Here is a 57,671-nt window from a genome sequence, read left to right as displayed (position 1 = left end):
CCAACCTCGACCTCTACGACTACGACCATTACGAAGAGCCGGCCCCGCACGACGAGGACGAGAAGACCGCGCGGTGGCCGTGGATCGTCGGCGTCGCCGCGATCGTCGCGGCGATAGCCCTCGTGGTGTCGGTGTCGTTGCTGTTCACGCGTTCTGACAACACCAACACCGCCGCGCCCAGCAGCGCGCCCGTGTCGACACCCCCGATCCAGGACGAGTTCCCGTCGTCCAAACAACGTCCGGCGCCGCCGTCGTCCAAGGAGGCAGTGCCGCCGGCCCCGCCGCCGTCGAGTGAGCAGCAACCACCGCCGCCGGCGTCGTCCCCGGAGTCCGTGCCGCCACCTGCCCCCGCCCCTGAGCCGGCACCCGCGCCCGCGCCCGCGCCCGCCCCGGCACCTGCCCCGGCGCCCGCTCCGACCGGGCCCAAGCAGTACACGTATTCGGTGACCGGCACCAAGGCCCCGTTCGACCAGATCACGATCACCTACACCGATTCGTCGGGGATGCGACGGACGCTGTCCAACGTCTACATCCCCTGGACCATTACGCTCACGCCGATTTCGGCATCCGACGTCGGGTCGATCGAGGCGTCCAGCCTGCTGCGGCTGAGCAAGCTCAACTGCAAGGTCACCGCCAGCGATGGAACTGTGTTGTCGGCCAACGAGAACAACCAGCCACAGGTCAACTGCTGATGCCCGACAGGTATTCGTCAGCCTGGGGTAGCGGCGGCAAGCTCACAGCGGTCACGTCGGACCGGGTTCTGGTCGGCTCGTGCGCCGCCGTCTGGCTCGCGCTGGTCGGGACGAGCGTGGCCGCGCTTGTCGCGCTGATGGATCTGGGCCGCGGTTTCCACGCCGCCAAGGGCAACCCGCACGCCTCGTCGGTGCTCTACGCGATCATCATCATTTCCGCGCTGATCATCCTGGCCGCGATCCCGATGCTGTTACGCGCCCGCCGGATCATCAAGGACGCTCCGGTAGCCCGTTCGGCGGGCTCGCCGGCGCGAACGGTCAGCGCCCGGTCGATCCGGGCCGGGCAGCCGACCGGGGTGGCCGAGGGTGGTCCCGAGCCGGTCAGCGCGCGACGGCCGGCTCTCGACGGCCCAGAGGTGGACCGGTTCTGGTTGCGCGGCACCGCCGCGCTGATGGGCGCCATGGGCGGGGCTCTGCTCGCGGTGGCCGCGGCGACGTATGCGATGGCGATCGGCCACGACGGCGTCTCCTGGACCGGCTACGCGATCGCCGGCGCCATCACGCTCGTCATGCCGCTGGTGCCCTGGCAGCAGGTGCGGCAACTGCGCGGCAAGCTCGCGCGCTGACACACGCCCCGCACTGACACACGCCTCGGACTGACACACGCCGGGACTCAACCGGCTGCCCGACAACGCAAAGATCCCGGCTCCGTTGCCGAAGCCGGGATCAGCGCGACGTACTAGTTGTGGCCGTTCGTCGATCCGTGACCGTTGCTCGACCCGTTGCCGTTGCTCAACCCGTGGCCGTTGCTCGAGCCGTTGCCGTTGCTGTCGCCCTGGTGCTCGCGCAGCGCGGTGAGCGCACGGGACTCGGCGGCGTGGTGGGCCTCGGACAGCGCATCAGCCTCGGACGGCGGGTCGGCGTAGAGGAAACTGCCGGAGCCGGGGGAGCCGGCCGAGCCGAGCTTGTTCATCTTCACCGGCACCGGAGCGCCCTGGTATTCGAGCGGCAAGGGGTGGCCGTGCTCGTCGACAGGTCCCAGCGGCTGATGCAGCTCGATGTAGGCACCGTGCGGCAGCCGCTTGATGATGCCCGTCTCAATGCCGTGCTCGAGAACGGCACGGTCACTGCGCTGCAGCGCGACACACCAGCGGTAGGTGATGAAGTAGATCAGCGGCGGAAGCACCACCATGCCGATGCGTCCCATCCACGTCGTCGCATTCAGCGAGATGTGGAACTTGTAGGCGATGATGTCGTTGATCGACGAGTACGTCAGCACCATGTAGAACGCGATCGCCATGGCGCCGATCGACGTCCGTACCGGCACATCGCGTGGGCGCTGCAGCAGGTTGTGGTGGGCGGTGTCGCCGCTGAATCGCTTCTCCAGGAACGGATACACGATCAGCAGGGCGAAGATCCCCAGCATCAGCGTTCCGACCGCGACCGTCGCGGGGATGGTGTGGTGGAAGAAGTAGAACTCCCAGGCCGGCCAGAGTCGGGCCAAGCCGTCGGGCCACATCATGTAGAAGTCCGGCTGCGAGCCTGCCGAGACCTGAGATGGCTTGTAGGGTCCCAGATTCCAGATCGGGTTGATCTGCAGCAGACCACCCATCAGTCCCAGGATGCCGGTGGTCAATGCGAAGAACGCACCGGACTTGACGGCGAACACCGGCATCACGCGAACGCCGACGACGTTGTTCTCGGTGCGGCCGGGCCCGGGGAACTGGGTGTGCTTCTGGAACCACACGAACGCCAGGTGGGCCCCGATCAACGCCAGGATGATGCCCGGCAGCAGCAGGATGTGCAGCCCGTACATCCGCGGAACGATGTAACCCGCTGCGGTGCAGTCGTTTCCGGCACCACCGCAGGGGAAGTCGCCACCGAACAGCGCCCAGTGCAGCCAGGTGCCCACCACCGGCATTCCCAGGGTGATCGAGGACAGTGCGGCGCGCAGGCCGATGCCGGACAGCAGGTCGTCGGGCAGCGAGTAGCCGAAGTACCCCTCGAACATCGCCAGGATCAGCAGCAGCGAGCCGATCACCCAGTTGGCTTCACGGGGCCGGCGGAACGCGCCGGTGAAGAAGACCCGGGCCAGGTGCACCATGATCGACGCCGCGAAGAGCAGGGCGGCCCAGTGGTGGACCTGGCGGACGAACAGCCCGCCGCGCACCTCGAAGCTGATGTCGAGGGCCGACGCGAACGCCTTCGACATCTCCACACCGCGCAGCGGCTGGTAGACGCCGTTGTAGGTGACTTCCTGCATGGACGGGTCGAAGAACAGCGTCAGGTACACACCGGTCAGCAGCAGCACGATGAAGCTGTACATGGCGATCTCGCCGAGCAGGAACGACCAGTGCGTCGGAAAGACCTTGTTCAGCTGGCGGCGTGTTGCAGCCGAGAGGTGATAACGGGAGTCGACGGCGTTGCCTTGGCCGGCCAGGACGTCGCCGATTTTAGGGGGACTCAGTGTTGGACTCATATTGTTGTGCGCTCCCAAAATGCCGGTCCGACGGGCTCGATGAAGTCGCCGTTGGCGACCAGATAACCGTCAGCATCGATTGTGATGGGTAGTTGGGCCAAAGCACGCGCGGCCGGGCCGAATATCGGCTTTGCGTAATGCAATGCGTCGAACTGCGACTGGTGGCACGGGCACAGGATGCGGTAGTCCTGCTGCTCGTAGAGGGACGCGGGGCAGCCCAGGTGCGAACACACCTTCGTGTAGGCGAAGAGCTCACCGAAGTTGAAGCTCTCCTGGCCCTTGCGCTTGACCACCTTCGGCAGGTCGGTGGATTTGATGCGGATCAACATCACCGGGTTGCGGACGGCGGACAAGATCAGGGACAACTTCTCGTGCGACTCGACCGTGGTGCCGTCACCGTCGGACTCCCGCCACGGAAAGACCGTTTCCATGCCGCCGGCGTCCAGGTCCTCCGGGCGCATCTTGGTGAACGGCGCGCTCTTGCCCTCGCCGGTGGCCCGGGCAAGGAAAATGGTCTCGCCGTGGAACCGTGGCGTCCAGCCCGAGGTCCACAGCACGGCTTTCTTGCCGTCGGCGGTGTCCACGACCGGCTTCCACGGATTCTTGATCAGGCCGCCGGCAAACGCCACCAGCGTGCCGAGGCCGAACGCTCCGAGGCTCGCGCCGAGCGACAGGCCGATCAGTTTGCGACGACGCAGGGTCGATCCTTGGAACGCGTCGTCGAGGTTCGCCGCGGCGGTCTTGCGGTCGATCTCGTCGGACCCGGCTTCGCCGTAGTGGCGGTCCTGGATCGAAATCTCTTCGGGGATGAACTTTTTCTGGAACAGCACCGCACCGATCGCGATGCACAGCACGGAACCACCGAAGGTCAGCCCGTACAGCGGGGTCGCGAGCGAGTACGCCAGGTTGCCCGAGGCGCCTTCGGGCTGGTACTCCCACGGCCAGAACAGGAAGACCAGCAGCAGCGCCAGGCCCAGCAAACCGCCCAGCAGCAGCCAGACGGCCACCGAGCGCTCGGCGCGCTTCTCGGCCTTGGTGCCCTCGACCGGCCAGCGTGGTTCTTTGAAGACGGTCGTGACGCCGTCGAGGCGACCGCCGAGTTCGACGAGCTCCTCACGCGACATCGCGTTCAACTCGGCCTCGGTGGGCTGTGTGCCCTTCGGCTCGTCGGTCATGATCGCGCCCCAATCCACAGTGCCGCGCCGATGCAGGCCACCATCCCGACGATCCACGCCACCATGCCTTCGGGCGCGGGACCGAAGCCGCCCAGGCCGTTGCCGCCCTGACTCCGTTCCGTGGTCGCGTTCTTCACGTACGCGATGATGTCCTTCTTGGCGTCGAACGAGAGTTGACGGTCCGAGAACTTCGGCATGTTCTGCGGCCCGGTGCGCATCGCGGCGAGAATCTGCTGCTCGTTGGCCGGAGCCAGATCAGGGGCGAACTTGCCGGAGGACAGCGCGCCGCCCTTACCGGTGAAGTTGTGGCACGAGGCGCAGTTCAGCCGGAACAGGTCGCCACCGCGGCCCAGGTCATTGCCGCGCAGCGACGTCGTCTCGATGCTGCCGTCGGCATTACGTTCCACAATCGGCCCGCCACCGTTGGCCTGCACGTAGGCGCCCAGCGCATCGACCTGTGCCTCGTCGAAGATCGGGTCCTTGCGCATCGCCTGGGCCTCGCCACGCATCGCGGGCATCCGGCCGGAGCCCACCTGGAAGTAGACCGCGGCCTCGCCCACACCGATCAGGCTGGGCCCGCGGTCCGGGACGCCCTGCAGGTTGGCGCCGTGGCACGTCACGCACGAGGTGTCGAAAAGCTGCTTGCCCGTTCGCAACAGCGCCGACGACGATTCGTCGGCGACGGCCACCTGCGGGCTGGGGGTCAAGACGGCGGCCAACCCGCCGGCGACCACGAGGGCCAGCACCAGCAGCAGTCCGGCCGACAACCGGCGACGCAGGCGGCGGCGCGCCCGGTCACTCAGCGATCGGTTCAGCCCCAGTTTCTTCAACCGAGCACTCCTGTTCTTGAGCATGCTGGTCATCGGATGAAATAGATCGTGGCGAACAGCGCGATCCAGACGATGTCGACGAAGTGCCAGTAGTAGGACACCACGATCGACGCGGTCGCCTGGGCGGGGGTGAACTTGCTCATCGTGGTGCGCGCCAACAGGAAGATGAAGGCGATAAGACCGCCGATGACGTGCAGCCCGTGGAATCCGGTGGCCAGGTAGAACACGCTGCCGTAGGCGCTGCCGGGGATGGTGGTTCCGTGGCTCACCAGGTGGAAGTACTCGTACGCCTGGCCCAGGACGAAGAACAACCCCATCCCGAAGGTGAGCAGGTACCAGCGGCGCAGGCCGAACACGTCTCCGCGCTCGGCCGCGAACACACCCATCTGGCAGGTGAACGACGACGCGATGAGCACCAGCGTCACCGGCACCGCCTGGTACAGGTTCAGCTCGGTCGGATGCGGCGGCCAGTCGCCCGCCGCCTGCGCCCGCGCAGTGAAGTAGAAGGCGAACAGTCCAGCAAAGAACATCAACTCGCTGGAAAGCCACACAATGGTGCCGACACTGACCATGTTCGGGCGGTTCAGCGAATGCACTCGCGCCGTGATTGCCGTACCCGAGGTCCCTACCGCACTCGTCACATCCGCAAGTATGACGCTTTGTAGTTGTCCAGCTCTACCCGGGGCGGCAATTCGGCGTGTGATATTCGCACACATGTCCGGCCGCACCCCTGTCCGCCGTCGCAGCAGGAACATCGTGGGACCATCTACGGCGTGGTGACCTCATTTTCCGGGCCCGCTGAGCAGCCCTCGGAGGGGTCACTGTCGTGGCCGCGAGTCCTGGAATCACTGACCGAAGGCCGAGACCTGCCGCGCGGGCAGGCCGGCTGGGCGATGGAGCAGATCATGTCCGGCGCCGCGACGCCGGCGCAGCTCGCCGCGTTCGCCGTTGCGATCAAGATGAAGTCGCCGACGTCTGCGGAAGTGGGCGAGTTGGCCGACGTGATGCTCCGGCACGGCCGCCGGCTGCCCACCGACAAGATCGGGACCGACACCGTCGACGTGGTCGGCACCGGCGGCGACGGCGTCAGCACGGTCAACCTGTCCACCATGGCGGCGATCGTGGTGGCTGCCAGCGGGGTTCCCGTGGTCAAACACGGCAACCGCGCGGCCTCGTCGCTGGCCGGCGGGGCGGACACCCTGGAAGCGCTCGGCGTGCGCATCGACCTGGACCCCGACGAGGTCGTGCGCAGCGTGGTCGAAGTGGGGATCGGGTTCTGCTTCGCACCCCAGTTCCACCCGTCCTACCGGCACGCCTCGGCGGTGCGGCGGGAGATCGGCGTGCCGACCGTCTTCAATCTACTTGGGCCACTTACCAATCCGGGGCAGCCGCGAGCCGGGCTGATCGGCTGCGCGTTTGCAGACCTGGCCGAGGTGATGGCCGGAGTCTTCGCCGCGCGCCGGTCCAGCGTGCTGGTGGTGCACGGCGACGACGGTCTCGACGAGCTGACGACCACGACGACCAGCACGATCTGGCGGGTGCAGGCCGGGACGGTGGACAAGCTGACGTTCGATCCCGCCGGGTTCGGGTTCGCCCGGGCCGAACTCGAGGAGCTGCTGGGCGGCGACGCGACCGCCAACGCCGGGGAGGCCCGTTCGGTGCTGGCGGGGACCAAAGGCCCGGTGCGCGACGCCGTCGTGCTGAACGCGGCCGGCGCGATCGTCGCGCACGCCGGGCTATCCAGCCGCGCCGAGTGGCTGCCGGCGTGGGAAGACGGACTCGGCCGCGCCGCCGAGGCGATCGACAGCGGTTCGGCCGAACAACTGCTCGCGCGTTGGGTGCGGTTCAGTCAGCAGCTCTGAGTCGCGGCTGGTGACGGCCTGTTCGGCCGCCACCCGCGCCGAACGCGCCGCCGCGGCCCACTCGGCCCACGGGCCCGCCGACCGCACCGGCGAACACCACCCCTGCTCGCCGCTGGTTCTGACGATGCGCACGCCTGGAGCGGCGAGCCAGAGCACAATCAGCGCTGTTTCCTCGACCAGCGCGCCGCCCAGCGGGGCGGGCTGCGGCAGGACCACCTGAGCGCCGGCCTCGATCGCCTCGACGACGGGCATCGGCGGAACGCCGCGACGGGCGCAGCCGGCCGCCGCGAGCTGACCGTGCCGGATGACGGCGAGCTGCCACCCGCCGGCGCCGTCTGGAGCGGCCGCCACCAGCTCGGGCAGCGCAGCCAGCGAACGCAGGCGCTGACCGCGCCACAGCACGTCGGCGGCCTCCACGGTGTGATCGCGCAGCCGGGCCGCGGTCTCGTAGCGCTGACGTCCGGCCAGCTCGGCGATCCGCTCGGCGGCCGCCGCCAGAGCGGAATTGTCCAGACCGTCGATCAGCGCGATGGCACGCTCGGCCGCGGGCCGGTAGTGCGCCGCGGTGACGTCCCGCTCGGCCGGGCAGGGCGACACCTCGCGCTGCGGGCAGGCCGGCCCGTGGGTCGCCATCCGGCTCAGCCGCTTGGTGCAGGTGCGCACACCGGTGAAGCGGGCCAGCAGGTCGGCGGCGTCGGCGGCGTCGGCGCGCGACCGGAACGGTCCGACGGCGCGGTCGTGGCGCGGTGTGCGCACCACTGACAACCGCGGGAACGCCTCGTCGCTGAGCACCAGCCACCACCAACGTTGCGGAAATTTCGACCGACGGTTGTACGGCGGCGCATGCGCGCTCAGCATCCGCAGCTCGCGGACGCCGGCTTCGAGCGCGTGCGCGCATTCGATGTGTTCGACCCGGGTGGCCAGCGCGACCATCTCTTTCATCCGGGTGCGCTGATCCGAGCCGTTGAAATACTGACTCACCCTGCGCCGCAGGTTGATTGCGGTTCCGACGTAGAGCACTTCGTCGGACGGTCCGTGAAAAAGGTAGATGCCCGGTCGGCGCGGCAGCCCTTCGGCAAGTACCCGTTTACGGCGTTGCGCCGGCGGCACATTCGGAAGGTAGGTCCGCAGCTCGGCGTAGCTGTGTATGCCCTGGTTGCCGACGCGCTCGATCAGCGCGTGCAGCACCTCGACGGTGGCCCGGGCGTCGTCTAGGGCGCGGTGGGTGGGCTGGTTGGCTACGGCGAACAACCGGGCAAGTGACGCCAGTCGGACGCTGGGTGCCTCTTCCCGGCTGAGCACCCGGCGGGCCAACTGGACCGTGCACAGTGTCTGGGGCCGAGCCCAGCGGATTCCGCACTGCTCGGCGGCGGCCCGCAAAAACCCCATGTCGAACCGGGCGTTGTGGGCTACCAGCACCGCGCCCCGGGCGAACTCCAGGAACATCGGCAGCACCCCGGCGATGGTCGGCGCATCGCACACCATGGCCGTGGTGATGCCGGTCAGTTGAACGATCTGCGGTGGAATGCTGCGCTGCGGATCGACCAGGGTGGCGAACTCACCCAGCACCACGCCGCCGCGGACCTTCACCGCGCCGATCTCGGTGATCGCGTCGGGGGCTTTGCCGTCGCGGGCGTTCATCCGGCCGCCGGTGGTCTCCAGGTCGACGACGACGAAAGTTGTTTCGCGCAGCGATGTTTCGGTAGCCCCGTCCAGGTCGGGGATGCACAGCTGCTCGGCAGCGGGCGCGCCCATGGCGGCGACGTTAACCACTCGCACCGACACGGCACGGACTCTGCCGCGGCGCGTCGCGCCGGGCGGCGATGCGAGGGGTGGTCGGCGAGCGCGGAAAAACTTGTCGGTGCCCGCGGTTAGCGTCTCGAATCAACACCCGACCGACACGACGGAAGGAGCAGCCTCATGGCGCTCAGCAGCGAGCCTGAACAGGCGGCGGTAGTTCCGCCCGACCCGGCGGAACCCGTGATCATCGACTGTGAGGACTGCGCGGTTCGCGGTCCGGGGTGCCGGGATTGCGTCGTCAGCGTGATACTCGGGGTACCGGAAACTTTGCTGGAAGATGAGCGCGCCGCCCTCGAGGTGCTTGCCGACGCGGGGATGGCGCCCAGGCTGCGGTTGGTACCCGTCCATCGCCAGCGGCCTGGTGTTGCCTAACGCCGTTAGCATGAAATCTTGCTGTTTTCTTAACAACTCACAGTTGGACAAGCCCGAAGGCGTTTCGTAACCTATCTGAGACCTAAAGCAGATCCGGTCTTCTACCGACGCGTTTTAAGGATGCAAGGTTTTGCGAAAAAGGCTAAATGGTGACCGCGTTTCTTTGCGCGTCGCTCGGCGCTTGGCTGTTGCAGCGCTAGCCGGATTCGTCGCTCTCTCCGGAGTGGCCGCCAGCGGTGTGCTGGCCGATCCGGCCAACGACGCGACGGCAAAGCTCAGTGAGCTTTCGCGGCAGGCCGAACAGACCACCGAAGCGATGCACAGCGCGCAGCTTGATCTCAACAACAAGCTGGCTGCGCAGCGAGCCGCTGACAAGAAGCACGCCGACGCGGTTGCCGCGGCCGACGCCGCGAAAACCCGGTTGGCAACTTTCCAGGCCGGTGTCGACAAGTTTGCCGCCGCGATGTACATGGGTGGTCGCACCGACGGCATGAACGCGATCATGACCGCCGAGTCGCCGCAGCAGCTGATCGGCAAACTCGCGGTCTCGCGAGTCATCTCCACCGCGATGCTGGCGCAGATGGCGACCTACCGCGCCACCCGTGAAGAGGCCGCCAAGGCCGAGTCGGAGTCCGCGAAGTCGGCTGCCGACGCCAAGACCGCGGCCGAGCAGGCCGCCTCGGTAAGGGCCGACCTGCAGTCCAAGCAGAGCCGGTTGCAGCTGCAGATCGGCATCGTCAAGTCGCAATACCTCGCTCTCAACCCGCACGAGCGCACCGCGTTGGCCGCGCCGGGTCCGCCTCCTCCCGCGGCGCCGCCCGCTCCTGACGCACTGCCGCCGGGCGGTGGACAGCCCGGTGGCCCGGGCGCCGGACCGGGCAGCGGCCAGGGCGCGATCGCCGTTCAGGCCGCGTTGACGCGGGTCGGCGACCCGTACTCCTGGGGTGGCGCCGCGCCGGGTGGCTTCGACTGTTCGGGCCTGGTGATGTGGGCATTCCAGCAGGCCGGCATCGCGTTGCCGCACTCCAGTCAGGCGATGGCGCACGGCGGACAGCCGGTCTCGCTGTCGGACCTGCAGCCCGGCGACGTGCTGACCTTCTATTCCGACGCCTCGCACGCCGGCCTCTATATCGGCGACGGCATGATGATCCACTCGTCCACCTACGGTGTGCCGGTACGGGTGGTGCCGATGAACTCCTCCGGCCCGATCTACGACGCCCGCCGCTACTGACGGCCGGCGCGGGCTACTGGCCTGCGTCCTGATCGCCGAGTTGGCCGCCGCCGCCTTCTTCGCGACGCGTCCTGCTGTCGACGCCCCGCCCGCGCCGCCCGCCCAGGCGCTGCCCGCCGGTTCGCCAAGTCTCGAGGTGGGCGATCGCACGCTACAGATGACGAACCTCGGCGGTGGGCGCGGGCAGACACTGCTGTCCCGCGTGGCCGAAGGCATCGGCCCGGCCATCGACGCCGTCGAGGCCTTCTGGGGCGTCGACTGGCCCCGCGACATCGACGTGGTGGCCACCGGCACTCAGCAGCAGTTCGCGGCGAAGGCGGGTGGCGGCCCGGCGGCGCAGTGGGCCGACATCGCGGCGATCGCCGTCGCCGACCGGGTCGATCCGGCCCACCGGGCGGCGCTCGGCCAGCGGATCGTCTTCGCGCCCGGAGCGGTGGACATGAATCAGCGTGCCTTGCGAATTGTGTTGACGCACGAGCTTTTTCACTACGCTGCTCGCGCCGACACTGCGCTGGACGCACCGCGATGGCTGACCGAAGGCGTAGCCGACTACGTCGCACGACCGCAGCGTCCGCTGCCCGACATCGGCCTCCCCGCGGCACTACCCTCTGACGCTGATCTCGACGATCCTGGTTCGCGGCGGTCGCAGGCCTACGACCGGGCCTGGACGTTCGCGCTCTACGTCGCCGACACCCGTGGTCCGCCGACGCTGCGGGCGTTCTATGTCGCCGCCTGCGGCGATCGGCACACCACCCTGCCGGCGGCGGTCCGACAGGTGCTCGGCACCGACGACGCGGGGTTGCTCGCGGATTGGCGGCAGTGGTTGACCCGTCAGCCCACGCGCTGACCGTCAAGCTAGCCTTCCTAGGTGTCCCGGGTCCTGCTGGTAACCAACGACTTTCCGCCACGGCGCGGCGGTATCCAGTCCTACCTGGTCGATTTGGTGTCCCGGCTCGCGGCTGCGGGGGAGCACACGCTCACCGTGTACGCGCCGCAGTGGAAGGACGCCGACGCCTTCGACGCCCGGACCGCCGGCTACCACGTTGTGCGCCATCCGGGCACGTTGATGCTGCCCGGCCCGGGCGTCGAAGCCCGGATGCGGCGGCTGATCGGCGAACACGACATCGACACCGTCTGGTTCGGCGCCGCCGCGCCGTTGGGCCTGCTGGCGGCGCGCGCCCGTCAGGCCGGGGCGAGGCGGGTGCTGGCCAGCACGCATGGCCATGAGGTGGGCTGGTCGATGCTGCCGGGTGCCCGGTCGGTGCTGCGCCGCATCGGCGACGACAGCGACGTCGTCACCTACGTGAGCAGCTACACCCGAGGGAGGTTTGCCTCGGCGTTCGGACCCAAAGCCGCCCTGGAGCACCTGCCACCCGGCGTCGACACCGAGCGATTCCGGCCGGATCCGGCCAGTCGCAGCGAGATGCGCGCCCGCTACGGCCTGGGCGAGCGGCCGACCGTGGTGTGCCTGTCCCGTCTGGTGCCGCGCAAAGGACAGGACATGTTGATCAGGGCACTGCCCGCCATCCGGCGGCGGGTCGACGGCGCGGCCCTGGTCATCGCCGGCGGCGGCCCTTACTCCGACACGCTGCGCGGGCTGGCCGAGCAATCGGGTGTCACCGAGCACGTCCTGTTCACCGGCGGCGTTCCGTCCGCCGAGTTGCCCGCCTATCACGCGATGGCGGACGTGTTCGCCATGCCGTGTCGCACCCGCGGCGCTGGGCTGGACGTCGAGGGCCTCGGCATCGTCTTCCTGGAGGCGTCGGCCACCGGCGTGCCGGTCGTCGCCGGATCTTCCGGCGGAGCACCGGAAACTGTGCAGCACAACAAGACCGGGCTCGTGGTCGATGGCCGGTCGGTCGAGCAGATCGCCGATGCGGTCAGCGAATTGCTGGCCGACCCGGCTCGCGCCGCCGCGATGGGCGCCGCCGGCCGGCAATGGATAACCACGCAGTGGCGCTGGGATGACCTGGCCGGACGACTTTCCGAACTGATCCGCGGCTAGTCCTTGGCGTAGATCGCCTCGATGTCGCCGGCGAATTTCTCGGCAACGACCTTGCGCTTCACCTTCATCGTCGGGGTCAGTTCACCGGTGTCCTCGGTGAAGTCGACGGGCAGGATGCGGAACTTGCGGATCGACTCCGCATGCGACACCGACAAATTCGCTTGCTTGACGGCCGCGTCCACCTCGGCGAGCAGATCGGGGTCATTGGCCAGGTCGCCCACCGATGCGCCGGTGGCCTTGCCGTTGCGCTGCTTCCAGCCCTCGATCGCCTCGGGGTCGATCGTGATCAGCGCTCCGACGAACGGCTTGGCATCACCGACCACCATCGCCTGGCTGATCAACGGGTGGGCCCGCAGTTGGTCTTCCAAAACCGCTGGGGCGACGTTCTTTCCGCCCGCGGTGACGATGATCTCCTTCTTGCGGCCGGTGATCGTCAGATATCCGTTTTCGTCGACCGCGCCCAGGTCACCGGTCTTGAACCAGCCGTCTTCGAAGGACTCGGCGGTGGCCTGGTCGTTGTGCCAGTAGCCCTGGAACACCACACCACCGCGAAGCAGCAGTTCGCCGTCGTCGGCAATGCGTAAGCTGTTGCCCGGCACCAACTTTCCGACCGTACCGATTTTGCATGCGCCCACCTGGTTCACTGTGATCGCCGCGCTGGTCTCGGTCAGCCCGTAGCCTTCGTACACTGTCAGGCCGACGCCGCGGTAAAAGTGGCCCAGTCGGGCGCCCAGCGGTGCACCCCCGGACACCGAGGCGCGGCAGTCGCCGCCGAGGGCGGCGCGCAGCTTGTGGTACACCAGCCTGTCGAACAGTACGTGCTTGGCCCGCAACAGCAGACCCGGGCCGCCGCGGTCGGACGCCTCGCTCCAGTCGACCGCGGTCTGCGCGGCGATCTCGAAGATCCGGCCCTTGCCGTCGCTGGCGGCGTTCTGCGCGGCGGTGTTGTACACCTTCTCGAACACCCGGGGCACCGACACCACGACCGTCGGCTTGAACACCCCGAACATCGGCACGAGATTCTTGATGTCACTGGTGAATCCGACGATGACCTTGTTGTGGAACGCGCACAACGTCAACGCCCGGGCAAGCACATGCGCCAGCGGCAGGAAGATCAGCAGCCGCTCGCCCTTCTTCAGCAGCGTCGGCAGCACCTCCTTGGTGCCGCGGGTCTCGTAGACCAGGTTCGCGTGCGTCAGCTGGCAGCCCTTGGGGCGGCCGGTGGTACCCGAGGTGTAGATCAGCGTCGCCGGATCGCTGCTGCGCAGTGCCTCGACGCGGGCGGTGAGTTCGGCCGGGTCGACCGACGAGCCCTGCTGCTCGAGTTGCTCGAGTGCCTTCGGCCCTGATCCGTCGATGTGTAGCACCCGCCGCAATTCGGGAAGCTCGCCGGCCAACTCGGAGATGATCGTCGCGTGGGCGTCGGTCTCGGCGAACGCGACGACGGCGCCCGAGTCGCTGAGCACCCAGCGCACCTGCTCGGCGGACGAGGTCTCGTAGATCGGGACGGTGACCGCACCGGTCGCGAGGATCGCCTGATCGAGAATCGCCCACTCGTAGCGGGTGGCCGAAAAGATCGCCACCCGGTCGCCGGGTCGGACTCCTTCTGCGATCAAACCCAGTGCGGTCGAACGGATTTGGGCGGCAGCTTGCGCGCACGTCACGTCGGTCCAGGTCCCGTCGACCAGTCGCTGATAGATCACCGCGTCGGGGTCGTCGCCCTCGTGCTCGAACACCGTCGACACGATGTTGTCGCGCTCGCCGACCGTGAAGTCGGCGGGAACAGTCAATTCGCGCACTCGTCTGACCTCGCTTCAGTGTTTCCTGCGAATAAGCGACGACCAGCCTAGTCCGATCGTGCGGCTCACCGGGGCCCGCGGCTGACCAGAGGTTTCTCGACGGTGCAGCGTGGCGGGAACCGTCGTATGTGAAGCTAGTGCCCGTGCACAGCGTTCAGATTGCCGACGAGACCTACGTCGCCGCTGATCCGGCGCGCATCGGTGCTGCCGTGGGTGATCCGTCCAACTGGCGGCGCTGGTGGCCCGACCTGCGGCTGGAGGTCACCGAAGACCGCGGCCCGCAGGGGGTTCGGTGGAAAGTGGCCGGCCCGCTCACCGGGACCATGGAGATCTGGCTGGAACCGATGCTCGGCGGTGCGTTGTTGCACTATTTTCTGCACGCCGAGCCGAACGCGGTGGCGCCCGCGCGGCTGGCCAAGCTGAACTTCGCGAAACTGACGCATCGGCGCCGGGTCGCGGGCAAGAAGATGGCCTTCGAAGTGAAGACGACGCTGGAGAGCTCCCGCCCGGTCGGGGTTTCTCCGGTGCTCGACCAGCCCTGAGTCCGTCGGGAGTACCGTTTTCTGCAGTGGGCGCAGGCTGCGGCCGCTGACCACGTAGATTCCGGCGGGCAGGATTGCCTACCCGCGCAGCGCGGAGAAGGAAGCGAGCAGGTGGCGGAAAAGACGGCCCAGACGATCTATATCGACGCGGACCCGGGCACGGTCATGGACGTGATCGCCGACATCGGTTCCTATCCCACGTGGGTGTCGGAATACAAAGAGGCAGACGTGCTGGAATCCGACCCGGCCGGCAACCCTAAGGTGGCCCGGCTGGTGCTCGACACCAGCGTGCTCAAAGACACCCTGGTGTTGTCCTACAAGTGGCCCAAAGACCGCAAGTCGGTGAGCTGGTCGCTGGTATCCAGTTCACTGCTCAAGTCCCTCGATGGCGTATATCGGTTGGCGCCCAAAGGGTCTGGCACCGAGGTGACCTACGAACTCACGGTCGATCTGGCGATTCCGATGATCGGGTTGCTCAAGCGCAAAGCCGAGCGGAGGTTGACCGACACCGCACTGAAGGATCTGAAGAAACGAGTAGAGGCTGAGTGAGTCTGGGTGAATCAGCAGCCCCCTCCTCCTCTCGGATCAGTCTTTTCGTCGGCAAGGGTGGGGTAGGAAAGTCCACCTTGGCGGCCGCGACGGCCGTGCATGAAGCGCGCGCCGGTCAGCGCGTGCTGCTGGTCTCCACCGACCAGGCGCACTCGCTGGGCGACGTCCTCGGCGTGACGGTCGCGCCGAACGGCCGGCGCGACAGTGTGCGGGTGATGGCCGATCTCGAGACCGGCTCGCTGGACGCACTGGCGCTGGACACCTTGGCGCTGCTCGAAACGCGATGGCGTGGCGTCGCCGAGACGCTCGGTCGTCGCTTTCCCGAGTCCGAACTGGAAGATATTGCGCCCGAAGAACTTTCGGCGCTCCCGGGTGTTCAAGAAGTGCTAGGCCTGTCCGAGGTGGGGGAGCTGGCCTGCTGCGGGCAGTGGGACCACATCGTGGTGGATTGCGCCTCGACCGCGGACGCGTTGCGGATGTTGACGCTGCCCGCCACCTTCGCGCTGTACGTCGAGCGCGCGTGGCCGCGACACCGCAGGCTGTCCGCCGGTGCGGACGATCCGCGCTCCATCGCGGTGGTCGAACTGTTGGAACGCATCAGTTCCCACGTCGAGAAGCTCAGCGCACTGCTGACCGACGGCACCCGGGTGGGCGCTCATCTGGTGCTGACGGCCGAGCGCGTGGTGGCCGCCGAAGCGCTCCGGACCCTCGGATCACTGGTCCTGATGGGTGTGCGAGTCGAAGAATTGATCGTCAATCAGATTCTGATGCAAGACGATTCGTACGAATACCGCAACCTGCCGGCGCATCCGGCATTCGACTGGTACTCCGAGCGAATCAGCGAACAGCGAACCGTCCTCGACGAACTCGGCACCGCGATCGGCGACGTGGCCCTGGTGCTCACCCCGCACCTGGCCGGCGAACCGATCGGGGCCAAGGCCCTGGCCGAACTGCTCGACAACGCGCGCCGACGGGACGGCTCCGCGCCTCCTGGTCCGCTGCGCCCGGTGGTCGATTTGGAATCCGGATCCGGACTGCAGTCGGTGTACCGATTACGGCTAGAGTTGCCGCAAATCGAGTCCGGCGCCCTCAACCTGGGCCGAGTCGGTGACGACTTGATCGTCGGCGCCGGTGGGATGCGACGCAGAGTGCGGCTGGCGTCGGTCTTGCGGCGGTGCACGGTGATCGACGCGCATCTTCGCGGCGGCGAATTGACGGTGCGTTTTCAACCTGATCCGGAGGTGTGGCCAAAGTGACCACCCACTCCGACATCGGACCGGAATTACGCAGACTCGCTCAAAAAATCCTCGACCAGCTCGACCCCGCAATTCGAGTGGCGGCGGCACGCACGGTGGGAGAGGGCGCCGGTACCGGCGCCTGCCAGCAGGTCTGGTGCCCGGTGTGTGCGCTGGCCGCAGTGGTCAGCGGTGACGAGCATCCCCTGCTGACCGTCATCGCCGAGCACAGCGTCGCGCTGCTGGCGGTGATCCGCGCCATCGTCGAGCCGGCTGGTCAGTCGACGCCACCACCGCCGGACGGTTCGCCGAACGGAACGGCGCCGGATCGCGCCGCCGAAGCGCCGGTGCCGACCAACCGCTACCAACCGATCGTCGTCACCGTCGAGGACTGACCGCCTACCACATCGGTCTCCCCGGTGTCGCGGTGTTAGCGAGTCGTCCATGTCATGTGGTCGCACACACACTCGATCGGTACTCTTGGCGAAACACTGTTGGCGCGGCGGAGAAGGGGGCCTCATGGCGTACTGGCTTTTGAAGTACATCTTCCTCGGCCCGTTGCTCGCCCTGCTGGGCCGCCCGAAAATCGAAGGCCTGGAATACGTCCCACAGAACGGCCCGGCCATTCTGGCCAGCAATCACCTGGCGGTGATGGACAGCTTCTATTTGCCGCTGGTGGTGCGGCGCCGGATCACGTTCCTGGCCAAGTCGGAATACTTCACCGGAACCGGTTTCAAGGGCTGGTTGAGCCGGTGGTTCTTCACCGCCGTCGGTCAGGTGCCGATCGACCGGAGCAGCGCTGACGCCGCCCAGGCCGCCCTGGACACCGCGAAGCGGGTTCTGGATCAAGGCAAGTTGCTCGGCATGTACCCCGAAGGCACCCGCTCGCCCGACGGCCGGCTCTACAAGGGCAAGACCGGGCTGGCGCGCCTGGCACTGGAGACCGGTGTCCCGGTGATTCCGGTCGCGATGATCGGCACCAACAAAGTGAACCCGCCCGGAACCTCCATGCTGAGGTTCGGCAAGGTCACCGTCCGGTTCGGTAAGCCGATGGACTTCTCCCGGTTCGAGGGGCTGGCTGGCAACCGCTTCATCGAGCGGGCCGTCATCGACGAGGTGATCTACGAGCTGATGGGACTCTCCGACCAGGAGTACGTCGACATCTATGCCGCGACCCTGAAGAACAACGATGGTCCGCCGGCGGGAAAAGTACCGCCGTCTCGGATTCCTGAGACGGCGGCCGGCTAGAACTCAGGTGAGGGGCCATCAGGGTTTTCCGTCGCCAGTGCGATGATTCCGCCTTCGACGAAGCGCACAAGTGCGCGGTGGCGTCCCTCAATGTCGTAAGTGTGCATGCGGCCCCCGGTAAGGCTGTCGAGGCGCAGGTTATTCGAGTAGGTATGCAGCGTGGCTGCCACCAGGTGCAGGTAGGCGTCGTGGATGGCCTCGTCGGTGGCGCCGGGGAACACGCTGTGTAGATGAATGATGAAGTCGGCGGCCATAACGTTGTAGTCGTCTTCGATGGACCGTCCGATGGGGTGTCCGGAGTTGGCGAGTTGGGCGATGAAACGAAAATAGTTGTCCCACCCGGGGTTACCGGCTCGTTGGCGCATGGGTTCGGTGAACGCATCGATGATTCCGCGCAGGCGTCGGGGCCGGGCTCCGCGAACGGGTAGTCCTGCGAGCCGGGCTCGTCGATCGTCGTTGAGCGGTTGGATGCGCCGTAGCACCACTGCGCGGAAGAGGCCTTCCTTGCCGCCGAATTGCTCACTGACGGAGGCGAGGCGCGTGCCGGCGTGGTCGGTGATGTCGCGGACGCTGACGCCGAAGTACCCTCGGTCGGCGAAGAGTTCTTCGGCACTGTTGATCAGCCGCTCCCGAAGGTTCTCGCGATTGGCCGTTCGCGGGCCGCGTGCGGACTGGTCGGCTGCCGCGGGTGTAGTCACGCGCTCACGGCGGTGTGTTCGATGCAGCCGATTCCGTCGATGCTCAGCTCAAGGGTGTCTCCCGGGTGCAGCCAGTGCCCGGCTTTTATGCCGGTGCCTCGAAGCGTCATCGCGAATCAATCCTTACTCGAAGCGGAACAATCGTTCCACCTTATCGCAGGCCGATGCTAAAGTCGGAACACTTGTTCCGGGTCAGGTCTGCCCACCGCGCTCGAAAGGACGCCGATGGTCGAGCGCACCCTTCTGCAGAAGCTCCTCGTGACGATTTGCGCGATCACCCGCAGTACTGAGCTGGCGGTGCGGTGGACCGGGGCCGCGCCGTTTCTGCCCGCTCTGTTCGTCCTGCGCTATGCCAACATGGGCGGGCTCGACCAAAACACATTCGCGGAACAGATTCGCGGCGCCCGGTCCTTCCGCGGCGACCGCTGGTGCAGGTACTGGAACGACATTGCCGACGTGCACGCCAGGCGAGCTACCGACCTTCTGCGCGGCCTGGCCGGCACCGAGTCCGCCGCTGTCACCGAAATCCGCGATCTGAGCAGCGCCGCTGAGCTCGTCGATGGGTTGACCGGGTGGATTGCGCCTGCAGTGGAGCTGTTCGCCGACCACGGACCGCAACCGGACACCCGCACGATCACCGCGCTGGTCGACCAGCACGCGCCCGCCGAGGATCGCTACCGCATCTTGTTGGCCTACCGGGCGGTGGACGCGTGGATCAAGGCGATCACCTATTACCAGGTCAGTGCTTTTCCTGGGCATGACCCGGAGCGGATGCAGGCCTACACGCGTTCAGCGAACCTCTTCGATGGGCTGATCCGGGCAGTGGCGCCCACATTGGGACCCGCCATCGAACACGTCGACATCCCAGTGGTCAACGGTGATGCTGTTCGCGGCTACCTGATCGTGCCGCCCGGGGCCGGACCACACCCGGTGGTGTTGACGACAAACGGTCTGGAAGGCACCGTCCAGGAGTTGGCGATCCCGCAACTGCGTTACCGCGATTCGGGCATGGCCACATTCGTCATGGAGATGCCCGGCAGTTACGCCTATCGCGAATCAATGAGCCCAGGTTCCGAGGCGGTCTACCACCAGGTCCTCGATCACCTTGTCGCCGATGACCGGCTCGACGCCGACCGCATCGCCATGGTCGGTGTGAGTTTCGGCGGCTACTGGACCGCGCGCCTGGCCGCCACCGACGATCGACTGGCTTGTGCGATCGCGTGCGGAGCGCCCACACACAGGTCCTTTTACGGTGGCGCACTGGGCACCTCGCAGATCATCCTGCACGCCCTGGCCAAAACTGTCGGCGCGGCCCACCCGATCGACTTTCTCAGCAAGCTCAAGGCAATGTCGATTCGAGATCGCTACTCGGACATCACGATTCCGCTGCTGGTCATCAACGGGGACCATGACACCCTGATAAGCACCCAAGACAGCATTGACCTGGCGCGTGCCGCTGCCAATGCCACCCTGGTCCTGTACCCCGACGACGATCACTGCGCAATGGGCCACTACCGCCAGTGGCTCGACTACTCCCAGGGCTGGCTTCTGGGGCACCTCATGGCCAGTATGAAGTGATCTGGGTCAGGCTGACAGATCAGGCCGACACCGGCGCGGGCGCGGTCGCTGCGCGCGGCGTATCCGCAGTGGCCGCGCGCACGGCCGCGGTGGCTCCGGCAACGACGATGGTCGCCAGCGCCCACCACAGGTAGGACGCTCCCACCAATTGCCGCCACCACGAGGCGCTCACCTCGTGGTGCTTGGGCATCAGGTCGATCGGCGTCCACATCATCACGGCCACCCCGGCGGCGCTCACCAGCGCCAGCGCGACACTGCGCTGCCGCCACGCCAGCGTGGCCGTCACCAGTACCGCGGGCAGCATCCACACCCAGTGGTGCGACCAGGACACCGGCGACACCGTCAACCCGAACAGCGCGATGCAGATCACCGCCAGCACCGGCTGGTCGGCGCGCAGGGCCCGTCGCGCCGCCCACACCGTCAGTGCCAAAACCAGGAAGCAGGCCGCCACCCACGGCAAGAACCGTTGATGGTCGTCGAGGCCGAGCCGGGCGAGCGTGCCGGCGATGTTCTGGTTGGTGTTCAAGCTGGCCGAGCCGATCCGGTCGGTGTTGCGCACGGTGTGGGTCCAGTACTCCCACGAGTCCTGCCAGGCCAACGCGAACCCGGCCGCGATCGCCGCGACCACCGAGGCCAGCGAGGTCAGGACGGCGCGCCGGTCGCGACGCAGCACGAAATACAGCAGGAACACCGCGGGCGTGAGCTTGAGCGCGATACCCAGTCCGAGCAGCAACCCGCGGGGCCACGGCGTGCGGCGCGGCACACACTCGGCGATCACCAGCGTCATCAGCACGACATTGATCTGCCCGAAGGCGAAGTTCGCCGCAATCGGTTCCCAATGCAGCGTCGCGAAGGCCACGACCAGCGCGGTCAGCCACCACCGGCGCAGCCAAGCCGGGCCCGGCACCACCCGGGAGGCGGCCCAGACGTCCAGGCGGGTCAGCACGATCATCGTCGAGACGAGCAGCAGCACCAACGTGATCAGCGTGATCGTCACGCTGGCGGCCGGCATCCCCAGCCAGGCGAACGGCGCGAACATCACGGCGGCCAGTGGGGGATAGGTGAACGGCAGGTTCAGCCCGATCGGGGTGTGGAACTTGACGTCGTGGCTGTACAGCGGTTGCCCGTTGAGCCAGGCTTGGCCACCCATTCGATACACGTCGATGTCGATGCGGTACACCGTGCTGCCGAGCACCCGCCAACTCGCGTAGCCCAACGCGGTCAGTGCCGCCAACTGCAGCACCAACCAGCAGGCGTTTCGCCAGCCATTGGGCTGTGCGGTGGCGACCTGCCCACTCGAACTGCCCGCATCGGGCAAGCGCCATCTAGTCATGTCGGTGAACAGCCTATCGGTGCGGGCGCCCTATTCGGTGTCGCGGACGGCCTTCCTGGCAAAGTGCGCGTAGCTTTTCTAAGGTGCTCTACTGGCTCCAGCACGACATCATCGGCCGCGGTCGACTACCGCTGTTGTGCTGCCTGATCGCTTTCATTCTCACGTTCTTCGTGACGCGAACGTTCGTCCGGCTCATCCGCCGTCGCAAGAGCATCGGCCGGCCGCCCCAATGGTGGGAGCCGCGCAACATCCACATCGGTTCCAAGCACATCCACCACGTGGTGATCGGCGTCGTGCTGGTGATGATCTCGGGTGTGACCCTGGTGACGATGTCGGTCAACGGGACCGAGCCCCAATTCACTGCCGTGGCAATTGTTTTCGGAATCGGCGCGGCGCTTGTCCTCGATGAGTACGCGTTGATTCTGCACGTCTCGGACGTCTACTGGGAGGAAGACGGCCGAACGTCGGTGGACGCCGTCTTCGCCGCGATCGCGGTGGGCGGGTTACTGGTGCTCGGCCTGCACCCGCTGATGTTCTTTCTGAGCCTCTGGCGGGACACCACTCATTCCACCGTGTTACGCGCCGCGCTGGTGTTCGCCATGGCGCTGACGCTGCCGCTGGCGACGCTCGTCATGCTCAAGGGCAAAGTGTGGACCGGTCTGATCGGCATGTTTTTTGTTCCGCTGCTGCTGGTCGGGGCGGTTCGGCTGTCCCGGCCGCAGGCTCCGTGGGCTCGCTACGTCTATATGAGCAGGCTGAACAAGATGAGCCGCGCGCTGCAACGCGAACGCCAGCTGCGCCGCCCGGTGGTGCGGGCCAAGCTGTGGCTGCAATACGCCGTCGCCGGCACGCCGCGGCTACCGTCTCCCCGCCTGGTCGACGCGCAGCTCGACCGCGAAGTGCATCCGGCACCTCCGCCGGACCAGGTGCCGAGCGTGCTCGCCAACGGGCTCGGTGTGGGGTAGCGGGCTTGCGATATTTCTACGACACCGAATTCATCGACGACGGGTACACCATCGAGTTGATCTCGATCGGGGTGGCCGCCGAAGACGGACGCGAATACTACGGCGTCTCAACCGAATTCAACCCTGATCGAGCGGGCAGTTGGGTGCGGGCCAATGTGTTGCCCAAGCTGCCGTCGCCGGCGTCGCAGCTGTGGCGATCACGCGCGCAGATCCGCAACGACCTCGAGACGTTCTTCGACGTGGACGGCCCGGAGCCGATCGAGTTGTGGGCGTGGGTCGGTGCCTACGACCACGTCGCGCTGTGCCAGTTGTGGGGGCCGATGACCCATCTTCCGCCGCCGATACCGCGATTCACCCACGAGCTACGACAGCTCTGGGAGGAGCGCGGCAGCCCGAAGATGCCGCGACGGTCGGCCAACGTGCACGACGCCCTGGTGGACGCCCGTGACCAGCTGGCGCGATACCGGGTGATCACGGCCAACGACGATGCGGGCGGCGCAGCGGGCCGTTGAGGAGTTGGCCCATGGGTACGGCCAACGACGATGCGGGCGGCGCAGCGGGCCGTTGAGGAGTTGCAGTGCATCGTCGCTGTTCGCGGCTGGATTGGGGGCGGTCGTCGCCCGGTTACCATAGAGAGGTGAACTCGACCGTCGACCTTCCCATCGAGCAGCTCCCCGCGTTGCCTCCACTGCCGGAGGAGCTGCGCGCCCGCCTGGACGCCGCGCTGGCCAAGCCCGCCGCGCAGCAGCCGAGCTGGACGCGCGAACAGGTCGAGCCGTGGCGAACGGTTCTCGAGAGCGTCCCGCCGGTGACCGTGCCCTCGGAGGTGCTTCGGCTGCAGGAGATGCTGGCCCAGGTCGCCCGCGGTGAGGCATTCCTGCTGCAGGGCGGCGACTGCGCAGAGACCTTCGTCGACAACACCGAGCCGCACATCAGGGGCAACATCCGCACCCTGCTGCAGATGGCCGTCGTGCTGACGTACGGCGCCAGCATGCCGGTGCTCAAGGTGGCCCGCATCGCCGGGCAATATGCCAAGCCTCGGTCCGCCGACATCGACGCCCTCGGCCTGCGTTCCTACCGCGGCGACATGGTCAACGGATTCGCGCCCGACGCGGCAGCGCGCGAGCACGACCCGTCGCGGCTGGTGCGCGCCTACGCCAACGCCGGCGCGGCGATGAACCTTGTGCGCGCACTCACCTCGTCCGGCCTGGCGTCGCTGCACCAGGTGCACGACTGGAACCGCGAATTCGTCCGGACCTCGCCGGCCGGCGCCCGCTACGAGGCACTGGCCTCCGAGATCGACCGCGGCCTGAAATTCATGAGCGCGTGCGGGGTGGCCGACAACAACCTTCAGACCGCCGAAATCTACTCCAGCCATGAGGCTTTGGTGCTCGACTACGAGCGGGCCATGCTGCGGCTGTCCGACCCGGAGGACGGTGAGCCCCAGCTGTACGATCTGTCGGCGCATTACCTGTGGATCGGCGACCGGACCCGTCAACTCGACGGCGCGCACATCGCGTTCGCCGAGGTGATCGCCAACCCGATCGGCGTCAAGATCGGCCCGTCGACAACGCCGGACCAGGTGGTCGAGTACGTCGAGCGGCTCGACCCGCACCACAAGCCGGGTCGCTTAACACTGGTCAGCCGGATGGGCAACAACAAGGTCCGCGAACTGCTGCCGCCGATCATCGAAAAGGTCCAGGCGACAGGGCATCAGGTGATCTGGCAGTGCGACCCGATGCACGGCAATACCCACGAGTCGTCCACCGGCTACAAGACGCGGCACTTTGACCGGATCGTCGACGAGGTGCAGGGCTTCTTCGAAGTGCACCGCGCGCTGGGCACCTACCCCGGTGGCATCCACGTCGAGATCACCGGCGAGAACGTCACCGAGTGTCTCGGTGGGGCGCAGGACATTTCGGACACCGACCTGAGCGGACGCTACGAGACGGCGTGCGACCCACGGCTGAACACCCAGCAATCGTTGGAGCTGGCGTTTCTGGTCGCGGAGATGCTGCGCGACTGAAAGGTAGCGCAGCAGGCTCCGCGTATGACCGGGCGGAGATGCTGCGCGACTAGTTGGCGACTCAGTGGCGGCTAGAGCAGTCCGCCGATGTTGCTGCCGACGGTCCACGCCGCCGCCGCCACCATCCCGGTGATGGACAGCACGACCGCAATCCAGATCAGCATCATCCGTCGGGCGTGCTGACGCTCGAAGGCGAACTCGACCAAGTCGATGCCGGCGAATTGCCCTCCCACTTCTTGGTATTCGCTGTCCCGTGGATCGGACCCAGTCGGCCTTTCCTGTGGATCGCGAGTCAGCTGGCGGGTCGGCTGGTGAACCGGCGGACGTGAAGCGCGCAGGTCTGCGGTGCGGTTCTGGTCGGTGGTGGCCTGGCTGCGGTGTTCTACAGCCGAGCGATGTTGCGCCGAGTTGCGCGGCGAAGGCACCCGAAAATCGGGGAGCTGCAACTCGTCGACGATCGCGGCCAACTCCGCGCCCATGTCCTGGGCATCGGCGTAGCGCCCGGCGGGGTCGCGGGTGGTCGCACGCTCGACCAGCTCGTCGAATTGTGCTGGGACTCCGCCGATCACGCTGCTCGGTGGCGGCACGTCAGAGTCCAGGCGCTGATAGGCCACCGACAGCGCGGTGTCGCCGGTGAACGGAGTCTGCCCGGTCAACAGCTCGTAGGCGACGATGCCGGCGCCGTAGACGTCGCTGCGCGGGCTGGCGTTGCCGTCCTTGACCTGTTCCGGCGAGAGGTAGGCGGCGGTGCCGAGAATGACGCTGGTGGAGGTTATTCCGGCTTCCGCGACCGCACGCACCAGGCCGAAGTCGACAATTTTCACCTCGCCCTCGTCGGAGATCAAGACGTTCTCGGGCTTGACGTCGCGGTGCACCAGGCCTGCCCGGTGGGCGGCGGCCAGCCCGCCGAGCACCGGACGCAGCACCGCGGCGACGGCGTGCGGCGGCATCGGACCCCGCTCGGCAAGTAGTTCGCGCAAGGTGCCGCCCTCGACCAGCTCCATCACCAGGAACGGGTGACGGGCATCGAGGCCCTGGTCGTAGACCGCGACCAGCCCCGGATCCTTTAATCGGGCCACGCTGCGGGCTTCGAGTTGCAGGCGGGTGAGGAACTGCTGGTCGCCGGCATAGCGGGCATCCATCACCTTGAGCGCCACCGGACGGTCCAGCCGGGTGTCGAGGCCGCGGTACACCGTCGAGGTGCCGCCGGTGGCGATCTTGGTCGCCACCCGGTAGCGCCCGTCCAGCAATGCACCCTCGAGGGAGTCTTCGCCCGCCGCTGCAGCCACGCGCCCATCGTAGGCGGCACCCCGCTCCGGACCCCGAAACCAACTCGGTGCGAGCCCCGAACTCGACGCGACAGCGGCCTTACACTGTTCCGGTGAGCAGGATTCCGGCGGGGGATGACGTGATCGACCCCGATGAACCGACCTACGATCTCCGGGTTGTCGCCGACCTGCTCGGGGTGTCGGTGACCAAGGTGCAGCAGCACCTCAAAGAAGGCCACCTCGTCGCGGTGCGGCGCGCGGGCGACGTGGTGGTACCGCAGATCTTCTTCACCAGCGCAGGCGAAGTGGTCAAAAGCCTGCCGGGGCTGCTGGTGGTCTTGCGTGACGGCGGGTATCACGACACCGAGATCGTGCGCTGGCTGTTCACCCCCGACCCGTCGCTGACGGTGCGGAAGGACGGTTCACGTGACGCGCTGAGCAACGCGCGGCCCGTCGACGCGCTGCACTCGCATCAGGCCCGTGAGGTGCTGCGCCGAGCGCAGGCCATGGCCTACTGACTGACCGGCCGGGCAGACGGCTCCGGTCGCATGAGTGTGCGCCATGCGAACACGGCCACCCCCGTCGCCAGCAGGACGTGTGGCCACGAGTACATCCCGTGTGCCCCATCGGGTTTGAAGATCACCATGATCCAGGTGGAGAAGGCCGCGACCGCCGCGGCGGCTTGTCGTGACTGGGCGAGCGGGGCCAGCACCGCCAGCGGCCAGGAGTAGTACCACGGCAGGGCGGCCGGCGCGAACAGCACCACCACCAGCATCGCCCAGGCGATGCCGGCGAGTGCCTGCCGGTCGTTGTGACGGAACCGCCACCACAACAGCGGCAGCGCGATCGCGATGATCGCGATCCCCACCGCGCGGGTAACCTGCAGCACCCCATAGAAATTCACCGAGAACAGCAATCCGCCGACGGCGTGGATCAGATTCGCCGTCGCCGTCGGGATACTCAGCCAGTTGATGATCTTCACCGACCCGGCCAGCGCGGTCAGCCAGCCCAGTCCCACGCCCGCCACGCCGGAAAGTACTGCGAACACCGCGACGAAGATCGCCACCGACGCGCCCGCTGCCATCGAAAAGGCCCGCAGCGGCCGATAATCGTGCCGGTCCCGCAGATGACGCATCCACACCCAGACCAGGAACGGTAGCGCGAGTCCGGCGGTGGCCTTGACCGCCGTACCCACGGCCACCGTGGCGATGCCGGCGACATTGCGTTGCTCGAAGGTCAGCGCGATGCCGGCGGCCATCAGTCCCACCATCAGCATCTCGTTGTGCACACCACCCATCAGATGGATGATCACCAACGGGTTGAGCGCGCAAACCCAGAGCGCGACGGATGCATTCGCGCCGATATGTCGCGCAATGCGTGGTGTCGCCCACAGCAGCAGCGCCAGGCCGGGCAGCATGCATAGCCGCAGCAACATCGTTCCGACGATCACGTGGTTGCCGACCAGCATGGTCACCAGCCGGGCGATCATGATGAACGCCGGTCCGTAAGGGGCGGTGGTGATCGTCCAGATCGGACTGACGTTGTCCAACAGAGGATTCGGGTTGTCGATGGGCCCGACAGCGTAGGGATCCAGGCCGTCCCGCAGCAGCGCACCCTGCGCCAGATACGAATAGGTGTCCCGGCTGAAGACCGGCACCGAGAGCAACAACGGGGCCAGCCAGAAGCCGGTGGTCGCCACCATGGCGAATTGGTCTGCGGCTCCGGCGAGTACACGTCTGCCCAGCCAGAGCCAGGCGCTGAGCATCAGCGCGACACCGACCCAGAGCAGGATCGAGGACAGCACCAGTCCGTGGCCGTAACGCAGCCAGGACAGGTGCAACGTCTCCAGCAGCGGATCGTGCTGCTTGGTGCTGCCGGCGCCGAGGCCGCCGGTCGTGATCAGCGTGGCTCCCAGGCAACCGAGCAGCGCCGGACGGCCGTCGGTGGTGTGGGCGAATCGCCGCAGTCGCGAAAGCAGCGGTGGCGCATCGGTAGTCGAGGCGTCGGAGACGGGTGTCGGAGTGGCCATGGGCGTCAGGCGGACCGGTTGGAGGCCAGCGTGGCGAGTTCGGCGAGGCCGGTCTTGGCCGCGTCGTGAATCGGGGCGTCGGCCACCACCTCCAAAGCTCGCCGGGTCAGCGCGGCGATCCGGTCCTCGACGGCGGCCAGCGCGCCGACCCGCTCGATGACAGCGCTCAGTTCCCGGGCCTGGACCTCGCTCAAGTCGGTACCGACGGATGTGCGTAATAGGTTGGCGGCGGCGGTATCTGACGCATCGGCCAACTCCAGCGCGGTGGCCAGCAGCACGGTGCGCTTGCCGGAGCGCAGGTCGTCGCCGGACGGTTTACCGGTCACCGCCGGATCGCCGAAAACGCCCAGTACGTCGTCGCGCAACTGAAATGCCACGCCCAGTTGGTTGCCGACCTCGTGGAAGAGCGCCTGCACGTCGGGCCGATCCGCTGCCGCGGCGGCGCCGAGCTGCAGCGGACGCGCCACGGTGTAGGACGCGGTCTTGTAGGTGTTGACGGCCATCGCCGAGGCAATCGACTCCGCGGCGCTGGCCTCGGCCACAATGTCGAGGTACTGGCCACCGAGCACTTCGGTGCGGATGTCGGCCCACACCAGGCGCACTCGCTTTGCGGCGTCGCGGGGCAGATCGGCGTCGGCGACGATGTCGTCGGCCCACGCCAGGGCCAGGTCGCCGAGCAGGATCGCCGCCGAGATGCCGAACTGGTCGGCCGGTCCACGCCATCCGCGATCGCGGTGCAGCGAGGCGAACTGGATGTGGGTGGTGGGACGGCCGCGCCGAGTGGCGGAGCAGTCGATCACGTCGTCGTGGATCAGCGCCGAGGCGTGCAGCAGTTCCAGCGCGGCGAACAACAGCAGTGCCTGCTCGTCGGCGTCCACGCTCGACACCGCCCGCCAGCCCCAGTAGGCGAACACCGGCCGCAGCCGCTTGCCGCCGCCGAGCACGAAGTCCTCCAGGCCCGCTGTCAGCGCGTCGTAGTCGCTGCCGATGTGGGCCGCCTCGCGTCGGCGGCCGCGCAGGTACCTGCGCAGCTGGTCGATGACGGTGTCGGCCACTGCGACGGTTGCCGTTGCTCCTGCGCTCAGCGCGACACCCCTTTTCGGTTCCTGGCACTCATAGCTCGCCAAGTCTATTCGGCGCGGCATTGTCCAGCGGGTTTTGCCCGCCCCGGGCTCTCTCGGCGGTGCGACCGACCGTCGCCGGGGGGCCGCCGCGGTGGCCTCACTATGCTGTCGTGATGCGTGGCGAGGCCGCCTGGCCAGCGCCGCTCGCCGGCCGACGTGGGTCGCAGCAGCTGTGCGCTGCCGCGGGGGAACTAGTCGTTGAATGAGGAGCAGCTCGTTGACTTTGAACACCATCGCGCTCGAGCTGGTGCCGCCGAACGTCGACCGCGGTAGCGAGCAAGCTCTCGAGGATGCGCACAAAGTGGTGCAGCTGGCGGCGAAATCCGGCATCGAGGGCCGGATCGGGCACGTGATGATGCCCGGCTTGATCGAAGAGGACGACGACCGTCCGATCGAGATGAAGCCCAAGCTGGACGTGCTGGACTTCTGGTCGACGATCAAGCCCGAACTGCCCGGCGTGCGCGGATTGTGCAGCCAGGTCACCGCTTTCATGGATGAAGACGCGTTGCGTCAGCGGCTCGGCAAACTCGTCGGAGCCGGCATCGACGGCATCGTGTTCGTCGGCGTCCCGCGCACGATGGCCGACGGCGAAGGCTCCGGCGTCGCGCCCACCGACGCCCTGTCGATCTATCAGGAGCTGGTGCACAACCGGGGCGTCATCTTGATTCCCACCCGCGACGGCGAGATCGGCCGGCTGAACTTCAAGTGCAACCAGGGCGCCACCTTCGCGCAGACGCAGTTGCTGTACTCCGACGCGATCGTGGGCTTTTTGACCGACTTCGCCAAGGAAACCGACCATCGGCCGGAGGTCCTGCTGGGATTCGGGTTCGTGCCGAAGCTCGAGGAGAAGATCGGCTTCATCAACTGGCTGATCCAGGATCCGGGCAACGCCGCGGTCGCCGAGGAGCAGGCGTTCGTCACGACCTTGGCGAATACCGAACCGGCGCAACGCCGCAAGCTGATCCTCGACCTCTACAAGCGGGTCATCGACGGCGTCGTCGACCTGGGTTACCCGCTGAGCATCCACCTGGAAGCCACCTACGGTAATTCCGCGCCGGCGTTCGAGACGTTCGCCGAGATGCTGGATTACTGGTCGCCGTCGAACTGACCTTCAGCTGGACGACGGATCGCTCGGCTCGGCGATTCGGGGCGAGCGGTCGCGGGTGTACCAGGCCAGGCCCGCTACGGCGCCGGCCACCGCGATCGAGGCGAGGGCCAACCACAACGCCGCGCCCTGGAACGAGCGGGTGCTCGGGTCGGTGTAGCGGGCCTGCGCGCTCAGGATGCTGACCACGCCGGGCTTCAACTTCCATTGCACGGTCTGTTCATCGACCCGGTCTCCGTTGGTGGAGGTCACCGACCCGGGGAAGGCGACGGAGAGTTCGACTTCGGCGTCGGGATCGTTCATCGACGTCAGGTCGGCGCGTCCTTCGAGGATCACCAGGTCGCCGGCTCTGCGCAGCGACAGGTTCACGCCCTGGGCGTCGGAGTTCATCCGCGCGAGTTCGGGAAGTTCGGCAAATGTCAGGTCGGAGAAGGTGGCCTGCGAGCCCACGTACCCGTCCCGGTCGTATTTGGAGACCGCGACCTTCTGACTGAACGTCAGATTGGGATCGAGCTGCGGACCGGTGTCCTTCTCGTTGCGTGGTTTGACGGCCGCGATGATGTCACCGGACACCAGATCGTCGGGGGAGATGGTGATCGAGGCTTTGATCCGCACGCACCCGGCGAGCGCGGGTATCAGCAGCAACAGCAACGCATACGCGGCGAGGCGGCGGCCAGCCGGCCGGCCGGGGAGACTTCGGGGCAAAAGCTGTATACCGCTGGCGCGCACCAGGTCATCGTGCCAGACGGGCGACCGTGCCGGTGCCACTACAGCGGCAGCTTGCGCCCCAAGATCGCGAACGCCCGCGGGTCGCCGGTGAAGTGGTAACCGCGGATGACGTCGATGAAGCCGAGTCGCCGGTAGAGCCGCCAGGCGCGGTTGGCTTCCCCGTTGGTCTCCGGCGTCGACAACAGCACGTTGGCCTCACCGCGCTCGGACAGCAGCCGTCGGGCCAGCGCCTCGCCGAGCCCGCGGCCCTGCGCTCGCGGCGAAATGTGCAGTTCGGTCAGCTCGAAATAGCTGTTCATCAGCGCGGTGATCTCGAGATCGGGGAAACCGCTGCGCTGCAGGCCGGACACCACCTGTTGCTGCCACCATTGATCAGGCGCGCCGCAGTAGCCGTACGCCACACCCAGCAGCGGCGCATCGCTCAACTCGGCCGATGACGGCTCCGTCCCGGCCGGCGTGTCGACCTCGACGGCCGCCACTGCCTGCCATCCGCGCCGGCGAGTGTGCTCGAGCCACATCCCGGCGCGCTGATTCTCGGTGCCGGGCGGGTAGTGCATGGCGTCGACATACACGCCCAGAGCATCGGAAAGCCGCCGCTGCATGTCCTGTGGCGGCAGGTTGATGAGGAACGTCACCACGTAGGGTCTCCTCCTCAGTGGTCCGGTGCGGTGCCTCTCCTATTATCGGGACGGCGCCGAAACGATGAACGCCGACCGGTCGCTATTACAATCAGCGAGCGAAGCGGTGGTAACGGGCAGATTGACCTCGTATCATTCTTATTAGTTGTCCCGCAGTGGGACGCAGACGTGCTACCGGTATCAACGTGACAGGTTTTCGGCAAGGAGGGACGAATGCCACTCTCCGATCATGAGCAGCGGATGCTCGACCAGATCGAGAGCGCTCTTTATGCCGAGGACCCCAAATTCGCCTCGAGCGTTCGCGGTGGCGGGTTGCGCGCCCCCACGGCGCGCCGGCGGTTGCAGGGTGCCGCGCTGTTCGTGCTCGGACTGGCGATGCTGGTATCGGGTGTGGCGTTTAAGGCCACCATGATCGGAACGTTCCCGGCGCTGTCGGTGCTCGGCTTCGTGGTGATGTTCGGCGGCGTGGTCTTCGCGATCACCGGCCCGCGCCTGGCCGGCCGCGGCGAACGCCCCGGGCCTGCCGCAACCGCGCGCCAGCGACGTGGCAAGAACGCCGGGGGCTCGTTCACCAGCCGCATGGAAGACCGGTTCCGCCGCCGCTTCGAGGAGTAGCGCGCGGAACACGCAAAGGGCAGCCGACCGGCTGCCCTTTTTTGTGCCCCACTGACGATGCCGTGGCGGCGAAATCCCGGTGTGATCACCCACTACGTCCCACTAGGGCCAATATGTGCAGCTCAGCGACGTTTTTGGCGCGGTCCCAACAGTCTGGCGTGACGCCGTCTGGCCCCAGTGGTGGCCGAGAACCTGCAGAAACGACACCGTCCGGTGACATTCGCGTCGTTAAATGGAGCGAAGTGGGGCAATGTGGGGTATCGTGGCGGAAGTCGGAAGGCATGGAGGTGGCCAGATGTTTCTCGGCACCTACACGCCAAAGCTCGACGACAAGGGGCGGCTCACGCTGCCGGCCAAGTTCCGCGACGCACTGGCAGGGGGGTTGATGGTCACCAAGAGTCAGGACCACAGCCTCGCCGTCTACCCGCGCGCGGCGTTCGAAGATCTGGCCCGCAAGGCGAGTCAGACATCGCGCAGCAATCCGGAGGCTCGGGCGTTCCTGCGGAACCTGGCCGCCGGCACCGATGAACAGCATCCCGACGCGCAAGGCCGGATCACCTTGTCGGCCGATCACCGCCGTTACGCCAGCCTGTCCAAGGACTGCGTGGTCATCGGATCGATTGACTACCTGGAGATCTGGGACGCGGCAGCCTGGCAGCAGTACCAAGAGACCCACGAAGAGAACTTCTCCGCAGCCAGCGATGAAGCACTCGGCGACATTATCTGAGGCGCGTGCCCGTGCAACGTGGCCTCTGTCCGAACCGACCCTGACGTACTTCCCCAACGCCAGGTTCGTACCGTCGGACAGGGACCTCGATGCAGCGGCCGCCCTCCATGTCTCACGTCGGGAAGGTGCTCTGATGCCTGGCGCCACTGATGATTTCGGCCATGTGCCCGTCCTGCTCGACCGTTGCGTCGAGTTGCTGCGCCCGGCCTTGACCCGCCGGCACTCCGACGGCTCTGGCGCGGTGTTGATCGACGGAACCGTCGGCGCCGGTGGGCATGCCGAGCGATTTCTCACCGAGCTGCCCGGGCTGCGACTGATCGGTGTTGACCGCGACCCGACCGCCCTCGACATCGTCCGCGCCCGGCTCGCCCGATTCTCCGACCGGCTCACTCTTGTGCAGACCCGTTACGACGATATCGAGACGGTGTTGGCCGAATCAGGCTGCGGTACAACCGAATCCGTCGACGGTATGCTCTTCGACCTGGGCGTGTCGTCGATGCAGCTCGACCGCGTCGAGCGCGGCTTCTCCTACGCGCAGGACGCGCCGCTGGACATGCGAATGGACCCCACCTCGCCGTTGACCGCGGCCGAGATCCTCAACACCTACGACGAGGCCGCTTTGAGCGACATCCTGCGTCGTTACGGTGAGGAGAAGCTCGCCCGCCGCATCGCGACGCACATCGTCCGGCGGCGCGCACGCACGCCGTTCGTCTCGACGGCCGAATTGGTCGAGGTCATCTACCAAGCGGTGCCGGCGCCGGCACGGCGCACCGGGGGACACCCGGCGAAGCGGACATTCCAGGCCTTGCGCATCGCGGTCAACAGCGAACTCGACGCGTTGGCCGACATGCTGCCCGCCGCGTTGCAGGCCCTCGCGGTCGGCGGGCGCATCGCGGTGATGGCCTACCAGTCGCTGGAAGACCGCATCGTCAAGCGGGCCTTCGCCTCGGCGACGACGTCGAGCACACCGTCGGGCCTGCCGGTCGAATTACCTGGGCACGCACCGAGATTCACGTTGTTGACCCGAGGCGCAGAACGCGCCGACGACGCGGAGGTCCGGCGAAATCCACGCAGTGCGGCAGTGCGATTGCGCGCCGTCGAGCGTGTGCAGTCGACATCAACCGCAGCGAGGAAGGGAGGCTCATGAAAGCCAAGCGCCCAGCGCAACCGCCCCGTGCCGGCGAACGGCGCAGCGGTCAAACCGGCACCTCCCGGAAGCCGGGTCAGCGAACCGCGGACTCGGCGCCCGCCCGCCGCGCGCGGCAACGCGCCGCAAAGCCCACCGCGCCGGCCCGCGAGCCGCGCACGTCGCGGTCGGCCCCGCAGACGTCGCCGGTCGCCCGCCCGGTCGAGCGTCCGGCCCGCGCCAAGAGCGCGAACCAGGCAAAGGCACGTGCGAAGGCCCGGAAGGCCAAGGCTCCCAAAGTTGTTCGTCCGCCACTGCGGGAACGACTGCTTAACCGGATCGCTTCGATCGACCTGCGGCCGCGCACGCTGGCGGCCAAGGTTCCCTTCGTCGTACTGGTCATCGGCGCTCTGGGCGCCGGGCTCGGCCTCACACTGTGGCTGTCCACCGACGCGGCCGAGCGGTCCTACCAGCTCGGCAGTGCCCGTCAGCGCACCGAGCTGCTGCAGCAGGAGAAAGAGGCGCTTCAGCGCGACGTGCAGGAGGCGCAGTCCGCACCGGCCCTGGCCGAAGCGGCCCGTGGGCTGGGCATGATTCCGACCCGCGACACCGCGCACCTGGTTCAGGACCCGGCGGGCAACTGGGTGGTTGTCGGCACTCCCAAACCCGCGCAAGGCGTTCCGCCGCCCCCGTTGAACAGCAAGCTGCCCGACGAGAAGCCAGCGGCGCCACCAGCGCCACCGGCCAGTCCGGTCGAGGTGCCCGCGCTGGTGTTGCCCGGCAACGGCATTCCCGTTCCGCTGGCACCCGGCCCCGACGGCATGGTCCGCAGCCCCGACGGCGCCACCACGCTCGGTACCCAGCACCTGCCTTCACCCGACGGCCCGCTCCCGATGCCCGGTGCGGCGCCGGCGGTACCGGGTGTCCCCGTACCGGGAGGCCCGCCGGCCCAGGGGGTTTCGCCCCCGCCCGGACTGGCGCCCGCGATTCCCGCCGCGCCTGCGCCGCTGGGCGTACCGGTCATCCCACCGCCGATCGCGGTACCCGCTCCGCCCGCCGGCGTGGCGCCGCCCGTTGTCGCCCCCTCGCCGGCAGACTTACCAGGTATGCCGCATCACCTCGCTCCCAGCGGCCCCATGGTCGGTGAACAGTTCGGCCCCCTGACGGTCACCCCGCCAGGGGCGCCACGGTGAACAGGCCCAAACACCCAGGCAAGTCGATACGGCCGAAGGGTGGGGCGCCGGTCCGCTCGACACGCGAACGCCGCACCCGCCAAGCCGTCGAGGTCGGAAGCCGCGGTACGTCATTCGTATTCCGGCACCGGGTCGGCAACGGAGTCATCTTCCTCGCCCTGCTGATCGCCGGCGCCCAGTTGTTCTATCTGCAGGTGCCCAAGGCCGCCGGGTTGCGCGCCGAGGCCGCGGGACAGCTGAAGGTCACCGACGTCTCGAAAGCGGTCCGCGGCAGCATCGTCGACCGCAACAACAGCCAACTGGCGTTCACCATCGAAGCCCGCGCCCTGACGTTTCAGCCCAAACGGATTCTCAAGCAGTTGACCGAGGCCAGGCAGAAAAACGCGAAAGCGCCTGACCCGCAGAAGCGGCTGAACGAGATCGCCAAGGAGGTGGCGGTGCGGCTGAACAACAAGCCGGACAAAGCCACCGTCCTGAAGAAGCTGCGCAGCGACGACTCGTTCGTCTACCTGGCCCGCGCCGTCGACCCCGCCATCGCGACCGCCATCACCCGCAAATTCCCGGAGATCGGCGCCGAGCGCCAAGACCTACGTCAGTACCCCGGTGGCTCGTTGGCCGCCAATATCGTCGGCGGAATCGACTGGGACGGACACGGTTTGCTCGGCCTGGAAGATTCCATGGACGCCGAACTGGCCGGCACCGACGGATCGGTCACCTACGACCGCGGCTCCGACGGCGTGGTGATCCCGGGCAGTTACCGCAACCAGCACCATGCGGTCAACGGCGCAACCATTCAGCTCACCATCGACGACGACATCCAGTTCTACGTTCAGCAGCAGGTGCAGCAGGCCAAGAACCTGTCCGGTGCCCGCAACGTCTCTGCGGTCGTGATGGATTCCAAGACCGGTGAAGTGCTGGCCATGTCCAACGACAACACCTTCGACCCTTCCCAGGACCTCGGGCGGCAGGGCGACAAGCAACTGGGCAACCCCGCGGTTTCCTCGCCGTTCGAACCAGGCTCGGTGAACAAGATCATCACCGCGTCATCGGTGATCGAGTACGGACTGTCCAATCCGGCTGAGGTGCTGCAGGTCCCGGGGTCGATCAACATGGGCGGGGTGAACATTCACGACGCCTGGGCACACGGCGTCGCGCCCTACACCACCACCGGCGTCTTCGGGAAGTCGTCGAACGTCGGAACTCTGATGCTGGCGCAACGCGTTGGCCCGCAACGCTATTTCGACATGCTGGAGAAGTTCGGCCTGGGACAGCGCACCGGGATCGGCCTGCCCGGCGAAAGTGCGGGCCTGGTTCCGCCGATCGGCCAATGGTCAGGCAGTTCGTTCTCCAACTTGCCTATCGGACAGGGTCTTTCGATGACCCTGGTTCAGATGGCCGGGATGTATCAGGCTATCGCCAACGACGGCGTGCGGATGCCGCCGCGGATCATCAAATCCACCGTCGCCGCCGACGGCACCCGCACCGACGAGCCGCGTCCCGAAGGTGTCCGGGTGGTGTCACCGGAGACCGCGCGAACCGTCCGCAACATGCTGCGCGCCGTGGTGCAACGCGATCCCACCGGGGTGCAGCAGGGCACCGGGCCGGCCGCCGCGGTCGAGGGCTACCAGATCGCCGGCAAGACCGGCACCGCGCAGCAGATCAACCCGGCCTGCGGCTGCTACTACGACAACGTCTACTGGATCACGTTCGCGGGCATGGCCACCACCGACGATCCGCGCTACGTCATCGGCATCATGATGGACAACCCCTCCCGTAATGCCGACGGCACACCGGGCCACTCAGCGGCCCCGTTGTTCCACAACATCGCCGGCTGGCTGCTGCAGCGCGGAAACGTGCCGCTGTCGCCGGATCCCGGTCCGCCGCTGACCCTGCAGGCGATGTAGCTCGACTGAATTGCGCGGCTCACCCGCCCCTGCTATTTCAGTAGGACACAGCACGCGGGCGAGAGGTAGCGGTGATGGCGGCAGGCAACGGCATCCGGGTCGACATCGAGGCGTTGGCGGGCTCGGCGGCGCACGTCGCCGGCCAGGGTGAAGACCTGGCGACGGCACACATGTCGTCGGACGATCGCATCGCGACGGCGCAGTCCGGCTGGGTGGGTAGCTCGGGTGCCGCGCTGCAGACCCGGACCGCCGCGTGGCTGGAGACCTCACGGCGACTGCTGACCAACGTCGGGGATCATGCGCTGAGTCTGAACAACGACGGCATCAGCTTCACCACGCTCGAGCAGCACAACGTCGAGAGGCTGCGCGCAGTCCATCCGGACACCGCCGGGCCGGCCGACCTGGCCTGAGCCAGACGTTGACGGTGGTCGCCGTCGACCGGTGAGACGCGGGCGCCGCGAGACGGCCTCTGGTGTCAAACCGGGCGCTAACGGTTACTTCCCATGGGTGACAACAAAGCCTGACGCGGTTGTCGTCGTCCCGGCTCACAACGAGTTCGCGGCGCTGACCCGGTGCATCGAGGCGGTGAGGACGGCTGCGTCGGCCGCCGCCGTGCAGACCGCGGTGGTGGTGGTGCTCGACGCGTGTGAGGACGACAGTGCCAGCCTCGCCGGGCAATTCGGGTCGGACGTGCATTTCATCGCGGTGGACGAGCGCAACGTGGGTGCCGTCCGCGCGGCCGGGTTCCGCTACGCGCGTTCGGTCTTCGCCGAAGCGGCTGCGCCGTCGTGGTACGCGACCACCGACGCCGACACCGAGGTGGGCCGCGATTGGCTGACGCGCCAGCTGACCGCGGAAGCGGACATGGTGCTGGGCCTGGTACGGGTTGGCGTCTGGCGGCACCACTCCGAACAGGTGGCAGCGGAGTACGAGGCGCGTTACCGCGCCGAAGCGTCGCAACACATCCACGGCGCCAACATGGGCTTCGATCCTCGAGCGTATTGGCGGGTCGGCGGATTCGCCGCACGCGCCAGCGGTGAGGACGTCGAACTCGTGCGGCGCTTCCAGTCAGCCGGATATCGGGTCCACTGGGACGACTCGCTGTGGGTCACGACGTCCGACCGCCGAAATGGCCGGGCGCCGGGCGGCTTCGCCGAGTATCTCGACGAGGTCGCTCAGGACGTCGACGCGTTATGACGGCCGACCTGGTACTCGGTTGGCAGGCGGCCGGCCGGCTGGCGCTGCCGTTGCCCGGCTCCGGTGATACCGCGCAGCGGTGGCGCCGGCTTGCCGAATTGGCCGAAATCGACGTGGTCGCCGGGCGGTTGGCCGAGGCTCACACCGATGCCGTCGCGATCCTGGCCGAACTCGGCGGCCGAGCCGACGACGGATTCTGGGGGGTGTGGGCCGCCGAGGCGCCGAACGCCGTCGTGCGCGCCCGCAGCGCGGGAGACGTGACCGTTCTCGACGGCACCAAGGCGTGGTGTTCGGGCGCCGGGTTGTGCACGCACGCACTGGTCACCGCCCTGCTGACCGACGGGTCGCGGGGCTTGTTCGCGGTGGACTTGCGGCACGACTCGGTGCGACCGGGTGAGTCGAGGTGGCGCAATGCCGGTATGGCCGGAAGTGATACCCGGACAGTGGTATTCGCCGACGTGCCGGCGATCCCGGTGGGGCGCCCGGGCGACTACCTGAGCCGGCCCGGCTTCTGGTTCGGCGCGATCGGTGTCGCGGCCTGCTGGCTGGGCGGGGCCCGCGCGGTCGCCGAGCCGCTCTACCGGCGAGCCGCCGCCGGCTCGGCCGACGCCCACCATCTCGCTCACCTGGGCGCGGTCGACGCAGCACTCACCGCGGCGGATTCGGCGCTCACCGTCGCCGCCGAACGTGTCGACCACGACCCCGAAAACCATTCCGGCGCAGCCGAATTGACGGCCAGAAGGGTCCGCGCGATCGTCGAGAGTGCGGTCGACGAGGTGCTCGCCCGTACCGACCGGGCGCTGGGCCCCGGACCGCTGTGCACCGATGACCGGCACGCACGAGCGGTCGCCGATCTGACCGTATACATCCGGCAGAGCCACGCCGAACGCGACCTGGCCGCCCTCGGGGCGCTCACGGCCGGCCGCCGCGCCGACGGCTGAAACGCCCGGGGACTCACCCGCGATCCGCTACTGCCTCACCGCGGGATCGGCCTGTGCCGCTGGATCAGTTCTTCACCGCGGTCGTAATCGTCGTCGGCGTTGTGGGTGAGCACACCGACGGCCGCGCCGTCCTTCTCGTACCACACCGTGAAACCGCCGTCGTGTCCGGCGAAGTGGGCTCGGTCGAACCCGTCACCCCAGGCGTGGTACTTCAATGTCTCCTCGCCGATCGTCGTCCAGAAGCCGGGCACCGAATCCCATTGGCCGGCTTGGCCGGTCGCCGCGGCCCCGGCAATCGCACCTTGGTCCATGGCGTCCTGCCAGTGTTCCACCGCAATCGGCCGGCCGGCGGTCAGATTGTGCGCGTACGCGACATCACCTGCGGCATAGATGTTTTCGGCCGAAGTTCGCAAGCCCGCGTCGACCACGATGCGGCCGTCGCTGACCGTGATGCCGGCGTCGGAAGCCAACGTCGACTGCGGGGCGACCCCGGTGGCGGCGAGGATCAGCTCGCAATCGATCACACCGCCGTCCTCGAGGTGGACGGCTCCATCGCTCAGCGAGCTGACCGCCGTCGAGCCGACGAAACGCACACCGGCGTCGTTGAGAAAGCGGACTATCCGCGATCCCGCGTCGTCGCCGAGTCGCTTGGCCTGCGGAATCGGATCGGGGGCCACCAGCGTGGTCGTCACGCCGCGCAGGGCGAGCGAGGCCGCCGCCTCGCAGCCGATGAAACCGGCGCCGATCACCACGGCGGAATCCGCCCGTGCCGCCGCGCCGCGCAACGTCGTCGCGTCTGCCAGCGATCGCAGTTGCAGCGCCTTCTCGCCGCCCGGCACCGGAAACGGCCTGGGTTTGGCGCCGCAGGCCAGCACCAGCGACTGGTACGGATAACGCTCGCCCGCCGCCGCCACGAACCGCTGAGTTCGATCGATCTCGTCGACACCGGTCGTCGAGATCAACTCGATGTTCTTGTCCCGGAACCACTGCGCGGGGTGCAGCTCGGCGTCGGATCGCTCGGCCTCGCCGCGCAGGAATTCCTTGCTCAGCGGCGGCCGCTCGTAGGGAAGATCGGGGTCGTCGGTCAGGATGCGAACCGGGTCGTGCGAATTGTGTTCGCGGAAAGCCTCCGCCGCGCTCACACCCGCCGGACCACTGCCCACCACGATCAGTCCTGAGGAATCCATGCCTTGTGGGCTACCCCTGTGGCACCGGCCCTACGCGACGCGCACGGTTCCATCGACGGTCGGCGGCGGCCGGCTGGGTAGTGTCATGGCCGATCAAACGTCCGTTTCGGCAGCGTGGGAGGTAGTGACGTGCTGCGTCCTTCGTCCGTCACCGGCGTGCCACTGTCGGACTTGACCGCGCAGGTGGGGGCGGTTCCCGGCGGCGGGAGTACCGGATCTGAGCTGCAGATCACCGGCGTCACGCTGCGGGCACAGGATGTCGAGCCGGGTGACCTGTTCGCCGCGCTACCGGGGGCGGCGACCCACGGCGCCCGCTTCTTCCCGGAGGCGGTCGAGCGCGGAGCGGTCGCGGTGATCACCGATGCGGACGGGTTGGCGCAGCTGGACCGTGCCGCCGGAGCGGTGGCCGTGCTGGTGCACCCCGAGCCGCGCAGTGTTCTCGGCGAGATCGCCGCGACTGTCTACGGGCATCCGTCGGAGCGGATCGCCGTGGTGGGGGTCACCGGGACGTCGGGCAAGACCACCACGACCTACCTGATCGAAGCCGGGCTGCGGTCGGCCGGCCGTTCGGTGGGCCTGATCGGCACCGTCGGCCTGCGGATCAACGGAGAAGACATTCCCAGCGCCCTGACCACGCCGGAAGCGCCCGCGCTGCAAGCGCTCCTGGCGGCGATGGCCGAGCGCGGCGTCGACACGGTGGTGATGGAGGTGTCCAGCCACGCCCTGACCCTGGGGCGGGTGGACGGAATCGGCTTCGCGGTCGGCGCATTCACCAATCTGTCCCGCGACCACCTCGACTTCCACCGGTCGATGGAGGAGTACTTCGAGGCCAAGGCGCGGCTGTTCGATCCGGCGTCGCCCCTGCACGCCCGGCGCGCCGTGGTGTGCGTCGACGACGAGGCCGGCCGGGCGATGGCTCATCGCGCCGGATCTGTGGTGACCGTCAGCACCAAGGGTCGGCCCGCCGAGTGGCGCGCCGAGGCGGTCACCGCGCACGCCGGATCGCAGGAATTCACCGCGATCGATCCGGCCGGCGTGCGCCACCGCCTCGGAATCGCTCTGCCCGGCGATTACAACGTGGCCAATTGTCTTGTCGCACTGGCGGTTCTCGACGCCGTCGGGGTGTCCCCGCAGCAGGCGGCGCCGGGTTTGCGGAACACCCAGGTCCCCGGGCGGCTCGAACGGATCGACCGCGGCCAGGACTTCCTCGCACTGGTCGACTACGCCCACAAGCCCGGTGCGCTGCACGAGGTGCTGCGCACGCTGCGCCGCCCGGGGGCTCGGCTGGCCGTCGTCTTCGGTGCCGGCGGCGACCGCGACCCGGGTAAGCGCGCCGAGATGGGCCGCGTCGCGTCGGAGTTGGCCGACCTGGTGGTGGTGACCGACGACAACCCGCGCAGCGAGGATCCGGTGGCGATTCGCCGTGAAATCGTCTCCGGCGCAGCCGAAGCCGGGTCCGAACTGATCGAGATCGGTGACCGGCGTGCCGCGATCGCTCATGCTGTGGCCTGGGCTACGGCGGGCGATGTGGTGTTGATCGCCGGCAAGGGCCACGAGACCGGTCAGACCCGCAACGGTCAGACGCAGCCATTCGACGACCGGGTCGAGCTGGCGGCAGCGCTGGAAGCCCGCCGATGACCGCCGGCGACGATGCAGAGCGTAGCGATGAGGAGGAGCGGCGCCGATGATCGACCTGACCGTGGCGCATATCGCCGACATCGTCGGCGGCGAACTCGCCGACATCTCCGCCGAGGACGCGGCCCGCCTGCACGTCACCGGGACTGTCGAATTCGATTCGCGCAGAGTCACTTCCGGCGGACTGTTCCTGGCGTTGCCGGGTGCCCGCGTCGACGGGCACAAGCACGCCGCCGCCGCGGTGGCCGCCGGCGCCGTCGCGGTGCTGGCCGCTCGGCCGGTCGGCGTCCCGGCGATCGTGGTCGCCCCGGGCGCACACCTCGCCGACACCGGTGCCGGTGTACTCGAGCACGACACCGACGGCTCGGGCGCGGCGGTGCTGGCGGCGCTGGCCGCGCTGGCCGCCGCGGTGGCCGCCGAACTGGTGGCCGGGGGACTGACGATCGTCGGCATCACCGGTTCGTCGGGCAAGACGTCGACCAAGGACCTGCTGGCCGCGGTGCTCGCGCCGCTCGGCGAGGTGATCGCGCCGCCCGGGTCGTTCAACAACGAGCTCGGCCACCCATGGACGGTGTTGCGCGCCACCCCGAGCACCGACTACCTGATCTTGGAGCTGTCGGCGCGACACCCCGGCAACATCGCCGCGCTGGCCGCCATCGCACCGCCCACCATCGGAGTGGTGCTCAACGTCGGCACCGCCCACCTCGGCGAGTTCGGCTCGCGCGAAGTCATTGCCCGGACGAAAAGCGAACTGCCACAATCTGTTTTGGCAGGCGGCATCGTCGTGCTCAACGACGACGACCCCGCGGTGGCAGCGATGGCCGACGTGACCGCGGCCCGGGTGGTGCGAGTCAGCCGAAGCCGGGAGACCGACGTGTGGGCGGGACCGGTCGCACTCGACGAGCTGGCCAGGCCCCAGTTCACTCTGCACGCCGGCGACACCGCGGTCGACATCCGGCTGGCCGTCCACGGCGATCACCACGTCAGCAACGCGCTGTGCGCGGCGGCGGTCGCGCTGGAATGCGGCGCCACCACCGCGCAGATCGCCGAGGCGCTGGCCGGCGCCGGTCCGGTGTCGGGGCACCGGATGCGGGTCAGCACGCGCGCCGACGGGGTGACGGTGATCGACGACGCCTACAACGCCAACCCGGATTCGATGCGCGCCGGGCTGCAGGCGCTGGCCTGGATTTCGGCCTCCGACGCGGGCGGCGCCCCGGCCGGTAGACGTCGTAGCTGGGCGGTGCTGGGCGAGATGGGCGAACTGGGCGACGACGCGATATCCGAGCACGACCGCATCGGCCGGCTGGCGGTGCGATTAGATGTCTCTCGACTCATTGTCGTCGGAACGGGGAGGTCTATGAGCGCCATGCACCAGGGCGCCGTCATGGAAGGGGCACGGGGTACAGAAAACCCCGAGGCTGCGCTGGTCGCCGACGCCGACGCCGCCCTGGCCGTCCTGCGGGCCGAACTGCGGCCCGGCGACGTGGTGCTGGTCAAAGCCTCCAACGCCGCAGGACTGGGAGCACTGGCCGACGCTCTGACCACCGACGGCCAGGGCGATACCCGATGATCGACATTCTGCTCGCCGTCGCGATCTCGCTGACGGTGTCGATCCTGCTGACCCCGATGTTGATCCGGCTGTTCAACCGCCAGGGCTTCGGCCACGAAGTGCGCGAGGACGGGCCGCCGAGCCACAAGACCAAGCGCGGCACACCCTCGATGGGTGGGGTGGCGATCGTGGCCGGCATCTGGGCGGGCTACCTCGGCACCCATCTCGCCGGCCTGGCGTTCAACGGAAACGGCCCGTCAGCCTCAGGTCTGCTGGTGCTGTTCCTGGCCACCACACTGGGTGCGGTCGGATTCGTCGACGACCTGATCGGGATCCGGCGGTCGCGCAACCTGGGTCTGAACAAGACCGCGAAGACCGCCGGTCAGATCATCGCCGCCGTGCTGTTCGGGGTGCTGGTGCTGCAATTCCGTAGCGACGCTGGCTTGACACCGGGCAGCTCGGATCTGTCCTACGTGCGTGAGATCGCCACTGTCGCACTGGCGCCCGCGCTGTTCGTGTTGTTCTGCGTGCTCGTCGTCAGCGCCTGGTCGAACGCGGTCAACTTCACCGACGGACTGGACGGCCTGGCCGCCGGTTCGATGGCGATGGTGACCGCGGCCTACGTGCTGATCACGTTCTGGCAGTACCGCAACGCCTGCGCGACGGCCCCCGGCCTGGGCTGCTACAACGTTCGCGATCCGCTGGATCTGGCGATCATCGCCGCCGCCACCGCCGGTGCCTGCATCGGATTCCTGTGGTGGAACGCCGCACCGGCCAAGATCTTCATGGGCGACACCGGATCGCTCGCGCTGGGCGGCATCATCGCCGGCATCTCGGTCACCAGCCGTACCGAGATCCTCGCGGTGGTGCTCGGCTCGCTGTTCGTCGCCGAGATCGTCTCGGTGGTGCTGCAGATCCTGGCCTTCCGGACCACCGGGCGACGGGTGTTCCGGATGGCGCCATTCCATCACCACTTCGAACTGGCCGGCTGGGCCGAGACGACGGTGATCATCCGGTTCTGGCTGCTCACCGCGATCAGCTGCGGACTGGGTGTCGCGCTGTTCTACAGCGAGTGGCTCGCGGCGACCGGCGGAGGCTGATGTGACGCCCTCGCTCGAGCCGTTGTCGGCAGGGGCGCGGGTGCTGGTCGCGGGTGGCCGGGTGACCGGCCGCGCGGCGCTGAGGGCGCTCACCGAGTTGGGCGCCGCGGCGACGGTGTTCGACGACGACCCGGCCACCCGGCAGCAACTCGCCGAGGCGGGCACCGCGGTCATCGATTCGGCGACCGCCGTCCAGCGCATCGCCGACTACGCGCTGGTGATCGTGAGCCCGGGATTCGCGCCGAGCACGCCCATTCCGGCGGCCGCCGCGGCCGCGGGCGTTCCGGTCTGGGGGGATGTCGAGCTGGCCTGGCGACTCGATCAGGCCGGCCACTACGGCCCGCCGCGGCGCTGGCTGACGGTCACCGGCACCAACGGCAAAACCACCACCACCTCGATGCTGTACGCGATGCTGGTCGCCGCCGGCGTGCGAGCCCGGTTGTGCGGCAACATCGGCAACCCGGTGCTCGACGAGCTGACTGAGCCCGCCGACGTCCTCGCCGTCGAACTGTCCAGCTTCCAGTTGCACTGGGCGCCGTCGCTGCGACCCGAGGCCGGGGTCGTGCTCAACATCGCCGAGGACCATCTGGATTGGCACGGCACCCTCGCCGACTACGCCGCCGCGAAGGCCGGGGTGCTGCGCGGCCGGGTAGGCGTGGCCGGCCTCGACGACCAGCGGGCCACGGAGCTGCTCTCGGCCGCACCCGCGCCGGTTCGGGTCGGCTTCCGGCTCGGCGAACCCGCTGCCGGTGAACTGGGCGTCCGCGACGGAATGCTGGTCGACCGGGCGTTCGCCGACGACGAGCTGTTGGCGCCGGTGTCGTCCATTCCGGTGCCGGGCCCGGTCGGCGTGCTCGACGCGCTGGCCGCCGCAGCGCTCGCTCGCAGCATCGGGGTGCCCGGCGAGGCGATCGCCACGGCGCTGTCAGCGTTCCGGGTGGGCCGGCATCGCGCCGAGCTGGTCGCCGTCGTCGACCAGATCAGCTACATCGACGACTCCAAGGCAACCAACCCGCACGCGGCCGAAGCGTCGCTGCTGGCCTACCCACGGGTGGTCTGGATCGCCGGCGGGCTGCTGAAGGGTGCGTCGGTGGACGAGACCGTCCAGCGGGCGGCGTCGCGGCTGGTCGGAGCGGTATTGATCGGCCTAGACCGGGCGGTGGTTGCCGAGGCGTTATCGCGACACGCACCGGATGTGCCCGTTGTACAGGTCGTCACAAGCGAAGATGCTGATATGCCTGCGACTGCTGAGTCTCCTGCTACTCGTGTGACACGTGTGAGTTTGTCGTCGGACGAGGCGGTCGGCACCCGTGTGATGAACGCCGCCGTGGCGGCCGCTCGCGACCTCGCCGGGCCCGGAGACGCGGTGCTGCTGGCGCCGGCCGGGGCCTCATTCGACCAGTTCACCGGGTACGCGGATCGCGGCGACGCGTTCGCGGCCGCGGTCCGCGCGGCACAGCGGTAGCAGCGGGTGAAGAACGCACTGGCCCGGCTGGTGCGCCGGGGAACCAAGGGTGACCAGCCGGCGGATGACGAATCGACCGGCGACGACAAGCCCGCCAAGGCGACCGTCGCAACTGCCGCGGAGCCCCGGACCCGATTCGGGGCCTGGCTCAACCGGCCCATGACGTCGTTCCACCTGATCATCGCGGTGTCGGCGCTGCTGACCTCCCTCGGCCTGATCATGGTGCTGTCGGCCTCCGGTGTCCGTTCCTACGACGACGACGGGTCGGCGTGGACAATCTTCGGCCGCCAGGTGCTGTGGACCATCGTCGGGCTGTTCGCCTGCTATCTGGCGCTGCGGCTGCCGGTCCGGTTGATGCGGAAGCTGGCGTTCACCGGCTTCGCCGTCACCGTCGGGATGCTGGTGCTGGTCCTGATTCCGGGAATCGGCAAGGAGGCCAACGGATCCCGGGGATGGTTCGTCATCGCCGGATTCTCGATGCAGCCATCGGAGCTCACCAAGATCGCCTTCGCGATCTGGGGAGCGCACCTACTCGCGGCGCGACGCATGGAGCGGGCGTCGTTGCGCGAGATGCTGATTCCGCTGTTGCCGGCCGCGATCATCGCGCTGTCCCTCATTCTGGCCCAGCCCGACCTGGGGCAGACGGTCTCGATGGTCATCATCTTGCTCGGTTTGCTCTGGTACGTGGGGTTGCCGCTACAGATCTTCTTGAGCTCGCTCGGGCTGGCGATCGTCGCGGCCGGGGTATTGGCGGTGTCGGAGGGCTACCGTTCCGACCGGGTGCGGTCGTGGCTGGATCCGGGCCAGGATCCGATGGATTCCGGGTATCAGGCCCGGCAGGCGAAATTCGCGCTGGCCAACGGTGGTGTCTTCGGCGATGGTCTGGGCCAGGGCACCGCGAAATGGAACTACCTGCCCAACGCCCACAACGACTTCATCTTCGCGATCATCGGCGAGGAACTGGGCCTGGTCGGCGCACTCGGGCTGCTCGGACTGTTCGGGCTGTTCGCCTACACCGGCATGCGTATCGCCCGCCGTTCGGCCGACCCGTTCCTGCGCCTGCTGACCGCGACCACCACCTTGTGGGTGATCGGCCAGTCGTTCATCAACGTCGGTTATGTCATCGGTCTGCTTCCGGTCACCGGTATCCAGCTGCCCTTGATCTCGGCGGGTGGAACATCGACGGCCACAACACTTTTGATGATCGGCATGATGGCCAACGCGGCCCGGCACGAACCCGAGGCCGTCGCCGCGCTGCGGGCCGGCCGGGACGACCGGATGACCCGCATCCTGCGGCTGCCGCTGCCCGAGCCGTACTCGCCGACCCGGGTCGAGGCGTTGCGCGACCGGTTGCGCGCCAAGCCGCAGCCAGGCCAGCCCCCGCGGGCCGCCAAGCGCAAGCCGCCCAGACCACCCGCCGTCGATAAGCGGGCTGCGCGCGCAGGGCATCATGTAGGCGGACAGCGGTACACCGGCCAGCGTCAACGTCAGGCGCCGGGCCGTCGAGCACTGGAAGGTCAGCGCTACGGGTGAGCGACTCGGTCACGGGGTCATCGGCTATCACGCCGACCGGGCATTCGTCGTTGTCGGTTGTGCTTGCGGGCGGTGGCACAGCCGGTCACGTCGAGCCCGCGATGGCCGTCGCCGACGCCCTTGTCGAGCTTGATCCCGACGTTCGCATCACCGCGCTCGGCACTGCGCGCGGCCTGGAGACCCGCCTGGTTCCCGAACGTGGGTACACGCTCGAGCTGATCACCCCGGTGCCGCTGCCGCGCAAGCCCACCGGCGACCTGGCCCGGCTGCCGGCCCGAGTGCTGCGTGCGGTGCGCCAGACCCGTGCGGTGCTGGACAAAGTCGACGCCGACGTGGTCATCGGGTTCGGCGGCTACGTGTCACTGCCCGCCTATCTGGCTGCCCGCGGCGGGGTGAGCCTCGGCCGCCGGGTGCCGGTGGTGATTCACGAGGCCAACGCCAGTGCCGGACTGGCCAACCGGGTCGGCGCGCGCAGCGCACAGCGCGTCCTGTCCGCGGTGCCCGATCCGGGTCTGCCGAACGCCGAGGTGGTCGGCGTGCCGGTGCGCGCCGCAATCACGTCGCTGGACCGCGGCGCGCTGCGTTCGGAGGCGCGCGCGCACTTCGGCTTCGCCGACGACGCCCGGGTGCTGTTGGTCTTCGGCGGCTCGCAGGGTGCGGCGTCGCTCAACCGGGCGGTTGCCGCCGCGGCCGGCGAGCTGGCCGCCTCCGGGGTGGCGGTGCTGCACGCCTTCGGCGCCAAAAACACCATCGACCTGCGTGCGCCGGAACCCGGTGACCCGCCGTACGTCGCCGTGCCGTACCTCAACCGGATGGACCTCGCCTACGCCGCAGCCGACTTGGCGATCTGCCGTTCCGGCGCCATGACCGTTGCCGAAGTGACCGCGGTCGGCTTGCCCGCGGTATACGTGCCGCTGCCGATCGGAAACGGCGAGCAGCGGCTCAACGCGCTGCCGGTGATCAAAGCCGGCGGCGGCATGCTGATCGCCGACGCCGAGCTGACGCCGGGATTCGTCGCCGAACAGGTGGCCGGGCTGCTCACCGACGAGGCGCGGTTGACGGCGATGACCGCTGCCGCGGTGCTGGTCGGTCATCCGGAAGCGGCCCGACAGGTGGCCCGCGTCGCGCTGGACGTCGCGCGCGAAGCGCGGGACCGCAAGCTCGCGAGCAAACGGCGCGGTGCGACTGACGCCCGGCGCGGCAGGAAGCGGCGCAGTGCGCTCGAGGTTGCCCGCGCGGCGCGTGAGGCCAGGCGCGGGAAGAAACGGCGTAGTCCGCTGGAAGTGTCCCGGCTGGAGCGGCGCCGATGACCGTGACGCAGGCGCTGCCACCAGAACTACAGCGAGTGCACATGGTCGGCATCGGGGGAGCGGGCATGTCGGGGATCGCCCGCATCCTGCTGGACCGGGGCGGCGAGGTCTCGGGCTCCGATGCCAAGGAGTCGCGTGGCGTGCGGGCGCTGCAGGCTCGCGGCGCAAAGATCCGGATCGGCCACGACGCGTCGTCGCTGGATCTGTTGGCAGGGGGGCCGACCGCGGTGATCACCACTCACGCCGCCATCCCGAAGACCAATCCCGAACTCGTCGAAGCCCGCCGCCGCGGCATTCCGGTGGTGCTGCGTCCGGCGGTGCTGGCCAAGCTGATGGCCGGGCGGACCACGCTGATGGTGACGGGGACGCACGGCAAGACCACCACGACGTCGATGTTGATTGTGGCGCTGCAACATTGCGGCCGCGACCCCTCGTTCGCGGTCGGCGGTGAGATGGGTGAGGCCGGCACCAACGCCCACCACGGCAGCGGGGACTGCTTCGTCGCCGAGGCCGACGAAAGCGACGGCTCACTGCTGGAATACACCCCGAATGTCGCGGTGGTCACCAATATCGAGGCCGACCACCTCGACTTCTTCGGCAGCGCCGACGCCTACACCGCGGTGTTCGACTCGTTCGCCGAGCGCATTGCCCCGGGCGGAGCGCTGGTGGTCTGCACCGAGGATCCCGGCGCGGCGGCGTTGGCCGAACGCGTTGCGGCACTGGGTATCCGGGTGCTCCCTTATGGCTCGTCCGGTGCCGACCTGGCCGGGACGCTGCTGTCCTGGGAGCAGCTGGGCACCGAGGCGGTCGCGCACATCAAGCTCGACGGTGAAATCCACCCGTGGGTGATGCGGCTGTCGGTTCCGGGGCGTCACATGGCGCTCAACGCGCTCGGCGCACTGCTGGCCGCCGTCGAGATCGGCGCCCCCGCGGACTGCGTGCTGGATGGTCTGGCCGGCTTCGAAGGAGTCCGTCGCCGTTTCGAATTGATCGGAACTGCGGCTGCGGTAAGGGTTTTCGACGACTATGCACATCACCCGACCGAAGTGGCAGCCACGCTGGAGGCGGTACGGACGCTGCTGGAGCAGGCCGACTCCGGCCGGTCGCTGGTGGTGTTCCAGCCGCACTTGTATTCGCGGACACAGGCTTTCGCCGCTGAGTTCGGCGCTGCGCTGGATGCGGCCGACCACGTCTTCGTGCTCGACGTCTACGGAGCTCGCGAACAGCCGATCGCCGGAGTCAGCGGAGCGAGCATTGCCGAGCATGTCAGCGTCCCGGTGCAGTACCTACCGGATTTGTCCGCGGTTGCCGAGGCGGTGGCGGCCGTCGCCGAGCCCGGCGATGTCGTGGTCACCATGGGTGCCGGTGACGTCACGATGCTCGCGCCGGAGATCGTCACCGCGCTGCGGGTGCGGGCCAACCGCAGCGCACCGGGCCAGAGGACGCCGAGGTGACCGAGCCTGACGGCGCGACGTCGGCCGGCACCGAGGACGACCCCGTCGTGGCCGAACCGATCGCGGCGGCAAGCGATGACGACGGTGTCGTCGCGGACGCCGAACAGGCCGACGAACAGGCCGAGGATCCGGTCGAGGGCCCGCGACGACGCGAGCGTCGCGAGCGCGCCGAACGCCGCGAGGCGCAAGCCCGCGCGATGGCGATCGAACAGGCCCGTCGCGACGCCAAACGCGCGGCCCGCGGTCGCGGGACATCGGCAACCAAACCCGCTGCGCGGGGCGCAGTTCGGGGCCTGAAGCTGTTCCTGGTGTCGCTGCTGCTGATCGTCGCGGCCACCAGCGTCGGCCTCGTCCTGTATTTCACGCCGCTGATGGCGGCCCGCGGGATCGTCGTCAACGGCATCGGCGCCGTCACCCGCGAAGAGGTGCTCGACGCCGCACACGTCAAGCCCGGCACTCCGCTTCTGCAGATCAACACCGACCGCGTCGCCGACCGGGTGGCTGCGATCCGCCGGGTGGCCAGCGCGCACGTACAGCGCGACTACCCGTCGGCATTGATGATCACCGTCGTCGAGCGAATCCCGGTGGTGGTCAAAGACCTGCCCGACGGGCCGCACCTGTTCGACCGGGACGGCGTCGACTTCGCGACGGCGCCGCCACCGCCGGCCTTGCCCTACCTCGACGTCGAGAATCCGGGTCCGGCCGATCCCGCGACCAAGGCCGCGCTCGCGGTGCTGACGGCGCTGCGACCCGAAGTGGTCGCGCAGGTGAGCCGGATCGCCGCCCCCTCGGTCGCCTCGATCACGCTGACACTGGGCGACGGGCGCACGGTGATCTGGGGGACCAACGACCGGACCGAAGAGAAAGCACAGAAGCTGGCGGCCCTGCTGACCCGGCCGGGCCGGACCTACGACGTGTCCAGCCCGGATCTGCCCACCGTCAGGTAGTCCGCGCCCGACGTTGCGACCGCCCGGCCAAAATTCGCGAAATTCGCCCGCGGCGCGTCGGCGCGCCTGCACCGATCGAGTACGCGGCGGCCATACCGTTCTGTTTGCGCGAATCAACCTGACATAACTCTAAATCTCTAGTAGAGGTTGAGGTTTGCCGGAGCGATTCGCACCGAAGCTGTCCCACCAGGGAGGAACACAGAATGATGACCCCGCCGCACAACTACCTGGCCGTCATCAAAGTCGTGGGGATAGGCGGCGGTGGTGTCAACGCCGTCAACCGCATGATCGAGCAAGGGCTCAAAGGCGTGGAGTTCATCGCCATCAACACCGATGCTCAGGCGTTGTTGATGAGCGATGCCGACGTCAAGCTCGACGTCGGTCGCGACTCCACCCGTGGTCTTGGTGCCGGTGCCGACCCCGAAGTGGGTCGAAAGGCCGCCGAAGACGCCAAAGACGAGATCGAGGAACTGCTGCGCGGGGCTGACATGGTCTTCGTCACCGCCGGCGAGGGCGGTGGAACGGGCACCGGTGGTGCGCCCGTGGTCGCCAGCATCGCCCGCAAGCTCGGCGCGCTGACCGTCGGTGTGGTGACGCGCCCGTTCTCCTTCGAGGGCAAGCGCCGCAGCAACCAGGCCGAGAACGGCATCTCCTCGCTGCGCGAAAGCTGCGACACGCTGATCGTGATTCCCAACGACCGCCTGCTGCAGATGGGCGACGCCGCGGTATCGCTGATGGACGCCTTCCGCAGTGCCGACGAGGTGCTGCTGAACGGTGTGCAGGGCATCACCGACCTGATCACCACCCCGGGCCTGATCAACGTCGACTTCGCCGACGTCAAGGGAGTCATGAGCGGGGCGGGCACGGCGCTGATGGGTATCGGCTCGGCGCGGGGCGACGGTCGCGCACTGAAGGCCGCGGAAATCGCGATCAACTCACCGTTGCTCGAGGCGTCGATGGAGGGCGCGCAGGGCGTGCTGCTGTCGGTCGCGGGTGGCAGCGATCTCGGGTTGTTCGAGATCAACGAGGCCGCCTCGCTGGTCCAGGACGCCGCGCACCAGGACGCGAACATCATCTTCGGCACGGTGATCGACGACTCGCTGGGTGACGAGGTGCGGGTGACAGTGATCGCGGCGGGCTTCGATGCCGCCGGACCGGGACGCAAACCGGTGGTCAGCAACGCCACCGCCGCAGCCACCACCACGGTCGCCTCGGGCAAGCACGGCAAGATCAGCTCGAGCCTGTTCGAGCCAGCCGACGCTGTCAGCGTGTCGGTGCCGACCAACGGCGCGACCTTCGACATCGGCGGTGAGGACGACGATGTCGACGTGCCGCCCTTCATGCGGCGCTAGCCCGCGACGATGCGGACCGCCACGCGGCGGGAAGCGGCGAGCGGCCGTCGGCCTCCCGGTACGACGCGGGCCGCGGCCTTGCTTCCACCGGATACTGGACGGGTGAGCGTTCGCATCCGACGGGTCAGCACGACCCGGGCCGGCGGTGTCTCGGCACCGCCCTTCGACAGCTTCAATCTCGGCGACCACGTCGGCGACGACCCGGCTGCGGTGGCTGCCAACCGCAAGCGCCTCGGAACTGCGATCGGGCTCGGTCCCGACCGGGTGGTGTGGATGAACCAGGTCCACAGCGACCACGTCGAGGTGGTCGACGGTCCCCGCGGCGCTGCATTCGACAACACCGACGGATTGGTCACTCGCACACCGCGATTGGCGTTGGCCGTGGTCACTGCCGACTGCGTCCCGGTGCTGCTGGCCGACGCGCGGGCGGGCGTGGTGGCGGCAGTGCACGCGGGCCGGGTCGGCGCGCGTGACGGCGTGGTGGCCCGTGCGGTCGAGGCAATGGTGGGCCTGGGCGCGCGTGCGGCCGACATCTCGGTGTTGCTCGGTCCGGCCGTCAGCGGCCGCAACTACGAGGTGCCCGCGGCCATGGCCGACGAGGTCGAGGCGGCGCTGCCGGGCAGTCGGACAACCACCTCCGCCGGCACGCCCGGGCTGGACCTGCGTGCCGGAATTGCTTGCCAGCTCGAGACTTTGGGGATAGCCGCCATCGACGTCGACCCGCGCTGCACGGTCGATGACGCCGCTTTGTTCAGCCACCGCCGCGGTGCACCGACCGGACGGCTGGCCTCGGTGGTGTGGATGGAATGAGCGTGGCGGTAAACGTTTCACCCCGACCTGAGCGAGAAATGGAATTGGCCGATTCTTTCGCGGCGTTGCAAGCGCGGCTTGCCGCGGCCGTCGAAGCGGCCGGCCGCAAACTCGACGAAATTCAACTCCTGCCTGTTACCAAATTCTTTCCGGCAACCGATGTCGCGATTTTGTCGCGATTGGGATGCGCCGCCTTCGGCGAATCCCGCGACCAGGAAGCGGCGGCCAAGGTCGCTGAAGTCGATCGGTTGCTGGACGGGCCGGAAGCGGGTGACTCCGCAAAGGGCCCACGGCAGTGGCACATGGTCGGCACAATTCAGCGCAACAAGGCCCGGTCGCTGGCCACCTGGGCGCACACCGCGCACTCGGTCAGCAGCGCCCGCGTGGTGAATGCACTGGACCGGGCTGTCGAGGGCGCGCTCGGCGACGGGCGCCGATCTCAGCCGCTGCGGGTATACGTCCAGATCAGCCTAGACGGCGACGTGTCCCGTGGCGGTGTCGACGTCTCCGACAGCGGAGCCGTCGACGAGATCTGCGCCCGGGTCGACGACTCGGAGTCTCTGGAATTGGTTGGCCTGATGGGCATCCCGCCGCTGGACTGGGAGCCGGAGAAGGCGTTCGCCCGTCTGCAGTCCGAGCATCAACGGGTGCGCCGGACGCACCCGGAGGCGGCGGGATTGTCGGCTGGGATGTCGAACGACCTCGAAACAGCGGTCAAACATGGTTCGACGTGTGTGCGTGTCGGTACCGCATTGTTGGGCCAGCGCCCGCTACCGTCACCGTCAATAGTCACTCCAGTCACATCTTCATCACAGACACCCCGCACCCCAGAGTCATAAGTCCCCAGAGCAGTAGAAGGGTCAAGCGATGAGCACACTCCACAAGGTCAAGGCCTACTTCGGAATGGCCCCCATGGAGGATTACGACGACGAGTACTACGACGACCACGCCCCGGCGCGCACCGGCGGCTATCCACGGCAGCGGTTCGCCGACGACGGGTACGGCAGCCGTTACGAGGGACGCGAGTACGACGACCCGCGCGGCGAGGCCGGCGGCGACTACGCCGCGGGCGGCTACCGCGGCGGTTACACCGAGGAGCCGCGATTCCGCGGACCCGACTACGACCGTGGCGACATCGGCCGGCCGCGCTTCGGCTCGCTGCGCGGTTCCACCCGCGGTGCCCTGGCCATGGACCCTCGACGGATGGCGATGCTGTTCGACGAAAGCAGCCCGCTGTCGAAGATCACCACGCTGCGGCCCAAGGACTACAGCGAGGCCCGCACCATCGGAGAGCGGTTCCGCGACGGCACCCCGGTGATCATGGACCTGGTCTCGATGGACAACGCCGATGCCAAGCGCCTGGTGGATTTCGCGGCCGGCCTGGCGTTCGCGCTACGTGGTTCATTCGACAAGGTCGCCACCAAGGTGTTCCTGCTCTCACCGGCTGACGTCGATGTCTCGCCTGAAGAGCGTCGCCGCATCGCCGAGACCGGGTTTTACGCCTACCAGTAGCCGCACGGCGGGTCGGCGCACGAGCCGGTAGGCTGATTTCGCCCTGCTGGATCGCAGTGTGGGCTGTCGCCAAGGTCACATCTTCATCACTAAGGTCGGGCTCGCGTTGACGCTGTTTGTGCACATCATTGGTTTTGCGCTGTTCACCTTCTGGCTATTGCTGATCGCGCGCGTCGTCGTTGAGTTCATCCGGTCGTTCAGCCGGGATTGGCATCCGCGCGGTCTGACCGTGGTGATCCTCGAGATCATCCTGTCGGTCACCGATCCGCCGGTGAATCTGCTGAGGCGACTGATCCCGCAGCTCACCGTTGGTGCTGTGCGCTTCGACCTGTCCATCATGGTGCTGCTGCTGGTGGCGTTCGTCGGCATGACCATGGCGCTGGACTACCAGGCCTGACTCGGCCCGCCGGCGCCCAGCTGCGGTGACGGCCGCCGCGCGACAGTTTGCTGGCCCCGGCCAAAAGGTCACGTAAGAGGTCGATTTGTTACCTCTTAATCTTTGAAATTCGGTCTTATTTATCGACCGATTCGGCAACCGGCGAGTCTGGTGTGACAGGATGGGCCGCAGTTGCACCATGGCTACGACACTGTTCATCCCGTTCTACACTTTCCTGGTCGGTTCGACCGTCCACACTCAAGGGGGCTAGTAATGCCGCTGACACCCGCAGACGTCCACAATGTGGCGTTCAGCAAGCCGCCGATCGGCAAGCGTGGTTACAACGAGGATGAGGTAGACGCCTTCCTCGATCTGGTCGAGAACGAGCTGACTCGCCTCATCGAGGAGAACTCCGACCTGCGTCAGCGGGTTGCCGAGCTGGACCAGGAACTGGCCGGTGCACGCGCCGGCGGGGGCGCCAGTGTGCAAGCCACGCAAACGATTCCGGTGTACGAGCCCGAGCCCGAGCCGGTCAAGCCGGCGCAGCCTGCTCCGGTGGCGGCGGCCCCGGCCGTCTCGCAGCCGTTGGGCGAAGAAGGGGCACTCAAGGCTGCCCGCGTCCTCAGCCTCGCCCAGGACACCGCCGACCGCTTGACCAGCACCGCCCAGGCCGAGTCAGACAAGCTGCTCTCCGACGCCCGGGCGAACGCCGAACAGATCGTGGGCGACGCTCGCCGCGAGGCCGAGACCACCGTCTCCGAGGCCCGTCAGCGTGCCGATGCGCTGCTCAGCGACGCGCAGACCCGGTCGGAGACCCAGCTGCGCCAGGCACAGGAGAAGGCCGACGCACTGCAGGCCGATGCCGAGCGCAAGCATTCCGAGATCATGGGCACCATCAACCAGCAGCGCACGGTGCTGGAAGGTCGCCTCGAGCAACTTCGCACCTTCGAGCGCGAGTACCGCACCCGGCTCAAGACCTACCTGGAGTCTCAGCTCGAAGAGCTGGGTCAGCGCGGGTCGGCGGCGCCGGTGGATTCCAGCGCGACCAACGACTCCGCGGGATTCAACCAGTTCAATCGCGGTAACAACTAGGTCGGTCGGCGATACTGGCGGCAGCTGTCGCTAAGCTGCACAGTTGGCAGTGTCGCCTGAGTCGGCTGGAGGTTTACCGGGTGCTGATTATCTCGCTCGTGCTAGCGGTGATCGGTCTTGCCGCGCTTGTGTTCGCGGTCATCACCAGCAACGAGCTCGTTGCGTGGGTGTGTATCGGCGCCAGCGTGCTGGGCGTGGTGTTGCTGATCATCGACGCGCTGCAGGAGCGGCAGCGTCGTGAGGCTGGTACGGGCGCGCACGATGACGACGCTGCCGACACCGTCGACGACGAGCCCGCCGATTATCCGGCCGACGCCGCCGAGGAGGCCGAAGCCACTTCGGCGCACCCGGATTCCGAAGGGGCCGCTGACGACAGCGTCAGCGACGACCACTCCCGCTGACTACTTGCCGGTCGGCAGCGCCAACAATTCGCGGACCTCGTCGTCGCTGACTTGACGGAAGTCGGCGAACACCTGGCCGACAGCGTCGAAATCTTCGGGCATCGTCGCGCACACCACGGCATCGGCCTCGTTGGCCACCAGCCGGCACACCGATTCCGGCCCGACCGGAACAGCGACCACGATCGCCTCGGGACCGCCTGCTCGCAGGGCCCGAACCGCGGCCAGGATGCTTGCGCCGGTGGCGATTCCGTCGTCCACCACGATCACGGTTTTGCCGCGCGGGTCGGCCGGCGGTCGGCCGTCCCGGTAGGCGGTTTCGCGGCGTCGAAGTTCGGCGCTCTCCCGTTCGATGACGTGACGGATCTGCTCGTCGCTGACCTGCAGGCTCGTCACCACGCTGTCGTTCAGTACGACACCACCGCCGCTGGCCAGTGCCCCCATCGCGAGCTCGGGCCACTGCGGCACGCCGAGCTTGCGGACCAGGAACACATCGAGGTCCGCACCCAGGGTCGCGGCGATCTCCCAGCCGACCGGCACGCCGCCGCGGGCCAGGCCCAAGACCAGCAGCGGGTCGCGGCCCCGGTAACCCGACAACTCAGCGGCGAGCACCCGGCCGGCGTCTCGGCGGTCGCGGAAGGTGCGTCGGGGGCCGCGTCGCTCCATGCCTCGAGTGTGGACCCGAGCCCGCCGACTCCGCGCCGAAAGTGCAACTACCGGGGGGACTACGTGGGATTCGCCTCGCCAGTTGCACTTTCGACGACACACGGCTCGGTCGCCGACCACTCGACTCGTCTGATGGGTGTCCGAGGGGGTGTGTGAGTTCATGACATAGGTGACAGATGAGTCGCGTCATGGGTTACATCAGCGATGACCGGTGATGAGTCGGGTCATAGGTGACAGTCATGGCTCATGTCGAAAGCGCGTGTGGTCGTG

At 68.0% G+C, this 57,671-nt stretch carries 53 protein-coding genes and 3 pseudogenes (1 of these 56 running past the window's edge); 41 read left to right on the top strand and 15 right to left on the bottom strand.

Features of this window, described 5'->3' with window-relative positions; translation table 11 throughout:
* Together CYU59_RS15480 and CYU59_RS15475 are read left to right on the top strand one after the other, a co-directional pair.
* Window positions 1–692, top strand: the 3' portion of a protein-coding gene (locus CYU59_RS15480; RefSeq protein ID WP_292991132.1) for an MmpS family transport accessory protein. 217 nt of this gene lie to the left of the window's left edge; only the last 692 of its 909 coding nucleotides appear in the window; the start codon falls outside the window, past its left edge; it ends in the stop codon at window positions 690–692.
* Window positions 692–1,318, top strand: coding sequence for a DUF2561 family protein (locus tag CYU59_RS15475; RefSeq protein ID WP_292991131.1), 627 nt, complete (start codon window positions 692–694; stop codon window positions 1,316–1,318). Before CYU59_RS15480 ends, CYU59_RS15475 begins: the two co-directional genes overlap by 1 nt.
* Before the next feature lie 113 nt (window positions 1,319–1,431).
* Here the strand turns inward: CYU59_RS15475 and CYU59_RS15470 are convergent, their stop codons facing one another.
* The 4 genes from CYU59_RS15470 to CYU59_RS15455 are packed head-to-tail and all read right to left on the bottom strand — an operon-like array spanning window position 1,432 to window position 5,817.
* Complete coding sequence (locus CYU59_RS15470) at window positions 1,432–3,171, bottom strand: cytochrome b N-terminal domain-containing protein (protein ID WP_292991129.1); 1,740 nt, start codon at window positions 3,169–3,171, stop codon at window positions 1,432–1,434.
* Window positions 3,168–4,346, bottom strand: a complete 1,179-nt coding sequence (locus CYU59_RS15465; protein WP_292991127.1) for a ubiquinol-cytochrome c reductase iron-sulfur subunit — start codon at window positions 4,344–4,346, stop codon at window positions 3,168–3,170. The genes CYU59_RS15470 and CYU59_RS15465 overlap by 4 nt, the downstream gene beginning before the upstream one ends.
* On the bottom strand, window positions 4,343–5,200 hold the full coding sequence (locus tag CYU59_RS15460) for a cytochrome c (protein ID WP_292991124.1): 858 nt from the start codon (window positions 5,198–5,200) through the stop codon (window positions 4,343–4,345). Before CYU59_RS15460 ends, CYU59_RS15465 begins: the two co-directional genes overlap by 4 nt.
* A 5-nt stretch (window positions 5,201–5,205) precedes the next feature.
* Complete coding sequence (locus tag CYU59_RS15455; protein ID WP_292991123.1) at window positions 5,206–5,817, bottom strand: heme-copper oxidase subunit III; 612 nt, start codon at window positions 5,815–5,817, stop codon at window positions 5,206–5,208.
* A 132-nt stretch (window positions 5,818–5,949) separates the two neighbouring features.
* Between CYU59_RS15455 and trpD the strand changes: the two genes are divergently transcribed.
* Window positions 5,950–7,038: an anthranilate phosphoribosyltransferase gene (gene trpD / locus CYU59_RS15450; RefSeq protein WP_292991121.1), complete on the top strand. Its 1,089-nt coding sequence runs from the start codon at window positions 5,950–5,952 to the stop codon at window positions 7,036–7,038.
* Here the strand turns inward: trpD and CYU59_RS15445 are convergent.
* Window positions 6,976–8,793, bottom strand: a pseudogene (locus CYU59_RS15445) (DEDD exonuclease domain-containing protein); the annotation flags it as partial. The gene trpD and the pseudogene CYU59_RS15445 overlap by 63 nt on opposite strands.
* Before the next feature lie 165 nt (window positions 8,794–8,958).
* Here CYU59_RS15445 and CYU59_RS15440 point away from each other — a divergent pair.
* From CYU59_RS15440 to CYU59_RS15425, 4 genes are all read left to right on the top strand, one after another.
* On the top strand, window positions 8,959–9,210 hold the full coding sequence (locus tag CYU59_RS15440) for a hypothetical protein (RefSeq protein WP_292991119.1): 252 nt from the start codon (window positions 8,959–8,961) through the stop codon (window positions 9,208–9,210).
* Window positions 9,211–9,391: 181 nt separating this feature from the next.
* Window positions 9,392–10,441 carry a peptidoglycan hydrolase RipC gene (gene ripC, locus CYU59_RS15435; protein WP_292991117.1) on the top strand — a complete coding sequence of 350 codons (1,050 nt, stop codon included), beginning with the start codon at window positions 9,392–9,394 and terminating at the stop codon, window positions 10,439–10,441.
* 109 nt (window positions 10,442–10,550) lie between these two features.
* Window positions 10,551–11,288, top strand: a complete 738-nt coding sequence (locus CYU59_RS15430) for a hypothetical protein (protein WP_292991376.1) — start codon at window positions 10,551–10,553, stop codon at window positions 11,286–11,288.
* A 21-nt stretch (window positions 11,289–11,309) separates the two neighbouring features.
* Entirely contained in the window at window positions 11,310–12,446 is a 1,137-nt protein-coding gene (locus CYU59_RS15425) for a glycosyltransferase family 4 protein (protein WP_292991114.1), read from the top strand.
* Here CYU59_RS15425 and CYU59_RS15420 read toward each other — a convergent pair.
* Window positions 12,443–14,245, bottom strand: coding sequence for a long-chain fatty acid--CoA ligase (locus tag CYU59_RS15420; RefSeq protein ID WP_292991113.1), 1,803 nt, complete (start codon window positions 14,243–14,245; stop codon window positions 12,443–12,445). The two genes, CYU59_RS15425 and CYU59_RS15420, sit on opposite strands and share 4 nt — an antisense overlap.
* 143 nt (window positions 14,246–14,388) lie before the next feature.
* Between CYU59_RS15420 and CYU59_RS15415 the strand changes: the two genes are divergently transcribed.
* The 5 genes from CYU59_RS15415 (at window position 14,389) to CYU59_RS15395 (ending at window position 17,819) form a co-directional block, all read left to right on the top strand.
* Window positions 14,389–14,787: a polyketide cyclase / dehydrase and lipid transport gene (locus CYU59_RS15415; protein WP_292991110.1), complete on the top strand. Its 399-nt coding sequence runs from the start codon at window positions 14,389–14,391 to the stop codon at window positions 14,785–14,787.
* 111 nt (window positions 14,788–14,898) lie between these two features.
* Window positions 14,899–15,336, top strand: a complete 438-nt coding sequence (locus CYU59_RS15410) for an SRPBCC family protein (protein ID WP_292991108.1) — start codon at window positions 14,899–14,901, stop codon at window positions 15,334–15,336.
* Window positions 15,337–15,338: 2 nt separating this feature from the next.
* Window positions 15,339–16,592: an ArsA family ATPase gene (locus CYU59_RS15405; protein ID WP_292991374.1), complete on the top strand. Its 1,254-nt coding sequence runs from the start codon at window positions 15,339–15,341 to the stop codon at window positions 16,590–16,592.
* Window positions 16,580–16,966, top strand: coding sequence for a hypothetical protein (locus CYU59_RS15400; RefSeq protein WP_292991106.1), 387 nt, complete (start codon window positions 16,580–16,582; stop codon window positions 16,964–16,966). The genes CYU59_RS15405 and CYU59_RS15400 overlap by 13 nt, the downstream gene beginning before the upstream one ends.
* Before the next feature lie 124 nt (window positions 16,967–17,090).
* A complete protein-coding gene (locus CYU59_RS15395) occupies window positions 17,091–17,819 on the top strand; it encodes a lysophospholipid acyltransferase family protein (RefSeq protein WP_292991104.1) in 729 nt (242 codons plus the stop codon).
* Here the strand turns inward: CYU59_RS15395 and CYU59_RS15390 are convergent.
* Window positions 17,816–18,517, bottom strand: a complete 702-nt coding sequence (locus CYU59_RS15390; RefSeq protein WP_292991101.1) for a TetR/AcrR family transcriptional regulator — start codon at window positions 18,515–18,517, stop codon at window positions 17,816–17,818. The two genes, CYU59_RS15395 and CYU59_RS15390, sit on opposite strands and share 4 nt — an antisense overlap.
* 225 nt (window positions 18,518–18,742) lie before the next feature.
* Here CYU59_RS15390 and CYU59_RS15385 point away from each other — a divergent pair, with 225 nt between their 5' ends.
* A complete protein-coding gene (locus tag CYU59_RS15385; RefSeq protein WP_292991099.1) occupies window positions 18,743–20,095 on the top strand; it encodes an alpha/beta hydrolase in 1,353 nt (450 codons plus the stop codon).
* 19 nt (window positions 20,096–20,114) lie between these two features.
* On the opposite strand, the gene CYU59_RS15380 is transcribed toward CYU59_RS15385, so the two are convergent.
* Window positions 20,115–21,428: a glycosyltransferase 87 family protein gene (locus CYU59_RS15380; RefSeq protein ID WP_292991096.1), complete on the bottom strand. Its 1,314-nt coding sequence runs from the start codon at window positions 21,426–21,428 to the stop codon at window positions 20,115–20,117.
* Window positions 21,429–21,511: 83 nt separating this feature from the next.
* Between CYU59_RS15380 and CYU59_RS15375 the strand changes: the two genes are divergently transcribed.
* The 3 genes from CYU59_RS15375 (at window position 21,512) to CYU59_RS15365 (ending at window position 24,419) form a co-directional block, all read left to right on the top strand.
* Complete coding sequence (locus tag CYU59_RS15375) at window positions 21,512–22,393, top strand: hypothetical protein (RefSeq protein ID WP_292991095.1); 882 nt, start codon at window positions 21,512–21,514, stop codon at window positions 22,391–22,393.
* A gap of 5 nt (window positions 22,394–22,398) precedes the next feature.
* On the top strand, window positions 22,399–22,905 hold the full coding sequence (locus tag CYU59_RS15370; protein WP_292991092.1) for a polyadenylate-specific 3'-exoribonuclease AS: 507 nt from the start codon (window positions 22,399–22,401) through the stop codon (window positions 22,903–22,905).
* Between the two features lie 125 nt (window positions 22,906–23,030).
* Window positions 23,031–24,419 carry a class II 3-deoxy-7-phosphoheptulonate synthase gene (locus CYU59_RS15365; RefSeq protein ID WP_292991089.1) on the top strand — a complete coding sequence of 463 codons (1,389 nt, stop codon included), beginning with the start codon at window positions 23,031–23,033 and terminating at the stop codon, window positions 24,417–24,419.
* Between the two features lie 71 nt (window positions 24,420–24,490).
* Here CYU59_RS15365 and CYU59_RS15360 read toward each other — a convergent pair whose 3' ends face one another.
* Window positions 24,491–25,669, bottom strand: a complete 1,179-nt coding sequence (locus tag CYU59_RS15360) for a protein kinase (protein ID WP_292991372.1) — start codon at window positions 25,667–25,669, stop codon at window positions 24,491–24,493.
* A 131-nt stretch (window positions 25,670–25,800) separates the two neighbouring features.
* Between CYU59_RS15360 and CYU59_RS15355 the strand changes: the two genes are divergently transcribed.
* Window positions 25,801–26,205 (top strand): Rv2175c family DNA-binding protein, encoded by a 405-nt coding sequence (locus tag CYU59_RS15355; protein ID WP_292991086.1) that lies wholly within the window; start codon window positions 25,801–25,803, stop codon window positions 26,203–26,205.
* Here the strand turns inward: CYU59_RS15355 and CYU59_RS15350 are convergent.
* Complete coding sequence (locus tag CYU59_RS15350; protein WP_292991085.1) at window positions 26,199–27,716, bottom strand: alpha-(1->6)-mannopyranosyltransferase A; 1,518 nt, start codon at window positions 27,714–27,716, stop codon at window positions 26,199–26,201. The genes CYU59_RS15355 and CYU59_RS15350 overlap by 7 nt on opposite strands.
* A gap of 5 nt (window positions 27,717–27,721) precedes the next feature.
* Window positions 27,722–28,771 (bottom strand): bifunctional (2E,6E)-farnesyl/geranyl diphosphate synthase, encoded by a 1,050-nt coding sequence (gene idsA2, locus CYU59_RS15345; protein WP_292991083.1) that lies wholly within the window; start codon window positions 28,769–28,771, stop codon window positions 27,722–27,724.
* 286 nt (window positions 28,772–29,057) lie between these two features.
* Between idsA2 and CYU59_RS15340 the strand changes: the two genes are divergently transcribed.
* Window positions 29,058–29,948, top strand: a complete 891-nt coding sequence (locus tag CYU59_RS15340) for a mycobacterial-type methylenetetrahydrofolate reductase (protein WP_292991081.1) — start codon at window positions 29,058–29,060, stop codon at window positions 29,946–29,948.
* A 3-nt stretch (window positions 29,949–29,951) separates the two neighbouring features.
* On the opposite strand, the gene CYU59_RS15335 is transcribed toward CYU59_RS15340, so the two are convergent.
* Window positions 29,952–30,650 (bottom strand): DUF3153 domain-containing protein, encoded by a 699-nt coding sequence (locus CYU59_RS15335; protein ID WP_292991369.1) that lies wholly within the window; start codon window positions 30,648–30,650, stop codon window positions 29,952–29,954.
* Between the two features lie 62 nt (window positions 30,651–30,712).
* Window positions 30,713–31,312, bottom strand: a complete 600-nt coding sequence (locus CYU59_RS15330; RefSeq protein WP_292991079.1) for an N-acetyltransferase — start codon at window positions 31,310–31,312, stop codon at window positions 30,713–30,715.
* Between the two features lie 213 nt (window positions 31,313–31,525).
* Between CYU59_RS15330 and CYU59_RS15325 the strand changes: the two genes are divergently transcribed.
* The 8 genes from CYU59_RS15325 to CYU59_RS15290 all read left to right on the top strand — a co-directional run bounded on the left by CYU59_RS15325 (window position 31,526) and on the right by CYU59_RS15290 (window position 39,015).
* Window positions 31,526–31,927 (top strand): DUF3040 domain-containing protein, encoded by a 402-nt coding sequence (locus CYU59_RS15325; RefSeq protein WP_292991076.1) that lies wholly within the window; start codon window positions 31,526–31,528, stop codon window positions 31,925–31,927.
* Window positions 31,928–32,222: 295 nt separating this feature from the next.
* A complete protein-coding gene (gene mraZ, locus CYU59_RS15320) occupies window positions 32,223–32,654 on the top strand; it encodes a division/cell wall cluster transcriptional repressor MraZ (RefSeq protein ID WP_285190977.1) in 432 nt (143 codons plus the stop codon).
* 133 nt (window positions 32,655–32,787) lie between these two features.
* Window positions 32,788–33,801 carry a 16S rRNA (cytosine(1402)-N(4))-methyltransferase RsmH gene (gene rsmH / locus CYU59_RS15315; protein ID WP_292991069.1) on the top strand — a complete coding sequence of 338 codons (1,014 nt, stop codon included), beginning with the start codon at window positions 32,788–32,790 and terminating at the stop codon, window positions 33,799–33,801.
* Entirely contained in the window at window positions 33,798–34,973 is a 1,176-nt protein-coding gene (locus CYU59_RS15310) for a hypothetical protein (protein WP_292991066.1), read from the top strand. The genes rsmH and CYU59_RS15310 overlap by 4 nt, the downstream gene beginning before the upstream one ends.
* Window positions 34,970–36,877: a penicillin-binding protein 2 gene (locus CYU59_RS15305; RefSeq protein ID WP_292991063.1), complete on the top strand. Its 1,908-nt coding sequence runs from the start codon at window positions 34,970–34,972 to the stop codon at window positions 36,875–36,877. The genes CYU59_RS15310 and CYU59_RS15305 overlap by 4 nt, the downstream gene beginning before the upstream one ends.
* 74 nt (window positions 36,878–36,951) lie before the next feature.
* Window positions 36,952–37,287: a WXG100 family type VII secretion target gene (locus CYU59_RS15300; RefSeq protein WP_292991060.1), complete on the top strand. Its 336-nt coding sequence runs from the start codon at window positions 36,952–36,954 to the stop codon at window positions 37,285–37,287.
* Between the two features lie 97 nt (window positions 37,288–37,384).
* Window positions 37,385–38,074: a glycosyltransferase gene (locus tag CYU59_RS15295; protein ID WP_292991058.1), complete on the top strand. Its 690-nt coding sequence runs from the start codon at window positions 37,385–37,387 to the stop codon at window positions 38,072–38,074.
* The gene (locus CYU59_RS15290; protein ID WP_292991057.1) at window positions 38,071–39,015 is read left to right on the top strand and encodes an acyl-CoA dehydrogenase; all 945 of its coding nucleotides are present in this window, start codon (window positions 38,071–38,073) and stop codon (window positions 39,013–39,015) included. Before CYU59_RS15295 ends, CYU59_RS15290 begins: the two co-directional genes overlap by 4 nt.
* A gap of 35 nt (window positions 39,016–39,050) precedes the next feature.
* Here CYU59_RS15290 and CYU59_RS15285 read toward each other — a convergent pair whose 3' ends face one another.
* A complete protein-coding gene (locus CYU59_RS15285; RefSeq protein ID WP_292991056.1) occupies window positions 39,051–40,202 on the bottom strand; it encodes an FAD-dependent oxidoreductase in 1,152 nt (383 codons plus the stop codon).
* Window positions 40,203–40,331: 129 nt separating this feature from the next.
* Between CYU59_RS15285 and CYU59_RS15280 the strand changes: the two genes are divergently transcribed.
* The 15 genes and pseudogenes from CYU59_RS15280 (at window position 40,332) to CYU59_RS15210 (ending at window position 56,738) form a co-directional block, all read left to right on the top strand.
* On the top strand, window positions 40,332–41,840 hold the full coding sequence (locus CYU59_RS15280; RefSeq protein WP_292991054.1) for a UDP-N-acetylmuramoyl-L-alanyl-D-glutamate--2,6-diaminopimelate ligase: 1,509 nt from the start codon (window positions 40,332–40,334) through the stop codon (window positions 41,838–41,840).
* Window positions 41,841–41,886: 46 nt separating this feature from the next.
* A complete protein-coding gene (gene murF / locus CYU59_RS15275; RefSeq protein WP_292991052.1) occupies window positions 41,887–43,407 on the top strand; it encodes a UDP-N-acetylmuramoyl-tripeptide--D-alanyl-D-alanine ligase in 1,521 nt (506 codons plus the stop codon).
* Window positions 43,404–44,486 carry a phospho-N-acetylmuramoyl-pentapeptide-transferase gene (mraY, locus tag CYU59_RS15270; protein WP_292991050.1) on the top strand — a complete coding sequence of 361 codons (1,083 nt, stop codon included), beginning with the start codon at window positions 43,404–43,406 and terminating at the stop codon, window positions 44,484–44,486. Before murF ends, mraY begins: the two co-directional genes overlap by 4 nt.
* A gap of 1 nt (window position 44,487) precedes the next feature.
* On the top strand, window positions 44,488–45,951 hold the full coding sequence (gene murD / locus CYU59_RS15265; protein WP_292991048.1) for a UDP-N-acetylmuramoyl-L-alanine--D-glutamate ligase: 1,464 nt from the start codon (window positions 44,488–44,490) through the stop codon (window positions 45,949–45,951).
* Window positions 45,952–45,957: 6 nt separating this feature from the next.
* Window positions 45,958–47,484, top strand: a complete 1,527-nt coding sequence (ftsW, locus tag CYU59_RS15260; protein WP_292991047.1) for a putative lipid II flippase FtsW — start codon at window positions 45,958–45,960, stop codon at window positions 47,482–47,484.
* Window positions 47,481–48,623 (top strand): annotated as a pseudogene (gene murG, locus CYU59_RS15255) (undecaprenyldiphospho-muramoylpentapeptide beta-N-acetylglucosaminyltransferase); the annotation flags it as partial. The gene ftsW and the pseudogene murG, both read left to right, overlap by 4 nt.
* Window positions 48,624–48,790: 167 nt before the next feature.
* Window positions 48,791–50,248 (top strand): UDP-N-acetylmuramate--L-alanine ligase, encoded by a 1,458-nt coding sequence (murC, locus tag CYU59_RS15250; RefSeq protein WP_292991046.1) that lies wholly within the window; start codon window positions 48,791–48,793, stop codon window positions 50,246–50,248.
* A 59-nt stretch (window positions 50,249–50,307) separates the two neighbouring features.
* Window positions 50,308–51,195, top strand: a complete 888-nt coding sequence (locus CYU59_RS15245; protein WP_292991367.1) for an FtsQ-type POTRA domain-containing protein — start codon at window positions 50,308–50,310, stop codon at window positions 51,193–51,195.
* Between the two features lie 206 nt (window positions 51,196–51,401).
* Window positions 51,402–52,547 carry a cell division protein FtsZ gene (ftsZ, locus tag CYU59_RS15240; protein ID WP_292991365.1) on the top strand — a complete coding sequence of 382 codons (1,146 nt, stop codon included), beginning with the start codon at window positions 51,402–51,404 and terminating at the stop codon, window positions 52,545–52,547.
* Window positions 52,548–52,649: 102 nt separating this feature from the next.
* On the top strand, window positions 52,650–53,357 hold the full coding sequence (gene pgeF, locus CYU59_RS15235; RefSeq protein ID WP_292991045.1) for a peptidoglycan editing factor PgeF: 708 nt from the start codon (window positions 52,650–52,652) through the stop codon (window positions 53,355–53,357).
* Window positions 53,354–54,196, top strand: a complete 843-nt coding sequence (locus tag CYU59_RS15230; protein ID WP_292991044.1) for an alanine racemase — start codon at window positions 53,354–53,356, stop codon at window positions 54,194–54,196. Before pgeF ends, CYU59_RS15230 begins: the two co-directional genes overlap by 4 nt.
* Window positions 54,197–54,224: 28 nt before the next feature.
* Entirely contained in the window at window positions 54,225–54,869 is a 645-nt protein-coding gene (locus CYU59_RS15225; RefSeq protein ID WP_292991043.1) for a cell division protein SepF, read from the top strand.
* A gap of 106 nt (window positions 54,870–54,975) precedes the next feature.
* The gene (locus tag CYU59_RS15220) at window positions 54,976–55,266 is read left to right on the top strand and encodes a YggT family protein (RefSeq protein WP_292991042.1); all 291 of its coding nucleotides are present in this window, start codon (window positions 54,976–54,978) and stop codon (window positions 55,264–55,266) included.
* A 252-nt stretch (window positions 55,267–55,518) separates the two neighbouring features.
* Window positions 55,519–56,337 (top strand): DivIVA domain-containing protein, encoded by an 819-nt coding sequence (locus CYU59_RS15215; protein ID WP_292991041.1) that lies wholly within the window; start codon window positions 55,519–55,521, stop codon window positions 56,335–56,337.
* 80 nt (window positions 56,338–56,417) lie between these two features.
* Window positions 56,418–56,738 (top strand): hypothetical protein, encoded by a 321-nt coding sequence (locus CYU59_RS15210; protein WP_292991039.1) that lies wholly within the window; start codon window positions 56,418–56,420, stop codon window positions 56,736–56,738.
* Here the strand turns inward: CYU59_RS15210 and CYU59_RS15205 are convergent.
* Window positions 56,739–57,395, bottom strand: a pseudogene (locus CYU59_RS15205) (phosphoribosyltransferase); the annotation flags it as partial. It lies immediately after the preceding gene.
* Between the last annotated feature and the right edge of the window lie 276 nt (window positions 57,396–57,671).

The sequence above is a fragment of the Mycobacterium sp. genome (genome assembly GCF_002863225.1).
Lineage (GTDB): Bacteria > Actinomycetota > Actinomycetes > Mycobacteriales > Mycobacteriaceae > Mycobacterium.
Note: the sequence above shows the minus strand (reverse complement) of the source record. Positions and strands in the feature narration are given on the sequence as shown.

Bases quoted from the DNA above. Each gene is read 5' to 3' on its own strand.
- CYU59_RS15475 (WP_292991131.1), top strand. From the start codon at position 692: ATGCCCGACAGGTATTCGTCAGCCTGGGGTAGCGGCGGCAAGCTCACA.
- CYU59_RS15470 (WP_292991129.1), bottom strand. From the start codon at position 3,171: ATGAGTCCAACACTGAGTCCCCCTAAAATCGGCGACGTCCTGGCCGGC.
- CYU59_RS15465 (WP_292991127.1), bottom strand. From the start codon at position 4,346: ATGACCGACGAGCCGAAGGGCACACAGCCCACCGAGGCCGAGTTGAAC.
- CYU59_RS15460 (WP_292991124.1), bottom strand. From the start codon at position 5,200: ATGCTCAAGAACAGGAGTGCTCGGTTGAAGAAACTGGGGCTGAACCGA.
- CYU59_RS15440 (WP_292991119.1), top strand. From the start codon at position 8,959: ATGGCGCTCAGCAGCGAGCCTGAACAGGCGGCGGTAGTTCCGCCCGAC.
- CYU59_RS15395 (WP_292991104.1), top strand. From the start codon at position 17,091: ATGGCGTACTGGCTTTTGAAGTACATCTTCCTCGGCCCGTTGCTCGCC.
- CYU59_RS15385 (WP_292991099.1), top strand. From the start codon at position 18,743: ATGGTCGAGCGCACCCTTCTGCAGAAGCTCCTCGTGACGATTTGCGCG.
- CYU59_RS15380 (WP_292991096.1), bottom strand. From the start codon at position 21,428: ATGACTAGATGGCGCTTGCCCGATGCGGGCAGTTCGAGTGGGCAGGTC.
- CYU59_RS15350 (WP_292991085.1), bottom strand. From the start codon at position 27,716: ATGGCCACTCCGACACCCGTCTCCGACGCCTCGACTACCGATGCGCCA.
- CYU59_RS15325 (WP_292991076.1), top strand. From the start codon at position 31,526: ATGCCACTCTCCGATCATGAGCAGCGGATGCTCGACCAGATCGAGAGC.
- mraZ (WP_285190977.1), top strand. From the start codon at position 32,223: ATGTTTCTCGGCACCTACACGCCAAAGCTCGACGACAAGGGGCGGCTC.
- rsmH (WP_292991069.1), top strand. From the start codon at position 32,788: ATGCCTGGCGCCACTGATGATTTCGGCCATGTGCCCGTCCTGCTCGAC.
- CYU59_RS15310 (WP_292991066.1), top strand. From the start codon at position 33,798: ATGAAAGCCAAGCGCCCAGCGCAACCGCCCCGTGCCGGCGAACGGCGC.
- CYU59_RS15300 (WP_292991060.1), top strand. From the start codon at position 36,952: ATGGCGGCAGGCAACGGCATCCGGGTCGACATCGAGGCGTTGGCGGGC.
- CYU59_RS15290 (WP_292991057.1), top strand. From the start codon at position 38,071: ATGACGGCCGACCTGGTACTCGGTTGGCAGGCGGCCGGCCGGCTGGCG.
- CYU59_RS15285 (WP_292991056.1), bottom strand. From the start codon at position 40,202: ATGGATTCCTCAGGACTGATCGTGGTGGGCAGTGGTCCGGCGGGTGTG.
- murF (WP_292991052.1), top strand. From the start codon at position 41,887: ATGATCGACCTGACCGTGGCGCATATCGCCGACATCGTCGGCGGCGAA.
- mraY (WP_292991050.1), top strand. From the start codon at position 43,404: ATGATCGACATTCTGCTCGCCGTCGCGATCTCGCTGACGGTGTCGATC.
- murC (WP_292991046.1), top strand. From the start codon at position 48,791: ATGACCGTGACGCAGGCGCTGCCACCAGAACTACAGCGAGTGCACATG.
- ftsZ (WP_292991365.1), top strand. From the start codon at position 51,402: ATGACCCCGCCGCACAACTACCTGGCCGTCATCAAAGTCGTGGGGATA.
- CYU59_RS15230 (WP_292991044.1), top strand. From the start codon at position 53,354: ATGAGCGTGGCGGTAAACGTTTCACCCCGACCTGAGCGAGAAATGGAA.
- CYU59_RS15225 (WP_292991043.1), top strand. From the start codon at position 54,225: ATGAGCACACTCCACAAGGTCAAGGCCTACTTCGGAATGGCCCCCATG.
- CYU59_RS15215 (WP_292991041.1), top strand. From the start codon at position 55,519: ATGCCGCTGACACCCGCAGACGTCCACAATGTGGCGTTCAGCAAGCCG.